This window comes from Stappia sp., from assembly GCF_048261845.1.
In the GTDB taxonomy this organism is placed as follows: domain Bacteria; phylum Pseudomonadota; class Alphaproteobacteria; order Rhizobiales; family Stappiaceae; genus Stappia.
Map to the genome: position 1 here is coordinate 1 of NZ_JBLXFR010000026.1, position 53,114 is coordinate 53,114.

A 53,114-nucleotide genomic window follows, 5' to 3' on the forward strand; every position below is an offset into this window, starting at 1 on the left:
ATTGCCGCCGCAACGGCCCCGCAATTGGTGTGACCCATCACCCCGAGAAGCGGAATGCCGAGAACGGCGACGCCGTACTCGATGCTCGCAAGCCCGCTGACATCGACGAAATTGCCGGCAACGCGCATGACGAAAAGCTCGCCCGGCCCCTGGTCGAAGAGCAGTTCCGGCGCGACGCGCGAGTCGGCGCATGAAAGGATGCCGGCAAAAGGATATTGCGCACCGGCGCGCGCCGCGCGGCCGGCGGAGAAGTCGCCGTTGCAACCGGCGTCGGCGACGTAGCGGGCATTGCCCTCTGTCAGACGCTTCAACGCCTCATCGGGGCTGATGTCATTGGGAGCCGCTTTCGTCTCCGTTGCCCGGGCGTTCCCGGGCATCGCGAAGGCACCGGCGAATGCGGTCGAAGCGGCGGCTGCGCCGAGGCCGAGCAGGCCGCGCCGCGACACGTCAAAACGATGATCTTCACACATTTGATGAAATTCCCTTTTGGGGTCGGCGCGGCCAGCCAGGTTATCCGGTTGGTGGCGTCAGACCGTGCCTGTCAATCGGCCCGGATCCGTCATCGCCCCGGACCGGGCGAAGGCCGAGATCCGCTGCAACTCCGGATCGGCAAGGGAAAAATCGCGTTTCCATCGCCTGACCGTGTTGCAACCTTTAGCACCCGATTGACCGGCACCAACTCCGAAACGTGCGCGCGAGCAGGTTTCGTGAATTGTTGGTTTCCCGGAAATTATCTTTTCAATGCAATATGCTACAGTCTTTCGACGCGACAGGACGCGGCAGCGACGACCTTCCGCCACGTCCCTCACCCCTCGATGAGCAGACCCTCGACGTAAGGGGCAAAGCTGCGCCAGACCTCGACGGCGAAGGCCTCGTCTCCGAGGCGCCAGAGGGTGATTTCCGCCTTGGTGAAGAGCGTGCGCGTCGCCGTACCGACCGGGAAGGCTTCCGGTGAAAGATCGAGGAAGACATGGGCGTTGAGGAGGTCGGCGGCCCCTGTCCCCTCGACCAGAAGCGCGACATTGCGCTCGGACACGTCGACCAGCGAATGGGGCGTGTCACCGAGCGCCAACGCGATCCCGCCGGCAAGTTGCCGGGCGAGCGCATCGGCCGCCTCTTCCCCGTCCGCTTCCGGGCGAGCCAGCAGCAGCCATTCGTCCGGCCCCTGCCAGAGCGCGGCGCGGGCTCCGGCCGCGCTCGCCGCCAGCGGCACTACAAGCAGCGCGGCGCCAAAGGCGTCGCTCGCCTTGCCGGCGGCCGTTGCATCGCCGCGGAAGACAAATCGGGCAAGCGGGCCGGCACGGGTCACCTTGACGCCGGGGCGCGCCAGCACATCCGGCCTTGTCAGGGAGGGGCGATAAAGGGCGGTCTCAGACATTGAGCCGGGTTCCTTCCGGGTCGACGAAGACGGGCGAAACCACCTCGACGGCGATGGCACCGCCGGGCATCGGCACATGCAGGGTCTCGCCCATGCGGGCACGGCCATTGGCGATCATCGCCAGCGCGATGGGCCGGCCGGCGGCGGGCGAGACATAGGACGAAGTGACGTGGCCGAGCGCCGGCGTGCGGCGGGCCGGATCGGCCTCGACCGTGACCTGGGCACCCTCTTCCAGCAGCGTCACGGCATCCTTCGTCAGCAGGCCGACCAGTTGCTTGCGCCCTTCGGCGACGAGATCGGGCCGGGCAAGCGAGCGCTTGCCAACGAAATCCGGCTTCTTCTTGCCGATTGCCCAGGACATGCCGACATCGTCTGGCGTCACCGTGCCGTCGGTTTCCTGCCCGACGATGATGTAGCCCTTCTCGGCGCGCAGCACATGCATCGTCTCGGTGCCGTAGGGACAGCCGCCGAGCCGCTCGACATTGGCGTGAACCGCCTCCCAGACCTGGCGCGCGCGGGAAGGTGGCACGTTGATCTCGTAGCCGGCCTCGCCGGTGAAGCTCATGCGGAAGAGCCGGCAGGGAATGCCGCCCATGACATGGCCCTCGCGCACCGACATGTGTGGCATGGCCTCGGTCGACAGGTCGATGTCGTCGACAAGCGGGGCGATGGCCTCGCGCGCCTTCGGCCCCTGCACGGCGACCACCGCCCATTGCTCGGTGGTGGAGGTGAGCCAGACTTTCAGGTCCGGCCACTCGGTCTGGAGATAGTCCTCCATCAGAGCCAGGACGCGCGGCGCGCCGCCGGTCGTCGTCGTCACATGGAAGCGGTCGTCGGCGAGGCGTCCGACGACGCCGTCATCGATGATGAAGCCGGCCTCGTTGAGCATCAACCCGTAGCGCAGGCGACCGACGCCGAGCTTCTTCCAGGGATTGGTGTAGATGCGCTCGAGGAATTCGGCCGCATCCGGGCCGACGATCTCGATCTTGCCGAGCGTCGTCGCATCGAAGATGCCGACATTCTCGCGCACCACGCGGCATTCGCGCTCCACCGCCTTGTGCATGTCCTCGCCGGCCCTGGGGAAATACCAGGCGCGCTTCCACAACGCGACATCCTCGAAGGCAGCCCCTTTTTCCGCCGCCCAGGGATGGATCGGCGTACGGCGCACCGGATCGAACAGATCGCCACGCGAGGTGGTCGCCAACGTTCCGAAGGTGACCGGCGTATAGGGCTGGCGGAAGGTGGTGAGGCCGACCTGCGGGATCTGGTTGTCGAGCGCGCTGGAGGCAATGGAGAGCGCGTTCATGTTGGACAGGCGTCCCTGATCGGTCGCCATGCCGGTGGTCGTGTATCGCTTGATGTGCTCGATGGAATGCATGCCTTCGCGCACGGCAAGCTTGACGTCCTTGGCGGTCACGTCGTTCTGGAAATCGACGAAGGCGCGCACCCGGGCGGCATTTCGGTCATGCGGGACCGTGCCCAGCCACCAGCCGGAGCCCGCCTCGCCGCCCGTCGCGGGAAAGTCGGGCACCGGCGCGGGCGTGCCCGTCGCGTCCTCCAGCGCCTGCGCACCGGCCGCCGCGCCATCCGCCAGCACCGCCGCAAGACCATCCCCCCCCCCGGCAACTGCCGGCGGGGCGCTGCGCCTGAACCGGGTCGCCGGGCAGGAAGGCACCCATTTCCGGCTGCCAGTCGAGCTTGCCACGTGCTTGCGAGTGAAGGCTGACATTCGGCGTCCAGCCGCCCGACATCAACAGGCAGTCGCAGGCGATCTCGCCGGCGGCAACGACGCCGGATGCCTTGCGCCGACCGATGAGAACCCCTTTCACCCGCTTCTTGCCGAGGACGCCGGTGACGACACAACTTGTCTCGACGCGAATACCTGCCTGACGCGCACGTGAGACCAGCGCCGCAGCCGGATCGGGACGCATGTCGAGGATAGCGGCAACCTTGCCGCCCGCCGCCGCGATGTCGAGGGCGGCGATCCAGGCGCTGTCGCAGGCGGTCGTGACGACAATCGCCTCACCCGGCAGCACGCCGAAGCGGCTCGCGTAGATGCGCGCCGCCTCGGCCATCATCACGCCGGGACGGTCGTTTTCCGGAAAAACAAGCGGCCGCTCGATGGCCCCCGTCGCGATCACCACCTGGCGGGCGCGGACCTGCCACAGGCGTTCGCGCGGCAGCGAGGGATCGGGCGCGGCCAGATGGTCGGTGACACGCTCGGCGAGCGCGACGAAATTCTGGTTGAAATAGCCGAAGACCGTGGTGCGCGGCAGGACCGTGACGCGCGCGTTGCCGGAAAGCTCGGCAATGGCGGAGGCGACCCAGTCCGCCGCCGGCTTGCCGTCGACCGTGGCGCCCGTTTCATGCAACAGCGAGCCGCCGAACTCGCCCTGCTCGTCGGCGATGATGACGCGTCCCCCGGCGCGCGATGCCGCAAGTGCGGCTGCAAGACCGGCCGGACCGCCACCTGCGACCAGCACGTCGCAATGGGCGTAGCGGTTTGCGTAGCGGTCGGGGTCGGGTGCGGTCGGCGCCTTGCCAAGACCCGCGGCGGAGCGGATGAACGGCTCGTAGACGCTGTTCCAGAAGCTCTTCGGCCACATGAAGGTCTTGTAGTAGAAGCCGGCGACGAAGATCGGGGCGAGCCTGTCGTTGACCGCGCCGATGTCGAAGGCGAGCGAGGGCCAGCGGTTCTGGCTGACCACGACCATCCCGTCGTGGATCTCGACCTGGGTGGCGCGCAGGTTCGGCACGCTCTGGCCGGCGGCGGCAGCGGCCGCCGATTTCGCAACGCCGACGAGCGCGTTTGGCTCCTCCGAGCCGGCGGTGAGAATGCCGCGCGGGCGGTGATACTTGAAGGACCGGCCGACGAGATGGATGCCGTTGGCAAGCAGCGCCGAGGCGAGCGTGTCGCCGGCATATCCCTGCAGGGTCTCGCCATCAAACGTGAAGGCGACGGGCACGGAGCGGTCTATGCGTCCGGTGCCGGCGGGGCGGTGCGGCTGGCTCATTTGCCATCCTCCCCGCCGGCAGAGACAGCATCAAGATCCGGGCGCGGCTCGCCGGTCCTGTAGACCGCGACAAACCGGTCGCTGACCGTGTCGCGCAGCGCGTTGAAGAAGCGGCCGCAGCCATGGACATGGCGCCAGCGCTCCGCCGTCACGCCTTTCGGATTGCTGCGCATGTAGAGGAAGTCCGCCCATTGATGGTCATCGAGAGCGGACGGGTCGGCGGGGCGCGCGACATGCGCCTCGCCGCCATGGCGGAACTCGATCTCGGGGCGGTCGACACCGCAGCAGGGGCAGTGGATCAGAAGCATCGGCCCTCCCCTAGATCTCTGTCTTCTGCGCGGCCGTCGCCGGGTCGCCGGTATTGGGCGTGCCGGAAGGCTCGATCAGCAGAAGATGGGTTTCGGTCTCGGCAACGGGGCAATGCTCGACACCCATGGGGACCACATAGACCTCGCCCGGACCGAGGGTGACGTCGCCCTCGCGCATGCGGATGGTCAGCCGCCCGGAGAGAACCTGGAAGAAGTCGTCCGTGTCGGGATGCGAATGCCAGGTGAACTCGCCCTTGACCTTGACCACCATCAGGTCGTGGCCGTTGAAGGAGCCGACGATCTTCGGCGACCAGTGCTCGGAGAAGAGCGAGAGCTTTTCGGCAAGATTGACGGGCTGACGGGTCATGTGTGGCCTCAATGGGCGACGGCGGCGGCGGCCGCCTCGTCGATGAGCCGGCCGGTGCGGAACCGGTCCAGCGTGAAGGGCGCGTTGATCGGGTGCGGCTCGCCATGGGCGAGCGTATGGGCAAAGACGTGCCCCGAGCCGGGCGTCGCCTTGAAGCCGCCCGTGCCCCAGCCGCAATTGACGAAGAGCCCCGGCACCGGGGTCTTGCCGATGATCGGCGAGCGGTCGGGCGTGACATCGACGATGCCGCCCCAGTTGCGCAGCATGCGCATGCGGCGGAACATGGGGAACAGTTCGCAGATGGCGTCGACCGTGTGGGCAGTGATCTGAAGGCCGCCGGTCTGGCTGTAGGAGACATACTGGTCGGTGCCCGCGCCGATCACCAGTTCGCCCTTGTCGGACTGGGACAGGTAGGCATGCACGGTGTTGGACATGACGACGCAAGGGAAGCAGGGCTTGACCGGCTCGGAGACCAGCGCCTGCAGCGGATTCGATTCCAACGGCATGCGCACGCCCGCCATCTCCATGACGACCGAGGTGTGGCCGGCGGCGACAACGCCGACCTTCTTCGCCTTGATGAAGCCGCGCGAGGTTTCAACCCCGGCGACGGACCCGTCGGCATGGCGACGGATGCCGGTGACGGCGCAGTTCTGGATGATGTCGACGCCGCGCCGGTCGGCGCCGCGCGCATAGCCCCAGGCCACCGCATCGTGCCGGGCGACGCCCCCCTTGCGCTGCAGCGCGGCACCCATCACCGGGTAGCGGATGTTCCGGCCGATGTTGAGCGGCGGACAGAATTCCTTCGCCTCCTCCGCGCTCAGCCATTCGTTCTGCACGCCGGCAAGCCGGTTGGCGTGGACGTGGCGCTTGAACACCTGCACGTCATGCACCGTGTGAGCGAGCATCATCACGCCGCGGGCGGAATACATGACGTTGTAGTTGAGCTCCTGGGAGAGGTCCTGCCACAGGTCCATCGCGTGGTCGTAGAGCGCCTCGCTCTCCTCCCACAGGTAGTTGGACCGCACGATGGTGGTGTTGCGGCCCGTGTTGCCGCCGCCGAGCCACCCCTTTTCCAGCACCGCGACATTGGTGATGCCGTGCTGGCTGGCGAGATAGTAGGCCGTTGCCAGCCCGTGGCCTCCGGCGCCGACGATGACGACGTCATACTCGGGCTTCGGATCGGGCTTGCGCCACTGGTGGCCCCAGTCCTGATGGGCGTTGAGTGCCTTCAACGCCAGATCCCAGAAGGAAAAACGGGTCATGCGGGCCTCGATCAAGACAGCGCCCGCGACAAGACAGGCACGAAGCGTGTCCTGTTGTTGTGCAACCGATAAAGCGGCATGGCTTGTACAAAACCGACATCGGGACTAGCCATTGCGTCGCCTGCGAAGGGAGCCGCGCGACGCGTTGGCACAGGCGGGCCGTCAGGAACGCTGCCGAACGAGCGAGAGACCGCCGGCAATGAGGATCGCAATCCAGCCCGCCATCAGCGTCGTGCCGCCTAGCGGCGCGGCAAAGGCAAAGAGCCTGTGGCCGAGCCAGGCCCGGGCGCACAGGTCCCCGCAGAACAGCAGAAGACCGATCATCAGCAGAACCGCGCCAAGCGCCAGAACGCGGCGAAGCGCACCGCCCCTGCCCCGCACCGGCACGAGAAGCGCAAGGGCCAGGAAGGCCGGGGCATGAAAGAGCAGCATGCGCGCCGCCGGATCGAGGAGTGCGGCGGCGGGGCTGTGAGCCGCCGCGGCCGACAAAGCGACGCCGGCAAGACCGGCAAGGCCCGCCGCTGCAAGACAGGCACCGTTCGGCGCGTTGCCGGCGACACTCCAACCCTCGGACACAGCGCTCACTCCTTGACCAGGCTGACGGTTTCGGCTGACCAGTTGCCCGGCCAGACCTCCGCGCCACCGGCGCGCAGCTCGCGGATGGCGGCGACCGGCACGTCGGCGACGAGGAAGGGCTCCTCCCCCGCCGTCCCGTCCACCGGCGCGATTTCGGCGACGACCCCCCGATAGCCGAGCGAAGGTTCGCACGGAATGTAGAGGGCGGCTCCCGAAACATTGGTGTCGTTCTGGGTGGTGCCGGGCGCGGCGCCGACCACGCCGCAGACCGCGACCGAGCACATCAGTTCGACCGCGCGCGCCTTCGCACAGCCGAAGACGCGGTGATAGCCGGCAAGGCTCGATGTCATCGACGGCACGATGAGGAGGTCCGGCGCATCGCGGGCGATGAGGCAGGAGAGCGCCGGCATCTCGATATCGAGGCAGATCAGCATCATCATCGAGAGGCCGGCGAAGTCGAAGCGCACGACCCTGTCGCCCGGGGTCAGGTGCCAGCTGTCGCGGTCGAGCTCGAACGGCGTCAGCGCCAGCTTGTCGTGGACAATGTCACGCCCGTCGGAGAGAAGCGCGAAGGCCCGGTTGAGGTGACCGCCGGCGCCATCCGGCCAGGGAACGGAACCCGCAACCAGCGACACGCCGTGTCTTGCCACCAGGGAACGCAGGCCCGGCAGAAGCGCCTCTGCCTCGCCCGCCATATAGGCAAGCTCCGCCGTCGGCGCGAGGCCGTCCGGTTTCCATGCGAGGAAGGCTTCACTGAGATATTCGGGCAGGACAAGGAGTGCGGCGCCCTCGCCTTTCGCCCGCGCAAGACGCGTGTCGATCGCGGCCAGGAAGCTGTCGCGGGAGGCGCCGCCACTGGCGAGGTTGAAGGCGCAGAGCGCGAGGCGGAACGTGTCGGGCAATGAGGCTGGCTGGGTCATGCGAGCGATGCTGACCGCAAGCCGCGCCCGGATCAAGACGACAAAACGCGCGGGTGGTCCGCGCGTCGGTCAATCCTGTTGATGATGGCCTGTCGATGATGGCCCGTTGACGATCGGGCCCGGGAAGCGCGGTCAGTCCTGCAGGCCGAGCATCTTGGCTGCCATCAACAGGGATGCCAGGACAAGACCGGCGCGCACCGGCGTGACGGCCGGATCACTGTCCTCGACGCGGGCGACCACGCCTTTCGCCTGAAGCTGGCGCAAGGCACGCTCCGCATTGTCGGCAGCACTGTCGACATCGGCCATCAAATGACGCAACTGGGCCCGAGGAGACATGATTCCATCCCGCTTCTTCCATCCGCAATCACGTTAGAGCCGTCGGGGTTTCGCCTTTCTTAACAGAGCGGCAATTCCTGCCGATGGGCAAAAAACGGACATGCGCCCCGCACGAATGCCGCAAGGCGAAGCGGTCAGGGCCGGCGCGGAGCCGGGTCGAGAACGCCGTCCCGGGCAATATCGGCAGGCCCGCTGGCGAAGACCAGTTCGACGGCGAACATCGGCCAGCATCCGGCGTTCACCTCGATCACGCGGCCCTCGGGATCCGTGTTGTAGGAGCGCGAGCGCAACAGTGGCGCGCCAACGGAAACCTGGAGGTCTCCGGCCTCGGCTTCCGTGGCGAAGTCGGCGAAGATGCGCGTCTCGGCGCGCACGTAGCGCGGAATGCCGGCCGCCGCATAGGCATCGAGGATCGAGCCGCCCCGCGCGACGACCGCCTCCATGTCCGCAAAGACATCGATGCGGAACTCCTTGGTGGCGAGATAGGCCGTCGTCGCGCCAATGACGATGGCGTTGCGCATCTCGAACACGTCCTCGCCCTCGGCAAGGGAGAAGGCGCGGATCGCGGCCGGGGAAGCCGGCTTGCGCACCAGCGACAGGATCCGCAGATCGGCCGCATCGTCGCAGACGGCCTCGTTGAAGGCTTCGTGGCGATGCACGATGTACCGGATCGTGGGCGCGCGCACGAAGATGCCGACGCCCTTTCGCGCCTGAAGCCGCCCCTCGCGCTGGTGGCGGTCGAGAGCCCGGCGCAGCGTGATCCTGCTGACGCCGAACAGGGTGGCGAGATCGTCCTCGCCGGGCAGCTTCTCCCCTTCGGCGAGCGTTCCGTTTTCCAGCGCCACCTCGAGGCGGTCATAGATCTGCAGCCAGATCGGACGGTCGCTCCGGCTCAGATAGGCCGTCGACGCCAGCCGCCTCAATTTCTCGATCGAACCCAACCCTCTGGCCCCTTTTTCATCTTCCCGAAAGCCACCTAAGAACTTTCCAGACAGGTGTCCGCCGAACCGGCAACTTTCCGAAAATCTCTTATGTCACATATAGTTAATACTCGCAGACTGTCACAGATCTTTCGTCGAGCCTTGGTAAAACCGGCAAGTCGCTGCTGTGTATACAGGAAACGGCGACACGTCATCCCTGCTCCCGACAGGCTCTCCGAGAGGTTTCCGACATGGCAAAATTCACGTCCACGCGCCGCACCTTCCTGGCCGGAACGGCCGGTCTGGCCGCCGCCTCCCTGCTCCCTTTCCGCGCCCTTGCCAGCTCCGACACGGTCGTCACGGTTTCCAGCCCCTGGGCATCCAACCAGCCCTTCCAGAAGGTCGTCGACGCCTATAACGCCAAGAAGACCGGCGTCAGCGTCGTCAACCGCATGGACGGCGACTACCAGGACATGGCGACCAAGGCGCTCGCCTCCATCGCCTCGGGTCGCCCGCCCGAGATGATGATCACCGGCTGGAAGTTCGGCTATTTCGCCCGCCGCACGCTCGGCGCCCGCGATCTCACCGAGATCGACGCCACCAGGGCGGAAGAGATCATCGGCCAGTTCAAGCCGAACGTGCGCCCGCTCGTCACCATCGACGACGCGCTGATCGGCCTGCCCTGGGCAATGTCGACGCCCGTCACATGGATCAACATGGACCTGTGGCGCGAGGCCGGCCTCGACGACAATATCCCGCTCGACGTGAGCCATGCCTGGCTGATGGAACAGGCCGCCAGGATCGACAAGGCGCTGGGCGGCAAGAATCACCCGACCTACCGCTCGGCCCTCGACCTGTCCAACAACGAGTGGACCTCGCAGGCCTATATCCAGAATGCCGGCGGCTTCATCCTCGATGGCGACAAGCTCGTGTGCGACAGCGCCGAGGCGATCGAGGGCATGACCCGCTTCGCCGAGCCGGTGCGCGCCGAGCTGTGGAGCAACATGGATTACCGCGCCCAGCAGAAGGCCATGTTCGCCGGCAACATCGCCATCGTCACGACTTCGTCGACCCGCGCCGCACCCGCCGCCAAGGCGGACATCGAGTTCAAGGACGTGATGTTCCCGAGCATCGACGGCAAGCGCAACATGAACTCCGGCGGCAACTTCCTCGCGGTCTATGCCCGCGACGAGGAACTCGCCAAGGCGTCGTTGGACTTCCTGGCCTTCTGCGCCTCGAAGGAAGGCCAGGAGATCTGGTCCGAGGTCGGCTACCTCAACACCTCCGTCCACGACATCGCGCGCGGACCGTTGCAGGACGCGTCCTATGCCCAGCTCGAGGCCGGCCTGACGCCGGAAACGATCTGGCCGGGTGCGCGCGGACTGGAAGGTCAGGACGTGTGGCGCCAGTGGGTCGCCCGCATCCTCGACGGCGAGATCCAGCCGGCCGAGGGCCTTGCCCGCGCCAAGGACGATCTCGCGCGTCTCGTCGCCGACTGAGACAGCACGAGACAAGAAGACCCGCCATGACCCGCGCCCTTGTGCGGACGACGGTGACGACGCTGGCCCCGTATCTGCTGACGGGGCCGGCAATCGTTTTCGTCGTCGTGTTCCTCTACGCCCCCGTGCTGTTTTCCGTCGGACTGTCCTTTTCCGACTGGAACTTCATCCATCCGCAGGCCCGCTTCGTCGGGCTGGACAATTATGTACGGGTGCTGGGCGACCCGTATTTCCGCGAGGCGGCCTGGAACACGGCTCTCTACTGCATCGTGCTGATCCCGGCCCAGATCGTCATCCCGCTGGTGCTCGCCGCGCTTCTGCTGCGTGTCGGCGAAACCCGTGCAGCGCGCATCTACAAGCCCTTGCTGTTCCTGCCGACGATCCTTGCCTACTCGACGGCGGGAATCGCCTGGCTTTGGCTGTTCGATCCGCTGAACGGGTTTCTCAACACGGTTCTGACGACACTCGGACAATCCCCGAGCCGCTGGTACACGGACCCGGACCTTGCCCTGTGGACGGTCGCGATCGTCACGTTCTGGAAGACGTTCGGGCTGAACATGCTGCTCTTCCTGGCCGCCCTGGTCAGCATCCCCAAGGACATCCTGGAGGCCGCAACCATCGACAAGGCCGGCCCGATCACGCGCTTCCGGACAATCGAGTTGCCGCTGATCTCGCCGACCTTCTTCTTTGTGGCCGTCACCACCAGCTTCGGCGTTCTCGATGACATTGTCGGCGTGATCGACGTGCTGACGGGGGGCGGGCCCTACGGCTCCTCCACCAACATCCTCTACTACATGTTCGAACGCGGCCTGAAATACTTCCAGTTCGGCCAGGCGAGCGCCGCCTCGGTGATCATCATCGTGCTCGTGCTCGTGGTCACCTGGGCGCAGTTCCGCCTGTTGGAGCAAAAGGTCCACTATGAAAGCTGATGCCTTCGCGCGCCGTCATCCGGTGAGCCATGTCCTGCTCGCAGTGGCGACCCTGCTTGCGATCTTTCCGCTGTTCTGGATGACGACGACGGCCTTCACGCCGAACGAACTGGTGCTGACCAAGGCGTTTCGCTTCTGGCCCGACGAGCCCTCGCTTGCCAATTTCCGCATGGCCTTTTCCGAGCATCCGGTCGGCGCCTGGCTGGTCAATTCGGTCGTCATCGCCAGCCTCGTCACCCTCGGCAAGCTTGCCATCGCCTTCCCGGCGGGGTTCGCCTTCGCGCATCTGCGCTTTGCGGGACGCGACTGGCTGTTCCGTGCCATCATCGCGACCATGGCGTTTCCGGTCGCCATCGGCATCGTGCCGCTCTATGTCGGCGTGTCGCTGACCGGCTGGTACGACACGCGCGCCGGGGTGATCGTCCCGTCCATCGCCTATGTGGGCTTTTATGTCTTCTTCGCCCGCCAGGCATTCAAGACGCTGCCGCCGGAGATGTTCGAGGCGGCAAGGCTCGACAATGCCGGTCCGTTCCGCCAGTTTTTCCAGATCGCGCTGCCCAACGTCGTGCCCGCCATCGCCTCACTGGCCGTGATAAGCTTCATGGGCGCATGGAACATCTATCTCTGGGCCCTGCTCGTGCTGGACTCGCCGGAAAAGAGGACGCTCGCCATCGGCCTGAAGGCTTTCACCTCGCTCGACGATGCGGAACCGCTCTGGGGACCGATGATGGCGGTCGCCCTGCTCTCGGCCCTGCCCGTGCTGGTGCTCTTCGCCTTTGCGCAGCGTTTCATCATGGCCGCCTTCAGCGGCAAGGTGGGGTCATGAGCCGCATCGCGATCTTCGGCAATCTCGGCGTCGACATCCTCTACCGCGTGCCGCACCTGCCACGCCAGCACGAGAAGGTGCAGGCCCCGGACATGACAATCGCGGGCGGCGGCGCGCCGGCCAATGTCGCCCACTGGCTGGCCCGGCTCGGTCACGAGGTAAGTTTCCACGCGGTCACCGGAACGGATCCCCTGTCGCTGATGGCGGCCGGCTTTCTCGCCCGGGCCGGCGTCGATGTCGCCGGCATCGCCCACCTTCCCGACGTCGGGCCGTCGGTCGCCTCGATCTTCACCGGCGGCACGACGAAGGCCATGGTGTGCGGCGGCCCGCGCGGCGTCGATCCGCATTGGCGTGCGCTTGCCGCCAGAACCGGCCTTGCCGGCGTCGATCATGTCCATTTCGCCCCCTCCCTTCACGCGTTGCTGTTCGAGGGGGGGCGGCGGGCGGATATCGCGGACGCCACCGTCTCCACCGACCTCAACGGCAACGTGAGCCTGGAGCTGCTGCGCGATCCCGACATAGCCTTCACCAACGAGGACGAACTGGACGCGGCCCTGAAACGCGGCGGCGTCCCGGATCTGGCGGCGCTGCTCGCCGAGGCCCATGCCGGCGGCACAAGGCGGCTTATCGTGACGCGGGGAGACAAGGGCGTCACCTGTCATCGCGGTGCGGAGGCAGTGACAACCCCGCCCGACCCGGTGACCCCTGTCGACCGCACCGGCGGGGGCGATGCCTTCGCCGCCGGATATCTTCACGCAAGGCTTTGCGGATGCGACGACGCGGCGGCGCTGCGGGCCGGGCTGAGGCTTGCGCGGGCCGCGCTGTCGGGGGTCGGCAGCCGGCCGGAAACGGAGGATGTCGCCAGCGCGCTCACGGAACTTGCACGTCTCGCGTGATCCGCCGACCCGCACCGCGCAGTGTCAATGACGGACCTTGCGCGGATCGGCAACGTCGATGACCCGAAGCTGAACGCGCTCGCGCCCCTGCCAGCTGTCGATGGAAAGCGAGCCGGCGACATGCAGCGGCGCGCCGCGCGCCTCGAGGATCGCCTGGCCGAGCGGCGTGTCGGCGGCCTTGAAGGCGATCGCCTTGAGCGAACCGCCGCCGCCATCGCCAAGCGTCAGGCGGACATGGCCCTTGCCGACCACATCGGCGTAGGAAATGCGGTGGCTCGGGAAAGCGAAGACCGGCTCGGGATGACCGGCGCCGAAGGGGCCGGCCTGTTCCAACGCATGGATGAGCTCGACGCTCGCGGCACTTGCCGTCAGCGCGCCGTCGATCTTGAGTTCCGTCGCCGCGCGGGCCGTCTCGACGTCGGCCTTCAGCCTCTCGTCGAGAAAGGCCGCGAGATCGGCGAGCCGTTCGCGGCGCACGGTGAGACCGGCTGCCATGGCGTGGCCGCCGCCCTTTTCCAGCAGCTTTTCCTCGACGGCCTTGCGCACGGCGGCGCCGAGATCGACGCCGGGTATCGAGCGTCCCGATCCGGTGCCCTTGCCGTCCACGTCCCAGGCAATGGCGAAAGCCGGCCGGCGGTAGCGGTCCTTCAGGCGCGAGGCAACGAGGCCGACAACCCCGGGATGCCAGCCATCCGAACCGGTCAGCAGCACGGCGGGGTCGCTTGCCTCGACGGCGACGAGCGCCTGCGCGTCGCCCTCCAGCAGCATCTCCGCCTCGATTGCCTGGCGCTCGCCGTTGAGCGCGTCGAGCCGTTCCGCGATACCGCGCGCCTCGTCCATGTCATCGGTGGTGAGCAGACGCGCTCCGAGGGCGGCATCGCCGATACGCCCGCCGGCATTGATGCGCGGGCCGATCATGAAGCCCAGGTGATAGGGTGTCGGGCGACCATGAACACGCGCGACATCGCCAAGAGCCGCCAGCCCCGCATTGGTGCGCCCGTGCAATGCAAGCAGACCCTTGCGCACGAAGGCGCGATTGAGCCCTTTCAGCGGCACCACGTCGCACACGGTGCCGACAGCGGCAAGATCCAGCAGGGACAGGAGGTCCGGCGCCCGGCGCGCGTTGAAGAAACCGCGCCGACGCAGTTCGCGGTTGAGCGCCACGACAAAGACGAAGGTGACGCCGACGGCGGCCAGATGGCCGAGGCCGGACAGGTCGTCCTGGCGGTTGGGATTGACGAGCGCCGCGGTGCGGGGAAGCTCCTCGCCGACCTGGTGGTGGTCGAGCACGACCACGTCCAGCCCGACGGCACGGGCATCCTCGAAAGCCTCGAAGGAGGTGCTGCCGCAGTCGACGCAGACGAGGAGGCCGGCGCCCTCCTCCCGCAGCATGCGGATCGCCGGGCCGTTCGGGCCGTAGCCCTCGACGATGCGGTCCGGGATGTGGATGCGGTTCGGCGCCCCGAGCCCGGCGAGATAACGCGACAGCAGCGCCGAGGACGTGGCGCCGTCGACGTCGTAGTCGCCGAAGATGGCGATCCGGTCACCGGCCATGACGGCGTCGGCGACGCGGACGGCGGCCGCGTCCATGTCGCGAAGGGTCGAGGGGTCCGGCATCAGGTCCTTGATCGTGGGATCAAGGAAACCGGCGGCGGCATCCAGCGACACGTCGCGGGCGGCAAGCACCCGGGCGACGATCTCGGGCACGCCAAGGCGCTGGGCGATGGCCAGCGCCGTCGCTCCCTGTTGCGAGGTCAGGCGTTCGCGCCAGCCCTTTTCGCCAACCGAGCGGGCCACGCCGAGAACGCGGCGACGCGCGTCAGCGGACGGGGCACTCGGATCGGATCGGGTCATGCGGTCGCCTTCAGCGCCTCGCGTCTCAGTCGAGGTGGAACTTCTCGAGCTGCGTGTGACGCGCCTTGATGTAGCGCACCGTGCCGGTCGCCGCGCGCATCACCACCGTGTGGGTGGTGATGTCGGTGCGGCCGAAGCGGACGCCCTGCAGGAAGTTGCCATCGGTGACGCCGGTGGCGGCGAAGAGCACGTCGCCCTTGGCCATCTCTTCCATCGTGTACTTGCGCTTGATGTCGTCGATACCCATGCGGTGGGCGCGCTCGACCTGCTCGTCGCGGGTGATCACCAGACGGCCCTGCATCTGACCGCCGATGCAGCGCAGCGCGGCGGCTGCGAGCACACCTTCCGGCGCGCCGCCGATACCCATGTAGATATCGATGCCGGTCTCTTCGGCGTCGGTGGTGTGAATGACACCGGCCACGTCGCCATCGCCGATCAGGCGAACCGAGACGCCGGTGGCGCGCAGGTCCTCGATCAGGCGGGCATGGCGCGGGCGATCGAGGACGCAGGCGGTGATTTCACCGACCGGAACGCCCTTGGCCTTGGCCAGCGCCTCGATGTTCTCGATGACCGGGGCATCGAGATCGACGATGCCGGCGGGATAGCCGGGGCCGACGGCGATCTTGTCCATATAGCTGTCGGGCGCGTTGAGCAGTCCGCCCTTCGGCGCCATGGCGATGACGGCGAGCGAATTCGGCAGGTTCTTGGCGCAGATCGTCGTGCCTTCGAGCGGGTCGAGGGCAATGTCCACCGCGGGGCCGTCGCCGGTGCCGACGGTCTCGCCGATATAGAGCATCGGGGCCTCGTCGCGCTCGCCCTCGCCGATTGTCACCGTGCCGTCGATCGGCAGGCAGTTGAGCTCGCGGCGCATCGCATCGACGGCTGCCTGGTCGGCGGCCATCTCGTCGCCCCGGCCACGCAGGCGAGCGGCGGCGACGGCGGCGCGTTCGGTCACGCGGGCCAGTTCCAGGGTGAGAATACGGTCGAGAGCTTCACTGGGGACGGTTTCAGTCTTGGACATCGGTTCCTCGAATATGGGGCTTGGCCCAGGGGTCTGATCCTGGGGCTCAGCCGAGTTTCTCAATCCGGATCATCTGCGGCGTGCCGGCTACGACGTTCTGCTCCGAGATCGTCGTCAGCGCGCGCTTGACCGCAGCCTCGGTGGTTTCATACGTGATCAGGATGACAGGCTGAGGCGCATCGGTATGTGCGCCCGCCTCACCCGACTTGCGGGTGCGGTCGCGCTGGACGATGGACTCAAGGGAAATCCCCTCGCCCGCCATGATCCGGGCGATCTCGGCAAAGGCGCCGGGACGGTCGTAGACGGCAAGCCGGATATAGTAACCGCCCTCGTGCAAACGCATGCGCGCGGCCTTGTAGGGCGACAGTTCGCCGACCGGACGGCCGAGCGTGGGCACATGAATGCCGCGGGCGATGTCGGCAATGTCGCCGAGAACGGCAGAGGCCGTCGCGTTGCCGCCGGCCCCGGGGCCGACCAGCACGACCTCGCCGACCGCGTCGCCGTCGATGGCGACCGCATTGAGCACGCCGTCGATACGGGCAATGGCGGAGGCACGCGGCACCATGGTCGGATGGACGCGCTGCTCGATGCCGGTTTCGGTGCGCTGCGCGACGCCGAGAAGCTTGATCCGGTAGCCGAGCTCGCTCGCCGCCTCGATATCGGCGCGGGTGATGGAAGAGATGCCTTCCAGGTAGATCGCGTCGACGTCGATCTCGCAGCCGAAGGCGAGCGAGGTGAGAATCGCAAGCTTGTGGGCGGTGTCGAAGCCTTCGATATCGAAGGTCGGATCGGCCTCCGCGTAACCGAGCCGCTGGGCGTCGGCGAGACAATCGGAAAAGTCGAGGCCGTCCTGCTCCATCCGGGTCAGGATATAATTGCAGGTGCCGTTGAGGATGCCGTAGATGCGGGTGATGTCGTTGCCGGCCAGCGCCTCGCGCATGGTCTTGACCACCGGGATGCCACCGGCGGCGGCCGCCTCGAAGGACAGGCTGACGCCGTTTTTCTCGGCGAGGCGGGCAAGCTCGACGCCATGGCGGGCCAGCAGCGCCTTGTTGGCGGTGACCACATGCTTGCCGGCGGCCAGCGCCGCCCGGACACTGTCCTCGGCCGCGCCGCTGTCGCCGCCGATCAGCTCGACGAAAACATCGATATCCGGCGAGATGGCGAGCCCCGTGGCGGTGTCGTGCCAGGCGAGTTGCGACAGGTCGATGCCGCGATCGCGCGAGCGGTCGCGGGCAGCAACGCCCGTTACCACCACGGCACGGCCGCAGCGAGCGGCAAAGCTGTCTGATTTCTGCCGTAGCAGGCGAACGAGGGACGCACCAACCGTACCGAGGCCGGCGACGCCGACGCGCAAGTCAACTTTCATGAAAATCGCGATCCGTTTGCGGAAGGCCGGGCCGCGCGAAGCGGCACGCCCTCAACCCGAGGCTCCGATGGGGATGACGTTGTGCAACTTTTCGTCCGCCGTTTCAAGGAAGCGGCGCAGTCCGCGTGCCGCCTGACGGATGCGCTGCTCGTTTTCCACCAGGGCGATGCGCACATGGGTGTCGCCATACTCGCCGAAACCGAGCCCCGGCGCGACGGCAACGTCGGCATGTTCGATGAGCAGCTTGGAAAACTCGAGCGAACCAAGGTGACGGTATTTCTCGGGGATCGGCGCCCAGGCAAACATCGAGGCCTCGGGCGACGGGATCTGCCAGCCGGCGCGACCGAAGGAATCGACCAGCGCGTCGCGGCGCTTGCGATAGGTCTCGCGCGCCGCGACGATGCAGTCCTCCGGACCGTTCAGGGCCGCCGCCGCCGCCACCTGGATCGGTGTGAAAGCGCCGTAGTCGAGATAGGACTTCACCCGGGCAAGGGCCGAGATCAGCCGCTCGTTGCCGACGGCAAAACCCATTCGCCAACCGGGCATGGAGAAGGTCTTGGAGAGCGAGGTGAACTCCACCGCGACATCCATCGCGCCGGGCACCTGCAGGACGGAGGGCGGCGGCGTGGAGCCGAAATAGATCTCCGAATAGGCAAGGTCGGAGAGGACGAAGATGTCGTGCTTCTTGGCGAAGGCGATGACGTCCCGGTAGAACTCGATATCCGCCACAAAGGCGGTCGGGTTGGCCGGATAGCACAGGATCAGCGCGATCGGCTTGGGCACCGAATGGATCAGCGCGCGCTCCAGCGCATGGAACACTTCCGGGCCCGGCTCGGCGGGAATGGCCCGCAAAACGGCGCCCGCCATCAGGAAACCGAAGGCGTGGATCGGATAGCTCGGATTGGGAACCAGCACGACGTCGCCAGGCGCGGAAATCGCCTGCGCCATGTTGGCGAAGCCTTCCTTCGAGCCGAGCGTGGCGACGACCTGCGTATCGGGATTGAGCTTCACTCCGAAGCGGCGCTCGTAATAGGCCGCCTGGGCGCGGCGCAGGCCCGGAATGCCCTTGGAGGCCGAATAACGATGGGTCTTCGGGTTCTGGACCGTCTCGGTCAGCTTGTCGACAATGTGCTTGGGGGTGGGCAGGTCGGGATTGCCCATGCCCAGATCGATGATGTCGGCGCCGCCCGCGCGTGCCTTTGCCTTGAGCCGGTTGACCTGTTCGAACACGTAGGGCGGCAACCGCCGCGTCTGGTAGAACTCTTCCATGGCTCAATCCTCACCCGCAAAGCGTGGTGTCCGCCCGCGCCGGGGTCGATGCGCGCCTGCGGACTTCAGCCCACGTCGCAGCGGCGATCCTTGCCCAACCGGACGTGAACGGCGGCTTCATACCAGCCGCGAGGCCGGCATGCACCGGCAAAAATGGTCATAGCCGCCAAAATACCGGGTCAGCAAAAATCCCGGGCCGCCAAAATACCGGCCGCTCCCGATCCGGCAGCCGCAACTCAGTCCGCCGCGTCCGCCTCGATCTCCGAGATGGCACGCGATCCGTGATTCTCCCGCAACTCGCGCAGCTGGCTGGCCGTCGTGGAACCGTGCGGACGGGGGCCCGTGCTGCGCGTGCGGGCAATTTCCTTGAGCCAGTCGCGGGTGGCATCGGCCTGGTCGCGGGAGAGAAGCGTGTCCGGTCCGCCGCTTGCCTGACCCGCGCCGAGCGGGCCGGCCTTGCCGGGAACGGCCGCAACCGCGGCGCCCGTCGGGCCGTAGGCCGTGGGCGGCGGCAAGGACTGCAGGCCTGCCCCCGATACGCTGCCCGCCAGATCCACCGGCGCGCCGGGCGCGGTCTGGCCGGAGAGCCGGGGCTGTGCAGCCGGTTCCGCGAACGTTGAGCGCTGGGCGTTTTCCGGCTCCAGGGCCTCGACCAGCGTGCCGGAGGGCGCGTAGGCGCAACCGGCAACCATGACGGACGTCAAAAGCAGGATTGCCAGACACCTGTTGCGCATGGAGTTTCGAACCCGTCCCGAATTTGCCAAGCTTCGTAGCTAGCAAGCCAGAGGCCACTTGCAGACCAGAGGCCAGCTTCAAGCCAGACGCCAGTTGCAAGCCAGACGCCACCTACGACATTGTAAGTGCAATGTCCAACTTGTCAGTCACGCGTCATAAAGGGCTATTATGGCGGCAACTGGCCCAAGGTCAAAAGACCGTCACCGGAGCCGGCCGGCACAGCGCTTCAACGCGGCCCAGCGGAGGACAAATCAAGGATGACTGACGAGAAACACGGCCCCCTGCTTCAGTACATCGTCAAGAATCCCGAGGCCTTTGCACAGAACCTGGCGCGGATCGTCGAAAACGCCGGCAAGGCGATGGCCGCCTATGTGGAACCGCGCGAGAAAGGCGAGATCAAGCCCGAACTCGCCGAGGAAATGACGGTCATCTTCAAGACGCTCGCCCAGGTCGGCGAATACTGGATGTCCGATCCCCAGCGCGCGATGGAAGCGCAGACGCGGCTGTGGACGCGCTATGTCGATCTGTGGAACTCCTCGCTGAAGCGGATGATGGGCGAGCAGAGCACGCCAACCGCCGCTCCCGACCCGCGCGACAAGCGCTTCGGCGATCCGGAGTGGAACGAGAACCAGTTCTTCGACTTCGTCAAGCAGCTCTACCTCATCACCTCTCAATGGGCCGAACAGCTCGTTGTCGAGGCGGGCGACCTCGACGAACACACGCGGCACAAGGCGGATTTCTACGTCAAGCAGATCGCCAATGCGCTGTCGCCTTCGAATTTCGTGCTGACAAACCCGGAATTGCTGAGGGAAACGCTCGAAACCAACGGCGAGAACCTGGTGCGCGGCATGAAGCTGCTGGCCGAGGACATCGAGGCGGGCAAGGGCGAATTGAAGATCCGCCAGTCGGACCCGACCAAGTTCCAGGTCGGCACCAATCTCGCCCTGACACCGGGCAAGGTGATCGCGCAGAACGACGTGCGTCAGGTGATCCAGTACACGCCGACAACGGAAACCGTACTGAAGCGGCCGCTCCTGATCGTGCCGCCGTGGATCAACAAGTTCTACATCCTGGATCTCAATCCGGAGAAATCCTTCATCAAGTGGGCCGTCGACCAGGGTCACACCGTCTTCGTCATCTCCTGGGTCAATCCGAACGAGCGGCAGGCGACCAAGGGTTTCGAGCACTACATGCGCGAAGGCGTGCTGGAGACGCTCGACGTGATCAGGAAGGCGACGCGGACCGAAGAGGTCAACGCGATCGGCTATTGCGTCGGCGGCACGCTTCTCAGCGTGACGCTCGCCTACATGGCGGCGACCGGCGACACGCGGATCGCCAGTGCCACCTTCTTCACGACGCAGGTCGATTTCACCCATGCCGGCGACCTCAAGGTGTTCGTCGACGAGGAGCAGATCCAGTCGGTGGAAAGGCGCATGGGCGAGAAGGGCTATCTCGACGGTTCGAAGATGGCCTCCGCCTTCAACCTGCTGCGCTCCAACGACCTGATCTGGCCCTATGTGGTCAACAACTATCTGAAGGGCCGGGAACCCTTCCCCTTCGACCTGCTCTACTGGAACTCCGACAGCACCCGCATGCCCGCGGCCAACCACTCGTTCTACCTGCGCAACTGCTACCTGGAGAACCGGTTGACCAAGGGCGAGATGGAGGTCGGCGGCGAGCGGCTCGACCTCGGCAAGGTCAAGATCCCCATCTACAACCTTGCCACGCGCGAGGATCACATCGCCCCCCCGCAATCGGTGTTTCTGGGTTCGCAGTTCTTTGGCGGGCCGGTCGACTACGTGCTGTCCGGATCAGGCCACATCGCCGGGGTGGTCAACCCGCCCTCCCGCAACAAGTATCAATACTGGACGGGCCCGCGCCCCAAGGGCGACTACGAGGACTGGCTGGCGAAAGCGAAGGAACACCCCGGCTCCTGGTGGCCGCACTGGGACGCCTGGATCCGCGACGTGGACGGCGAGACCGTGAAGGCGCGCAAGCCAGGCGCCTACCGCATGAAGGTTCTGGAGGACGCACCGGGCAGCTATGTGAAGGCCGCCTCCTGACGGAAGGGAAGGTTTTCCACCTCCGGCGCGAACGGCTCGCGCGGATGTGGCGCTCCCGAAGGAGTTGCGATAAGCTTCCTGCCGGAGGAAGGGCGCAATCGAGGCAAAAGTCGTTCACAGCGACCGAACCTGTATGTCCGCCGAAACGGGCCGGACACGAACAGGGGTTTGACAGGCTGTTTTCGACAGCGTGACCGGACGGCTTTGGTGCCCCCCTCTCATACGGAACACCCGCGAGGGACCCTTTCGGATGCCGGTGCACGGGGCATTTGCGAATTCGAAGGGGCGGGGAAGCGACAGACGATGCAGCAATTGGCGAGGATCAAGGAACCGAGCAAGCCTTACGCCGCCTACCGGCCGATGAATGCCGGCCGGTTGCGCATGCTCGGAATGGACCAGGACGTCTGGCATCGCCATGCGAGCGGCTGGAGCGTGTGGACACGCTTCGCGACGCTGCCTTTCCTGTTCCTGACGATCTGGTCGCATGACTGGTTCGGCTGGCCGCTCGCCGGGCTGCTGATCGCAACCGTCTGCCTGTGGCTGTGGGTCAATCCGAGGATCTTCCCGCCGCCGCGACGGCTCGACACCTGGCACGCGCGGGCGACCTTCGGCGAGCGGGTCTGGCTCAACCGGGGCATCGTTCCGATCCCCGCCGACGAGAACCGCCGGGCGATGATGCTTTCGCTGCTGACCGCCGCCGGGTTCATGCTCGGCATGTGGGGTGCGATCTCGACCCATCTGACGGCCGTGCTTATCGGCACGGTGCTGACCTATGCCGGCAAGATCGCCTTCCTGCACGGCATGGTCGCCCTTTACGACCAGATGCGCGACGCCCACCCGGTCTACCGCTCCTGGACGACCGTTCCCGACAACGACAACACGGCCCAGACCGCAACCCGCCGCAAGACCGCGTCCTAGGCGCCTCGGGATCCTGTACAGAACGCCGCGCCCCGTCACCGGGCGCGGGTCAGCACCTTTTCGAAGCGCTCGAGCGCCCAGTCGACCTCATCGGCGGTGATGACCAGCGGCGGCGCGATCCGGATCGTGTGGTCATGGGTGTCCTTGGCAAGGATGCCCTCATGCCTCAGCGCCTCGCAATAGTCGCGCGCGGCGCCCGCCTCCTCGTGCAACTCGACCGCCAGCATCAGGCCCCGGCCACGCACGTCGCTGACCGCGTTGGAGCGGATCGAACGCAGCCCCTCGACGAAGCGCTGCCCTTGTCTTTCGGCATTCTCGATCATGCCTTCCTCGACGAGCGCCTTGAGAGCCGCACGCGCCACCGCGCAGGCGAGCGGATTGCCGCCGAAGGTGGAGCCGTGCTCGCCGGGGTTCAACACGCCCAGCACCTCGGAATTGGAGAGCACGGCGGAGACCGGATAGAAGCCGCCCGACAGCGCCTTGCCGACCAGCGTCACGTCCGCCTCGATGCCCTCGTGCTCCTCGGCCAGGAGCTTTCCGGTGCGCCCGAGGCCCGTCTGGATCTCGTCGAGAATGAGCGTGACGTTGTGGGCGGTGCACAGTTCGCGGGCGCGGGCGAAGTAACCGGCCGGCGGAATGAGGATGCCGGCCTCGCCCTGGATCGGCTCGACCAGAAAGGCGACGGTGTTTTCCGTGATTGCCTGTTCCAGCGCCTCGGCATCGCCAAAGGGCACGACGCGGAAGCCCGGCGCGAAGGGGCCGAAGCCGGTGCGCGCGGTGGGGTCGGTGGAAAAGCCGACAATGCCGAGCGTGCGCCCGTGAAAATTGTTGGCGCAGACGATGATCTCGGCCTTTCCGGCCGGCACGCCCTTGACCTCGTAGCCCCATTTGCGCACCGCCTTGACGGCGCTCTCGACCGCTTCCGCGCCCGAGTTCATCGGCAGGATCTTGTGGGCGCCGGTCAGTTCGGCGAGGTCCTCGTAGAGCAGCGCCAACTGGTCGTTGCGGAAGGCCCGCGAAGTCAGCGTCAGCTTCGCCGCCTGCTCGGTCATGGCCTTGAGGATCTTCGGGTGGCAATGGCCCTGGTTGACGGCGGAATAGGCCGCCAGGCAATCCATGTAGCGGTTGCCGTCGACATCCCACAACCAGACGCCCTCGCCGCGCGCCAGCACCACGTCGATCGGCTTGTAATTGTGCGCGCCAAGCTCGTGTTCGGCGGCGATATAGTCTTCGGGCAGGCGGGTCACGCGGGCAGCTCCATTCGTTTCACGACCTCAGGCGAAGGCCTGGGTCGGTCGGTCCATGACATCCTGGCCGAAGAGGCTGGCGACCAGCTCGGCCAGCGCGATGGCGCTGCGGCCACGTTCGTCCAGGAAGGGGTTGAGCTCGACAATGTCGAGGGAAACGGTCACGCCGGCATCCTCCAGAAGCTCCATCACCAGATGGGCCTCGCGATAGGTGGCTCCGCCCGGCACGGTGGTTCCGACGCCGGGTGCGATGCCGGGATCGAGAAAATCAACATCAAGCGAAACATGAAGAACGCCGTTCTCCATTTTGATCTTCTTGAGAAAATCACGCATCAGAATGGAGACGCCATTCTCGTCGATCTGGCGCATGTCGCAGACGGTGACGCCGCGCCGGCGCAACAGGTCGCGCTCCTTCGGGTCGATCGAACGGGCCCCGAAGACGCACATGCGCGACGGATCGACGGTGGCCCGCGGCGCATCCGCCATCACGGGGAAAAGCTCCTCCTCGCCGGCGGTCAGCGCCAGCGACATGCCGTGCAGGTTGCCCGAGGGCGAGATCGAGGGCGTGTTGAAATCGGCATGGGCATCGAGCCACAGGACATGGAGGGGGCGCCCCCTCTCCTGCCAGTGGCTGGCAACGCCGGCAAGCGAGCCCATGGAGAGCGAATGGTCGCCGCCCATGAACACCGGCAGGTAGCCCTCGTCGCACAGGCGCCGCGCATCGCGGGCGAGCGGACGCACCCAGGAGGCGACGACTTCCGGCACATGCGCCTTGCCGGGAAATGTCAGCGGCGCGACCGAATCCAGCGGTTGCTGCGTGACATCGCCGAAATCGGTCACGGACCACCCCAGCGCCTCGAGCCTTTCGGCGAGGCCGGCAACGCGCAGCGCGGCCGGTCCCATGGCAGCGCCGCGCCGGCCGGTGCCCGCCTCGAGCGGCACGCCCAGAAGTCCGATCGGCTGTGTCCTGTCGGTCGACATTCGCTTCCCCTTGCCTTGCTGTCACACATGACGGGCGGCGGGCCGGTGCATATCCGGCCGCCACCGCATCGTCAGCCTAGCGCAGATCGGATGATGTCCCCATGAAGAGATGACGAACAGGTGATATTTCGCCAGATTGGCAGTATGATTTCGCAATCTGACAAGCCTCGCAGAACAAAGTGAAAAGATGGACGACCTCGACCGCCGACTCATTGCCCTCTTGCGCCACGACGCACGCCTGCCGGTCGCCTCGCTGGCAGCCGATCTCGGCGTCTCTCGGGCGACAGTGAAGGCGCGGATCGACCGCCTGAGCGAGAGCGGTGTCATCCAGGGCTTTACCGTGCGGCTGCGCAGCCACGAGGCGGGCGGCCGGGTGCGGGCGATCATGATGATCGAGGTCGACGGCCACCGGGCGGAGACCGTGGTGCGCCGGCTGCAGGGCTTTCCGGAAGTGCGCGCCCTGCACTCCACCAACGGGCGTTGGGATGTGGTGGCGGAGCTTGAAACCGACACGCTGGAGGCTTTCGACCGGCTGCTCTCCACCGTGCGCCTTCTCGACGGCATCGCCGGTTCGGAAACCAGCATCCTGCTGTCATCGCGCAAGGGGTGAGGCCCCCAAACGCAAAACGGCCCGCCAGAGGCGGGCCGTCGAACTTCGCAAGTGCGATCCCGAAAGATCAGCGCTTGGAGAACTGGAAGCTCCGGCGAGCCTTCCGGCGGCCGTACTTCTTGCGCTCCACGACGCGGCTGTCGCGGGTCAGGAAGCCTTCCTTCTTGAGCACGCCGCGCAGTTCCGGCTCGTAATAGGTCAGAGCCTTGGAGATGCCGTGGCGCAGGGCGCCCGCCTGGCCGGACAGACCGCCGCCGGAAACGGTGGCGACCACGTCATACTGGCCGTCGCGGTTGGTCAGCATGATCGGCTGGCGCAGGATCATCTGGAGGACCGGCCGCGCGAAATACGCGAGGTAGTCCTTCTTGTTGATGATGATCTTGCCGGTGCCCGGCTTGATCCAGACGCGTGCGATGGCGTCCTTGCGCTTGCCGGTCGCATAGGCGCGGCCAAGCGAATCGAGCTTCTGAACATGAACCGGCGCTTCGGCCTGGGCGGTGCCCATCGCGCCGCCGAGGTCCTCGAGGGACTGGATCTCAGCCATCGTTAAGCCCTCTTTCCGTCGTTCTTCGCGTTGAAGGCCTTGAAGTCGACCGGAACCGGCGACTGGGCCTCATGCGGATGCGTTGCACCGGTGTAAACTCGGAGATTCCTGAGCTGCTGGCGGCTCAACGGGCCACCCGGCATCATGCGCTTCACGGCCTGCTCGAGGACGCGCTCGGGGAACTTGCCCTCGAGGATCGCACGCGCGGTGCGCTCCTTGATGCCGCCCGGGTAGCCGGTGTGCCAGTAGTACTTCTTGTCGTAGTACTTCTTGCCGGTCAGCACCGCCTTGTCGGCGTTGATGACGATGACATTGTCACCGCAGTCGATGTGAGGCGTGAAGGTGGGCTTGGTCTTGCCACGCAGCGTGTTGGCGATGAAGGCGGCCAGACGGCCGACGACAACGCCTTCGGCGTCGATCAAGATCCACTTCTTCTCGACCTCGGCCGTCTTGGCAGAATAGGTCTTCATGGGTTCGATCCGTTGTTGTCGCAAACCGAAATCCACCCGAACAATGGTGGAGCCGGTCCGAATTCCATGCAAAACGACCCCGAAACCGGGGCCGCGTGCTGTCGGAAGGGTGTTTACGCCCAGTCGCGAAGCCTGTCAACGACATAAAAATCGACAACCCAAAGAAATTATAAGCAATTCCAATCAGTTACAAAAACGGTATCATAATACCACATAATTTCAGATGATTTTCCGGCTCATCTCGGCGGGATCGAATAGGTGGCCGTCGCATGGGCGACAAGATCGCCCCCGTCCCTGCCCGCGATCCCGCATTCGGTGATGGCCAGACGCTTGCCGAGTTTCAGCAGGCGGCAGGTGCCGACAAGATCGCCCGGTCCGGGCTTCCTAAGGAAATTCATGTTGAGATTGGTGGTGACGGCGAGTGCCACCGGGCCGATATGGGCGAGGATCACCGCATAGGCGGCAAGATCCGCAAGCGCCATCATGGTGGGACCGGAAATCGTGCCGCCGGGGCGCAGGTGCCTTTCCGAGGGCTTCACCGACAGCACCGCCTCGCCCGGCGCCACCGCCTCGATCTCGTAGATGCGGCCGTCGGCATGGATCTGCGGAAACTCGCGGTCGAGAAAGGCGTTGAGTTCTGAAACGGTCATGACGGGCTGCACGGATCGGTTTCCTCTCTGGCGTTTTCTGCTTTGACGCTTTCGTTAACGTAACCCGGGAAAAGCGACAAGGCGCAATGGGAACAACGGCCGGCTTTGTCGGACCGGACGGCTCGGCTATAAGAGGCGAAACGACAGGGAGAGACCGTCATGACCAGTGTGGGCGCCGCGAACGCGGAGACGACAGGCGAGAGCGGACCGGTCGCGCGGGAGCTGGCCGGCGGCGTGTTGCGGCTGACGCTCAACCGGCCGGAGAAGCGCAATTCGCTTTCCGAGGAGATGATGGCAGGGCTGCAGGACGCGCTCGATGAGGCGGCCGGAGACAAGGCCGTGCGCGTCATCCTGCTGCGGGCGGCGGGCAAGGTGTTCTGCGCCGGCCACGACCTCAAGGAGATGACGGCGGCGCGGGCGCATGCGGATCGCGGACGCGCCTATTTCACCGAGGTGATGAACCGCTGCGCTGCGCTGATGCAGACCATCGTCAGGCATCCGAAACCCGTGATCGCCGAGGTCGACGGCATGGCCACGGCGGCGGGCCTGCAACTGGTTGCCTCCTGCGACCTGGCGATTGCCAGCGATCAGGCCCGCTTCTGCACGCCGGGCGTCAATATCGGGCTCTTCTGCTCGACGCCGATGGTGGCGCTGACCCGCAACGTCTCGCGCAAGCAGGCAATGGAGATGCTGCTCACCGGCGAGATCATCGACGCCTCGACCGCGCGCGAATTCGGCCTCGTCAACCGGGTGGTGCCGGCCGACTATCTGGCGCAGGTGACGGCGAAATACGCCGAGACCATCGCCTCGAAGTCGCCGCTGACCCTGAAGACAGGCAAGGAGGCCTTTTATGCGCAGGCGGAAATGTCGCTTTCCGATGCCTACGCCCATTGCGCGCAGGTGATGGTGGACAACATGCTGGCGCGCGACGCGGAGGAAGGCATCGGCGCCTTCATCGAAAAACGCGCGCCCGAATGGACCGGGGAGTGAGCCAGGCCGTGACCCCGACCACACATGACAGCTACTCCGACACCCATATCCGGGCGATCCTCGACGAGGTGAAGACCATCGCCATGGTCGGTGCCAGTCCGAACAACGTGCGGCCCTCCTATTTCGTGCTGAAATACATGCTGTCGAAGGGTTACGAGGTCTATCCGATCAATCCGGGCCATGCCGGCAAGGAAATCCTCGGGCAACGGGTCTATGGCAGTCTCGCGGATGTGCCGGCCGCCATCGACATGGTCGACATCTTCCGCAATTCGGACGCCGCCCTTGACGTGACGCGGGAGGCGCTGGCGCTCTCGCCGGTGCCGAAGGTGATCTGGATGCAGCTTTCGGTCAGCAACGACGAGGCGGCGGCCCTTGCGGAAGAGGCCGGCGCCAAGGTGGTGATGAACCGCTGCCCCAAGATCGAGTACGGCCGGCTCTCCGGCGAAATCGGCTGGACCGGCGTCAACTCGCGCACCTTGTCGGCGAAACGCCCTGCCCTGAAGGGCGGCTTCCAGCACCGGGGGCTCAGGAAGGAGTAAAGGGGACCCACATGGCCACAGCCGTCCATCCAGGCGAGATCCTCGCGCAAGAGTTCCTCGCGGAATTCGGAATGACCCCCTATGCACTGGCCAAGGCGATCGGCGTGCCGCGCACCCGCGTGGAGCGGATCGTGCGCGAGGAAACGGCGGTCACCACGGATACGGCCATGCGGCTCGCCCGCTTCTTCGGCACAAGCCCCGAATTCTGGCTGAACCTTCAGACACGATTCGAGTTGCAGTCCGCGCGCGAGACGCTGGCGGAAGAGATCGCGCGGATTCGCCCCTTGCGGGTGGCGTGAGCCCGCCGGCGCTCCCGCGCAAAAGGCGTTTCCCTCAGGCGCCTGAAACGAAACCGCTTTCCTTTGACCTCCCAACGGGCATCAGCCAGTATGCCGCCAAATTGATGCCCGAGGAGGATTTACATGAGCGACCGCATTCCCGGATTCTCGACGCTGGCGATCCATGCCGGCGCCCAGCCCGATCCCTCGACCGGCGCGCGGGTGACGCCGATCTACCAGACCACGTCCTTCGTCTTCGACGATGTCGACCATGCGGCCTCGCTGTTCGGGCTGCAGGCCTTCGGCAACATCTACACGCGCATCACCAACCCGACGACGGCGGTGCTCGAGGAGCGTGTCGCAGCGCTCGAGGGCGGCACGGCAGCGCTTGCGGTTGCCTCCGGCCACTCGGCCCAGCTTCTCACCTTCCACACGATGATGACGCCGGGCGACAACATCGTCGCCGGCAACAAGCTCTATGGCGGCTCGATCAACCAGCTCAATCATTCCTTCAAGAGCTTCGGCTGGGAAGTGAAATGGGCGGACGCCACCGACCCGCAGAGCTTCGAAGCGCTGATCGACGGCCGGACACGGGCAATCTTCATCGAGAGCCTCGCCAATCCCGGCGGCGTGGTGACCGACATCGAGGCGATCTCGAAGATCGCCAAGGCGCACAACGTGCCGCTCGTCGTCGACAACACGATGGCGACCCCCTATCTGTGCCGGCCGATCGAGCATGGCGCGGACATCGTTCTGCATTCGCTGACCAAGTTCATGGGCGGCCACGGCAACTCGATGGGCGGCGTTCTGGTCGATGGCGGCAGCTATGACTGGTCGTCGAGCGAGAACTATCCGATGCTGTCGAAGCCGCGCCCGGAATATTCCGGCATGGTGCTGCACGAGACCTTCGGCAATTTCGCCTTCGCCATCGCCTGCCGCGTGCTGGGCCTGCGCGACCTCGGCCCGTCGATCTCGCCGATGAACTCCTTCATGCTGCTGACCGGCATCGAGACCCTGCCGCTGCGCATGCAGCGCCATTGCGACAACGCGCAGAAGGTGGCCGAGCATCTCGCTGCCCATGACAAGGTGGCCTGGGTCTCCTACGCGGGCCTGCCGGGCGATCCGAACCATGCCAAGCAGAAAAAATACATGCCCAAGGGCGCCGGCGCGGTGTTCACCTTCGGCGTCACGGGCGGCTACGAGGCGGGCGTCGCGCTTGTCTCCAACTGCCAGATCCTGTCGCATCTCGCCAATATCGGCGACACGCGCTCGCTGATCATCCATCCGGCCTCGACCACCCACCGCCAGCTCACCGACGAGCAGAAGACGGCAGCGGGCGCGGGCCCCGACGTGGTGCGCCTGTCGATCGGCCTGGAAGATGCGGAAGACATCATCGCCGATCTCGACCAGGCGCTCGCCGCGATCTGAGTCGCGCCTTCATGGAGACGCAAAAAGCCGGGCCAAGCGCCCGGCTTTTTTTATGGTTCTCGACGGCGCCTGAGGGCCCCCGTCAGGCGGAGGCAGGCTCGGCGAAGCGGGCCCGGGCCCAGAACTCGACCACCGCGATCATGACGATGGCGATGAAGCCCTGATGGGCGAGCGCCAGCCAGAACGGCACATGGCCGAGCAGCGTGGCAATGCCGATGAGCATCTGGACGACCAGGGCCACGACGACGCCATGGGCGGCACCGCGCAGATGGCGGGCTGCGCTGGACCGGTAGACAGCCCACATCGCCCACGCGCCGAGGACAACGATCAGGTAGGCGGTCATCCTGTGCTGGAACTGGACGGTCAGCACGTTCTCGAAATGGTTGATCCAGGCCGGCGCCATGGTCCACAGGCCGGAGGGAACGAAGGCCCCGTCCATCAACGGCCACGTGTTGAAGGAAAGTCCGGCCTTCAGCCCTGCAACGAGCCCGCCGAGAAAGATCTGGGCAACCAGCAGGACGAGCAGCAGTGTCGCCGTGCCCAGGAACGGCCGCTTCCGCCCGGCCGGCGCGACACTCCGCGCAACAGGCGCAAGTGCCAGGAACCGGGCAAGGCCGTAGAGATAGATGAAGATCAGGCAGGCGAGCGTCAGATGGGCCGCCAGCCGGTACTGGCTGACATCGACACGTTCGGCAAGACCCGAGACCACCATCCACCAGCCGACAACGCCCTGCATGCCGCCCAGGACGAACCCGCCGACGAGCCAGGGCAGCAGCTGGCGCTCGACGCGGCCGCGCCACCAGAACCAGACGAGCGGCACGAAGAAGGCGAGCCCGATGACGCGGCCAAGCAGGCGGTGTCCCCATTCCCACCAGAAGATGAACTTGAACTCCTCCAGCGACATGCCCTTGTTGACGAGCTGGTATTCCGGGATCTGGCGATACTTCTCCAGCTCCTCTTCCCACTCGGCGACGGAGAGCGGGGGAATGACACCGTGGATCGGCTTCCATTCGGTGATGGAAAGGCCGCTGTCGGTGAGGCGGGTGGCACCGCCAACGACGATCATGGCAAAGATCAGCAGGCAGATCCCGTAGAGCCAGAGGCGGATCGCGCGCCGGTCGCGTGCACCGCGCGAGGACGGCTCCAGGGGATCGGACAGGGAAGCGGCACTGGTTTCGGACATGGGATCACATCGCTCATGGACGGTCTCGCAGACCCTCCGGGCCGGCGACCTGCCACGGGTTATAGACCCCTGCCCGCAATGACAAGGTCTTGACGGATGCCCCTCGTGTGACACAAGCACTCACACGCAATGACAGATTGAAGGCCGGAGCCAGGATCGAATGAAGAACGGCGTCAGGAAATTCATCGGAATGCTGCTGCTCGTCGGCTTCGTCCTCACCTACGCCTTCCTCGCCATGGTGCTCGGCGACATGACGCTGCAGAACAGCTCGCGCGGCGTGCAGATTCTCTATTTCGCGATTGCCGGCATCGCCTGGACGCTACCGGCCGGCGCCATCATCTGGTGGATGGAGCACGGGTTCCGGCTCAGCCGCAAGCCGGGTGCGGAATGACCGTGTCGCGAATGCGCCTGGCCGCATTGTAGACCGGGAACGGAGCGCCGGTCAGGTATTGCGAGACGATCGCGGCGCTCTGGAAATAGCCGTTGAGTGAAACGCGCGGCAGGGCCATCGGCTCCTTGCCCGGGGAAATGACGCCGGGACGCGTGGTCACGGCCGCATCGAAACCGAGCTCGCGCACCACATCCATCGACTGGGAATTGACCGCCGCCTCATAGCCGTAGGGATAGGCGAAGATGCGCGGGCGCAGGCCGAGTTCCGCCTCGATGCGATCAAGCCCCGCGACGACGTCCTGACGCATGCGCTCGCGGGTCAGGCGGGCGAGCGCATAATGGTTGTGGGTATGCGCACCGACCGAGAAGAGCGGATCGCGGCACAGCTCGCGCAGTTCGTCCCAGGACAGGATCAGCTCGTCGGCCAGCCCCTCGATGTCCAGGTTGTGGGTCGCCGCAAGCCGGCGCAGTTCGAGACGCTGCGAATCCTCGCCGAGATCGCGCGTGAACCAGTGCAGAAGATGGCAGAAGACGTGCTCCTTCTGCCGCTCGGTGACGGTGGGAAGCTTGCGCATGCGCGCGCCCACCGGAACCTCAATCTCCTGCGCGCCGGCGACGATGCGCTCCAGCGCTTCCCACCAGATCTCCGCCGTCCGGTCGACAAAGCCGGAGGTGACGAAGATGGTGAAGGGCGCGCCGTGACGCTTGAGAACCGGCCAGGCGTGCTCCAGATTGTCGCGATAGCCGTCGTCAAACGTCAGTGCGGCGAAGCGCGGACGGTCTCCGGCAGGTTCCGACATGCGGGCAACGGCCGTTTCCAGCGGCACGAGCTCCATGCCGGCTGCGCGAATCTGGCGGATGGTGCGATCGAGAAACTCGGGCGTGACCTGCAGATGGCGGTTCGGCCCGAACGCGCGCGCGCCTCCGGCCGGGCGCACGCTGTGAAGGGTGAAAACCACCCCCTGTCCACCGGTCAACGGCGACATCAGACGGCCGATGCCGCTCCAGTGAAGCAGCTTGCAGCTTCCGGCCAGCAAGTGGCGCCGCAGATCCATTCTTCACCCGCCCGCAGTCAAAATCAAATGAACGCCCACTGAAAAGGCGTGCTTTTTTTCAACGATCCGGATGATATCGACGTTTTCTTTAGAACTCGTTGCTAGTGATGCGTGCAACGGGTCAACAGGTCACACGTGTTTCAACAGGCAGCGAGGGCGAGGCGGATGGCGAACGCACTAGCCAGGTCGACAGACCTGTTCCAGTCGCACGATTGGGACGACATGGACCTTGAGGCAATGAGGCTCGACGCGATGCTGGAAAACGGCGAATTCGTCATCCGCACCCTGCGCGACCCGGCCGAGGCCCGGAACGAGTGGCTGATCCTGCAGGACAATTCCTTCGGCACAATGTTCACCAGCCACGAATGGCTTTCCTCGTGGTTTTCCCATGTTGCACGGGCGCGGAATATCGAGGCGTTGATCGTGGTCGGCGATATCGACGGGCAGCCGGCCTTTCTGCTGCCGCTGGCGATCATGCCGGCCGCGCGCGGGATGCTGCGTGTCGGACGGTTTCTCGGCGACTTCCACGGCAACCAGAACAGCGGTCTGTGGCGCAAGGACATCCTCGCCGGCATTCATGGCCAGAGCCTGCACAAGGCGTTGCTGAAGATCGGCCTTGAGCACGGCATCGACCTGTTCGACCTGAAATACGTGCCGGCCGAGATCGACGGACGCATCCACCCGCTTGTCGACCGCCATGCGATCGAAAGTCTCAACGCTGTGCATGCGCTGCCGCTGCAGCCGGATTTCGAGACGCTCTACAAGAACCGTCGCAGTTCGAGCGCCCGCAAGAAGCTGCGAACGAAGGAAAAGAAGCTTGCCGAACTGAGTGCGCTTTCCTGCCGCAAGGCGGGAGATGCGGAAACCGCCCTGCATTTCCTCGACACGCTGATCGCGCAGCGCAGCGCCCGCCAGGCGAGCCAGGGCATTCCGAACGTGTTTGAGCCGGCGGACGTGCGCGCCTTTCTCCGCGACCAGCTTCTCGCCTCGCTGCGCGAGGGCGGCGACCGGGTCACGATCCACGCCCTGGAGGCGGGAGGGCGCATCCGCGCGACCTATCTGTGCGGCATGCAGTTCGGGCGCTACCACGCCTACACGAACAGCATCGACGAGGATGTCGCAGCCTGCAGCCCTGGCGACATCCTGCTCAATCACGTCATTGCCGATGCGTGCCACAATGGCGCGGAGAGCTTTGATTTCGGTCTGGGCGCGGAACGCTACAAAACCGCCTGGGCCGACAAGGAAGTCCTCATGGACGTGAAGATCCCGGTGACGACAAAGGGGCGGCTGGCGCAAGAGGCGATCCGCTACCTGCGCCAGATCAAGCGGCGGATCCGCAACACGCCGGCGCTTTGGTCGATCGTGCGCGCCATGCGCAAGCTGCGCGCCTGACGCGCCGCGCCCTTTCCACAACCCCGACCTTTCCAACGCAAAACCCGGGCTCGACGGCCCGGGTCCTGTCATTCCGGCAGTTGCTTCCGGCCTCGCGGCTTCAGGCGGCCATGTCGGAACGGCCGCGCGCCGCCTGCGGCGACCCCTCGCCCGAACTCTCGATAGCCACCGGTGCGCCGGTCTGGTCCTCAAGCATGCGCAGCGCTTCTTCCAGCTCCGGTCCGGCGGGCGACCCTCCCGTGGCGACCACCACCTGATCGGCCATGGCGAGGATCTGGGCGCTGATCAGGGAATCGTCGATCAGGCCGAGATCGAAGAACACCTGATCGTAGGTATGGTCGATGGCGTCCATGAGCATCTCGAAACGCTCGTTCCGGGCGAGTTCGTCGTCGATGGCGCGGCGCCCCGATTCGATGACATGGGCGCGCGATGCGGCGTCCCGGTAGATCACGCCGGCAAACGACGCCGTGCCCTCGAGAAGCTCGGCGAAACCGGGGACGGCCTCCGCATCGGCCAGATCCGGGCGCACCTCGAGGAAGAGCGGCATCATGCCGTCTTCCGCCGCCTCGCGCACGAGGCGGAACGTGACCCCTTGCGAGACCTCGTCGCTGTCGACGCTGAGCACAGCGACCCGGCGCGGACGGTCGGCATTGTCCGCCGCCGCAGCAGAAGCCGGCGCGGAAGCCGGTGCCGCAGTTGCCCTTCCGGGGGCGCTTGCAGCGCCGGCAGCGGCCGGAGCGGCTGCGACGACCGGCGGTTTCCAGTCATAGGAAAAGGAGGCCGGGTATGCGGTGCCCGACGCCATTGTCGGCGCCGAAGGATCCGGACGGCGGGGCCGTTCAGGCGCGGCCTCCGGTGCCGGCTCGCTCATGTCCGACGGACCGGCTTCCTCGCGCCGGGTGGTGAAGGCCCTGCCGGACAGGAACTGTCCCAGGATCACCGTCATTACGGAAAGCAGAAAGACGACGAAGGTGGCGATACCGGCGATCTGCGGCACTTTCGGCGAGAACGGCTCCAGCGGCACGGTCGCCTTCGAAATCACGCGCGCATCCGCCCCGAGCAGGGGGGCGTTGCGCCGCGTGTCGGCTTCCCGGTAGCGGGTCATCAACTGGTCGAGTTGAGAGGTTTTCACAGCCGCCTCGCGCTCCAGTTCGCGCAGGCGGATCTGGTCCTCGTTCGACTGGGCCGTTGTCGCCTTCAACTCGTTGAGCGTCTGCGTCAGGGAGGCCACGCGCTCCTTCTGGATGCGCGCCTCGCTTTCCAGTCCGGCCGCGATCTTGGCCGCCTCCTGGCGGACCTGCCGGTCGAAATCGTCAAGCTGGGACCGAAGCGCCCTGATCTGCGGATGATTGGGCAGCAGGGTCGTCGACAGTTCGGCGATGCGGGCCTGCAGCTCGACCTGACGTTCGCGCAGGCGCTGGATCAGCTGCGAGTTCAGCACGTCCTGGGCACTGTCGAGCGAACCGCCACCGTCAAGCTGGCTGCGGATCAGCTTGGCGCGGGCCTCGGCCTGGGACTGGGCGGCGCGGGCATCGGACAGTTGCGTGCCGATCTCGCCGAGTTGCTGGCGGTCGAGCGTCTGGTTGTCGGCGCCGAGCAGGAGGTCCTTTTCGGAGCGGAACGCCTCGACCCGCTGTTGCGCCGCCTTCACTTCCGCCTGAAGCCGCTCGATCTGGGGCTCCAGCGCGGTCGCGGCAAGGTCGGTGGTCTCGCGCTTCACCGACGATTGCAGGTCGATATATTCCTCGACCAGCGCATTGGCGACCCGGGCGGCGACCTCCGGATCCTTCGACACGAAACGTACCGAAATCACGCGCGATCCGTCGACACGGTAGACATCGAGATTCTCATAGAAAACCTTGAGCACCCGCTCCTCGCGGGAATTGCTGCCGGGATCGCGCATCAGGCCGAGGGCGACGAACATGTCGCGCAGCAGGCTGGAAGAGCCCGCATCGAACTCGGGCAGGGAGGCAAGGTCGAGACGCTTGGCGACACGCCGCAGGAGATCGCGGGAGAGCAGCAGCTCGACCTGGCTGGCAACGCCCTCGTTGTCGAGCAGCGCCCTCTCCTCCTCGACGCCGCGCGCATCGCCCGGATAGACGCTGTCGGATGTCTCGATCAGCACCTTGGATTCGGCCCTGTATCTGGACGGCACCAGCTGGAGCAGGACAAAGGCACCGATGGCCACCACGAAACACAAGGGAACGAGCCAGCGCAGCGACTTGCGCAACGCGCCGAGGATCGCCGACAGGTCGATCTCGACCCGTTCGTCGTCGCCGTGGTGCCCGGCGCCGTATGCCTGCGACTGGTTCATGCTCGCTACTCCGAAAGGTGCTTGGCGAGAATGATGGCGACTTATGGTAAGCGTAGGGTTAACCGGACGCCAGTCGGCGCCGATTGCCCCTCCCGAAACAATGATCGCCGGATTCACCGCAAGTTAACCACGTTGCGGAAAAGAATGGCGCAGTCGTTTCAGGAGATCGGAATGTTCACGCGCCTCATCATTGCCGTCTGCCTGGCCTTCACGGCCGCTGCCTGCAGTGGCTACCGGCAGCCGCCGACGGCATTCCACGACATCCTGACCAAGCCCTACAGGCTTGATTCCAGCGATGTCCTGCGGGTGATCGTGTTCGGGCAGGCAGACCTCAACAACACGTACACGGTCGATCAGGCCGGCTATATAGCGATGCCGTTGATCGGCAGTGTCGCAGCGCGCGGCCTGACCCTTCGCGAACTCGAGACGACCATCACAAATCGCTTGAAAAACGGGTACTTGCGCGATCCGGACGTCTCCGTCGAAGTGGCCACCTACCGCCCGGTCTTCGTCATGGGCGAGGTGGTCAGCGCCGGCCAGTATCCCTATGTGGCGGGCATGACCGCGCAGAACGCGATCGCAACGGCCGGCGGATTCTCACCGCGCGCGAAACAGACCGAGGTCGACATCACCCGGCAGATCAACGGCGAGATCATCAGCGGCCGCGTCCCGATCACCGACCCGGTCCGCCCCGGCGACACGATCTATGTGCGCGAACGCTTCTTCTGAGGCGCGACTCACCCTGTCTGCCTGTCAGCGGCGAGAGTTAACCTGAGACTCATCCCTGCCTGCTAACGTTTCTCCATGCCTGACCCGGAAAATAATCCGGGCATGCAGACGCGTTGAACCAGGGAGTTCTTCAGATGACCGCCGCGCCCCTGCGCATCATTCATATCGTCCGTGCTCCGATAGGCGGCATTTTCCGCCACATCTCGGATCTGGCGATCGCCCAGACCCGGGCCGGCCACCAGGTTGGCGTCGTGTGCGACTCCACGACCGGCGGCCCGTTCGAGGATGCGGCGATTGCTCGTATCGCCCCGCAACTCGCGCTCGGCATCACGCGTTTCCCGATGCGGCGCCAGGTCACTCCCGGTGACCTGAAGGCCGCGGGCAGCCTCTACCGGCATATCCGTGACCTGAAGCCCGATGTCCTGCATGGCCATGGCGCGAAGGGCGGCGTCTTCGCCCGCGCCATCGGCACGGTGCTGCGGATGCGCGGACGCAAGGTCACGCGCATCTATTGCCCGCATGGCGGCAGCCTCCACTATGATGCCTCCAGGATCGAGGGGAAGGTCTACTTCGCTCTGGAGCGCCTCCAGCAGCGTTTCACCGACGGCCTCGTCTTCGTATCGGACTACGAGTATGCAGCCTACGAATCGAAGGTCGCACATCCTCGCATCGCCGCGCGCGTCGTGTACAACGGCCTGATGCCGGAAGAGTTTTCCGCGGTCCATCCCAAGGACGACGCCGTCGATTTCCTGTTCATCGGCATGTTGCGCGACCTGAAGGGCCCGGATCTCTTCATCGAGGCGCTGTCGCGCATGAAGACCCTCTTCGGACTGACGCCGCGGGCCCATATCGTCGGCGAGGGCAACGACCGCCCGCGCTACGAAGCCATGGTTCGCGACCACGGCCTTGAAGCCCAGGTGACGTTCCTGGGCCCCCTTCCCGCCCGCGAGGCATTCAGCCTGACGCGATGCGTGGTCGTGCCCTCGCGCGCAGAAGCCATGCCCTACATCGTGCTGGAGACGGTGGCCGCCAACATGCCGCTGATCGCCACACGCGTCGGCGGCATTCCCGAAATCTTCGGTCGCTACGCCGACAAGCTGGTCACGCCGGGCAATGTCGAGGAACTCGCCGCCGCCATGGCGACGGCATACCAGGACCCCGAAGCGATGCGCCGACGTGCCGACGGGCAGCGCAAGTGCCTCTCGGAAACCTTCAATGTCGACCTGATGAACGACCGCATCACATCGCTCTATCTCGAGACGCGCGGTCACAAGCGTCCCGACAAGGCGGGTCGCTCGAACGAGGCGCCGTCACTCGTCAGTGGCAGGGTTCTGGCCAAGACCGAGGCGAGCTCGCCTCGCGGTCGGGAATAGGAGCGCGCCTTCATGACACGCAATCACGCCGATCGACTGCGCGATGCCCTTCCTGCCGAAAACCCGGCGGGCACGGCGGGCGCGACGGAAATCCCGGCCGGCAGCAAACTCTCGCCGCAAGCGCTGCAGATCGCCAGCCGGCTGCAGAAATCCGTGATCTCGCCGACCGTCCTGGCCGGCACGGTTCGCCTCGCGGACCTCGCGATCGTCGCCGCTTTCGGCTTCGCATCGCTGAATTCAGGCGGAGTTCCCCTGACATCCTCGACAACGCTGCTGCCGGTGGCAACGGCGCTGATCCTGGCCGCGGCCTTCTTCCAGGCTTCGGACTGCTACCAGATCCCCGTGATGCGAAACATCGTCGCCCAGGGCGCCCGGATCACGATCGCCTGGACGCTGGTTTTCGTCACCTTGTTCATGGCCAAGACCTTCGGCAACGTGATGCGGGGCTTCGAGGGCGACCTGCTGATCATCTGGTACGGGTTCGGCCTGGCGACCCTGCTGACCGTGCGCCTCATCGTTTCCACCTTCGTCCGCCTGTGGACACGCGACGGACGCCTCGAGCGCCGTGCGGTGATCGTCGGCGGCGGTCAGGCGGCAGCCGACTTCATTCATGAAATCGAGCGCCAGCCGAACAACGACATCCGGATCTGCGGGCTGTTCGACGACCGCAAGGGCGACCGTTCGCCGGATATCGTCGCCGGATATCCCAAGCTGGGAACAGTGTCCGACCTGGTCGAATTCGCCCGGATCGCGCGCATCGACATGCTGATCGTGACGATCCCGCTGCGCGCCGAGAAACGCCTTCTGGAGTTCCTCAAGACACTCTGGGTGCTGCCCGTGGACATTCGCCTGTCGGCGCATACCGACAAGCTGAGCTTCCGCGACCGCGCGTCCTCGTTCATCGGCACCGTTCCGATCGTCGATGTGGTCCTGAAGCCCATGGCCGACTGGGACGCGATCGCCAAGCGCGGCTTCGACCTCGTCGTCGCCAGCGTGCTGATCGTTCTCCTCACCCCCGTGATGCTGGCAACGGCGCTGGCCATCCGGCTCGACAGCAAGGGTCCGGCGCTGTTCCGCCAGAAGCGCTACGGCTTCAACAACGAGGTCATCGACGTCCTCAAGTTCCGGTCCATGTATCACGAGATGGCGGACCCGGCGGCAAAGAAGGTGGTCACCCGAAACGACCCGCGCGTGACCCGCGTCGGGCGCTTCATCCGGCGCTCGTCCATCGACGAATTGCCGCAGCTCTTCAACGTGCTGCGGGGCGAACTCTCGCTGGTCGGCCCGCGTCCGCACGCGGTCAATGCCCATACCAACGAGAAGCTGTGGGACGAGGTCGTCGACGGCTATTTCGCCCGCCACAAGGTGAAACCGGGTGTGACCGGCTGGGCGCAGATCAACGGCTGGCGGGGAGAAGTGGACACCCAGGAGAAGATCCAGAAGCGGGTCGAGTACGACGTCTACTACATCGAGAACTGGTCGATCCTGTTCGATATCCGGATCCTCATCCAGACCCCCTTCGCGCTGCTGAAGACGGAGAATGCCTATTGAGCGCGAGTGTCCCGTACGGACCGAATGCCGGCGCGCCCGCGCCGGCGAAGGTGCGCTCGGGGCTTCGCATTGACGGACGCGTCATTGGCACGATCGCGTTGTGGACCGTCGTTTTCCTCGGCGGTTTCGTGTTGCGCGAGCCTGCTCCCTACGAACTGGCGATGGTCGTCGTCCTGTCCGGATGGCTGCTCAGCGCGCCGCGCCTTTCACCGGCACTTGCACCGCTCCTGCTGGTCGTCGTCCTGTTCATCTGCGGCGGCCTTCTCGCGACGCTGATGTCGGACGATTTCGGCGAGGCGGTCATGTATATCGCCGTCACCGGATTCCTGGCGCTGACCAGCGTGTTCTTCGCCGCCGTGACCTCCGCGGATCCCTCCCGCCTGAAGACCATCGCCAACGCTTATCTGGCGAGCGCGCTGATCGTCGCCCTGCTCGGCATCGGCGGCTATTTCGGCGCATTGCCCGGCAGTCTTTTCACGCTCTACGGCCGCGCCAAGGGAACCTTCCAGGACCCGAACGTCTTCGGTCCGTTCCTTGTGCTGCCCTGGACGGTGATGCTGCATGCGGTGCTGACACGGCCACTGTCCCGCGCCGTCCTGCCGATCGCCGCGCTCGCCGTGCTCAGCTTCGCCATCCTGCTCAGCTTTTCGCGGGCCGCCTGGGGTCTTTCCGCTTTTTCCGGCCTTGGCGTCTATCTGCTGGTCTTCATCGTCACGCGGGATGCGCGCGCCCGCGCCCGTCTGCTCGGTTTCGGACTGGCCGCCATCATCGCCCTTGTCGCGATGATCGTCATCGCGCTCTCGGTCGATTCCATCTCCGGCATGCTGCTGCAACGGGCCAAGCTCGTGCAGGACTACGACACGGCGCGGCTCGGCCGCTTCGCCCGCTATACGCTCGGCTTCCAGATGGTGCTCGACAACCCGCTCGGCCTTGGTCCGTTGCAGTTTCGCAACTTTTTCCCCGAGGACGAGCACAACACCTATCTGAAGGCCTTCACCACCTACGGCTGGCTCGGCGGCGTCGCCTATCTGGCGCTGGTCGGCTTCACGGCGACGCGCCTTTTTCCGCTCGTCTTTCAGCCGCGTCCCTGGCAGTGGGCGGCGCAATGCGTGTTCGCCGTGCTGCTTGGTCACATGCTGATGTCCGTCGTCATCGACACCGACCGCTGGCGCCACCTCTATCTGCTTTACGGCCTCGCCTGGGGATTGATCGCCTGCGAATACGGCTGGCGGGCGCGGTCCGCTGCATCGATTCGGGCAGGCTATGCACAGGCCGGCGCGGACGCGCGGGGAGCCCGCCCTTAAGCGCTTGCACGCCGGTTGCGAAGCGGATAGGAAGAACGGGCTCGCGGAAACGCTGGCAGTCGGGCAGTAGCGCAGCCTGGTAGCGCACTTCACTGGGGGTGAAGGGGTCGTCGGTTCAAATCCGGCCTGCCCGACCATTAAAATCAATAACTTATCTGACTTATTTCGAAATCGGACCGTGATGTACGCGGCTCGGCCGTGGCGTTTCGGCCACTCACTTCAACCTTCCGAAACAAAGCGGTTTGATCTCTTCAAGCTGATGGCTGCGTTACCCCGGCTGCTCATCCCATAACCAATCGCGCTGCTCGAACCTGTCGTTAGACTGACAGACGAACCAGTCAGGCGCGAAACGGTACGATACACCTTGCGAGCCAAGTCGTTTTGTGGATGCTGGCAGGCATCGTAAAGAGGACTGCAACTTCCCTTTGGAGCCGACTTGATGTTCAACGCAAAACGCGTATTCGCCCTCATGCACGAGCAGACCATCGACGGTATGCCCCTCAACGATATCGTTGGTGGCGGTAATGCACGTGATGTCGGTGAAGAGTGGGCGGCGTTCCTCGCCAACCAAGGCTTTCTGCGCGGCGGCGCGAGGATCCTGGACATCGGCTGCGGCTGCGGCCGCCTCGCAGCAGCGCTGGCAGACAGCCGGCCAGACGTCGACTATGTCGGCATCGACATCGTTCCCGGCCTGATTGACTTTTGTCGCAAGAACATCACCGAGAGTGTCCCCTCCTTCAACTTCTACGTCGTCCAGCAGGAATCCTCGCTCTACAAGAGCTTCATCGAAGACCACGACATCCCGGTCTTCACTGACGACACATTCAAGGACGGGTATTTCGACCTCGTGATCGCGACCTCCCTCTTTACCCACACGCGAAGGGATACCACGCAGGCATATTTCAGTATGGCGAACCGTCTGTTGCGCGCCGGAGGAACCATGCTCTTTTCATGTTTTGCCATGGATGAGCATGCCCAGAAGGCCATTCACAACAGGAGCACTCACCCATTTCAGAGCGGCAAGGTCGAGACTGCATCGGATGGTCTGGTCGAAGATCGCTACAATGGCGAGTTGAGCGCGATCGGCTATCCTGCCGCGATGCTGGAGGAAATGCTGGATGCGGCCGGTTTCGATGGCATAGCCGGCTTCTACCGGGGCTTCTGGCGCGGTTCCGCCGGCCATTCGTTCCAGGATGTTGTACAGGCGCCGAAGGCGCTTGACGTTCCACACGACTTCGACGGAAGTGCCTATCTCAAACGGCATCCGGATGTTGCGAACGGGGGCATGGCTCCGCTCTTCCACTACAAGATCTACGGTATCAAGGAACGACGCCCGCTGCGTTAAACTGCGGGCGCCGCACCAGTTCGCCGGATTTCCGGCTCATTTGCGCGGCACAGAAAGCAGGCGGCGACGCGCCGCGCCCTGCCCCTGTGACGATCGCTCCTCCCGATGCGGCAAAGCCTTGCGATATCGACAGCGCTGCATGTCACGGCCCTCTGCCTGCTCGCCCTGCTGCCAGGCGAGTTTCGCATGCGCGATACTGCCGGGCCCGATTCCATCGAGGTGGTGCTAGTCACCCAAGCCGCGCGCCGGCCGACAGGCAGGGAGCGGCGATCCGCAGGCGCAACCGTCGCCGGACCGCCGCAGCAGGATACGGGACAGCACGTTCCGACAGCGCCCACCCCCGCGACATCACCTGGTGCGCAGAACCGGCAAGAGACAGCAAGCCTCCCCGCACCAACCGCCAAAGACACCGCCCGCCTCGCAAAAGCGCCCGCGCCAAAGCGCAGGACGCAGCCGGAACTTGTCGAGGCGAAGACGCTTTATACGTCGGCGGCGCTTGCCTCGCGTCTTGGAAAGGCAACCCTTGCCGATCTCGATCTCACCGACCCGCAGGAGCGCATCATCCAGCTTTGCAACTTTGAAGCCGTCGAACAGGTGCGTCAGCAACGCCCGAAGCTGCGGGCCGGATTCGCGCTCGCCGAGGCCCGCAAAGCGCCCACGCTCTCAGGCCTTTCCGTCACGGCGGACGGCGCCGCCATACATGGTGCAGGGCATTGGTACGACCTGTCGTTCCGCTGCGAGGTCTCTCCCGAACTGACCGGCGTGACGTCTTTCGCCTTCGCGCTTGGCGGAGAGATATCCCCGCCCGAGCGAGAGCGCCTCGGACTTCCCTCGGAGACGATGGGCGAGTGAACGACCTGCGCACTTGTGCCGAGGGCGGACCGCGCTACCATAGGTGCCGCGGAGGCAACACTGACAAGAACGCGTCCGCGACGCGGGAGGAACGCGCATGTGCCATATCTTTGCCGGACAGGACCCCGACGACTACGAGCCGGAGACACGCCGCCTGCGGTTGAACGGACAAAGCACCAGCATCCGCCTGGAACGCTCCTTCTGGGAGATCGTCGACGATATCGCCGCCGCCGAAGGCATCAGCACGCCGGCCTTCATTTCAAAGCTGCATTCGGAGGTGCTCGAGCTGCGCGGCGAGACACGCAACTTCACCTCGCTGCTGCGCTGCGCCTGCCTGATTCGCCTGCGTCAAACGCTCCCGCAGATGCACCTTGAGGCTGCCGAGTAAAAATTCCCCTGTAGTACAAACATACTACCCGAAGAGACGTACTCCCGGTCATTCTCGTGCCATCGGAAGATCAACATGATCCGGACGACCTTCATCGACTGATGAAGGAACGAGTTCCGAACAGTTGAGACTTGACCCCACCTTCACATGGCAGGGCGAGGCAATCCGGGAGGAGAAAAGTGGCTAAATGCATACACGCGATGCTTCGCGTGATCGATGAGACTCGGTCTGTGGCGTTCTATCGAACCGCCTTCGCACTCGACATTGCCGAGCGGCTCGAGTTCGACGATTTCATCCTTCTCTATCTCAGAAACAATGATGCGGACTTCGAGGTCGAACTGACGGTCAACAAGGGTCGTGTCGAGCCCTACGACCTCGGGGACGGCTACGGGCACCTGGCCTTCTGCGTCGACGATCTGGACGGCGAGCATGCCCGGTTCGTGGCCGCCGGTCTCGCCCCGCGCAAGATCGTCGAGTTCAACCGCGACGGTGTGCTGCTGGCGCGCTTCTTCTTCGTGCAGGACCCGGACGGCTACCAGATCGAGGTGCTGCAGCGCCACGGTCGCTACCGCTGAGCAGGCCGGACGGACATTCGGCCGGGTTCGAGCGAATGCCCGCAAGAGGCTCGCATACAAGGTCCCGGAGCAACATCTCCGCGTCGGGCACGGCGCGAGTTGCTTCCGGCGGACATCGTTTCGGGAGGGAGGACACAATGACCGAAACAACGCACCAGAACCGGGCTCTGACGCGGCGACAGCTGCTGGCCCGCAGCGCCGCGTTAAGCGCCGCTTTTGTCATCGGACCAGGCTTTCTCGCCAGTTCCGGCGCGTCCTGGGCAATGGAGGTTGCCCATCTCAAGCCGCAGACCATGGCGACACTGGTCCAGATGGCACGCGACATCTATCCGCATGACCATGTCGGCGACGCATTCTACGCAAGCGCGGTGAAATCCTACGACAGCGCCGACAAGGCGGAGATGGTCGAGGCCGGCATCGCGGCGCTCGATGGCGCGGCCATCGGCAAGGGACACGCCGGCTATCTCGCCATCGGCTGGGAGCGCGACCGGGTCGACCTGTTGCGCGCCATTGAGGACAGCCCCTTCTTCCAGACCGTGCGCGGCGGGCTCGTGACAGGGCTCTACAACCAGAAATCCGTCTGGCCGCTCTTCGGATACGAAGGCGAGAGCTACTCCAAGGGTGGCTATATCGACCGCGGTTTCGACGACATCAACTGGATCTGAGGGAGGCGCTGTCATGGCTGCACCATTCGACCTGAACGACGACAGCGTCGTCGTCATCATCGGCACCGGCGCGGGCGGCGGGGTCCTTGCCAACGAGCTCGCGCAGAAGGGCGTCAGCGTGGTCGCGCTGGAGGCCGGCGGGCGCTATCTGCCCGACGACTACATCAATGACGAGTGGGAGAGTTTCGGCCAGCTTGCCTGGCTCGATCCGCGTTCGACATCGGGCGACTGGCGCGTGGCCAAGGATTTTTCCGGGTTGCCGGCCTGGATCGTCAAGGCAGTGGGCGGAACCACCACCCATTGGGCCGGTGCCTCGCTTCGCTTCCAGGCGCATGAGTTCAAGACGAAGACCACCTATGGCGACGTGCAGGGCGCCAACCTGCTCGACTGGCCGATAGACCTTGCCGAGATGGAGCCCTGGTACGAGAAGGCGGAGGAAAAGCTCGGGGTAACGCGCACCGGCGACCGGGCCGGCCTTCCCGGCAACAACAACTTCAAGGTCCTGGAAGCCGGAGCCCGCAAGCTCGGCTACAAGGAAGTCCACACCGGGCGGATGGCGATCAATTCGGCCGAGAATGACGGACGCTACGCCTGCCAGCAGACCGGCTTCTGCTTCCAGGGCTGCAAATGGGGCGCCAAGTGGTCCGCCGCCTACACGGACATTCCCCGTGGCGAGGCGACAGGCAATCTCGAAGTGCGCGAACGCGCCCACGTGCTGAGGATCGAGCACGACGCCTCGGGCAAGGCGAGCGGCGTCCTATATGCCGACAAGGACGGCAACCAGCATCTGCAGAAGGCGCGTGTCGTGTGTGTCGCCGGCAACTCCATCGAAAGCCCGCGGCTCCTTCTCAACTCGGCCTCCAGCATGTTTCCGGACGGGCTGGCCAACTCCTCCGGCCAGGTGGGGCGCAACTACATGCGCCACATGACCGGGTCGGTTTACGCCGTGTTCGACAAGCCGGTGCGGATGTGGCGTGGCACCACGATGGCCGGCATCGTCCAGGACGAGGCCCGGCACGATCCCTCGCGCGGCTTCGTCGGCGGCTACGAACTGGAGACGCTGGCGCTCGGCCTGCCGTTCATGGCCGCATTCCTCGATCCTGGCGGCTGGGGGCGCGAATTCACCACGGCACTCGATTCCTACGAGAACATGGCCGGCCTGTGGATCGTCGGCGAGGACATGCCGCAGGAAACCAACCGCATCACGCTCAACCACGAACTCAAGGACCAGCACGGACTGCCGGCGCCGAACGTGCACTTCTCCGACCATCCCAACGACACCGCGATGCGGGCCCATGCCTACAAGCAGGGCATGGCGATCTACGAGGCCGTCGGAGCAACGCGGACCTTCCCGACACCGCCCTACCCCTCCACCCACAATCTGGGAACCAACCGGATGTCGGAAAACCCCAGGGACGGCGTCGTAAACCGCTGGGGCCGTACACATGACGTGCCGAACCTGTACGTTTCCGACGGCAGTCAGTTCACGACCGGAGCGGCCGAGAACCCGACGCTGACCATCGTCGCGCTCGCCATCAGGCAGGCGGACCATATCGCCTCGGAACTGGCCAGCGGCACCCTTTAGGAAAATGCCGGGCGGGCGCGTGCAGCATCCGTCCGGCGCGACCACGGCTTGTGCCATTTGTCATATGTATGATTTCATGCCTTCGCCAACCGTACCCGCCCGCTCATCCTGCCGTCCCCTGCAGGATGAGCGGGCGGGCCTTTCGGTCCGGTTGGCCAATCGGGACGCAGATCCCGAAGACACAGCCGCATCCGCGGCACATATCACCCCGGAGGAAACGATGAAGACAGTTCTGCTTGCAAGTGCCAGCCTGTTGCTGGCCACGGCCCTGGCCTCGGCTCAGGCGCCCGTTCCGGACAACCTGGAAAAGCTCTCCAACTTCCAGAGCACCGGAACCACGGAATTCACCTATATCGAACAGGACGGAGACTATGCCGCCGGCATCCGCGAGAACCTGACCCGGATCAAGATGCCGGACGGGTTCAGGATCGAGCTCTATGCGGTCGTTCCCGACGCCCGCCACATGGCCGTCGGACCGCAGGGCATCGTCACGTTCGTGGGCACCCGCAAGGACAAGGTCTGGGCGGTCACCGACCGCAACAAGGACCGCGTCGCAGACGAGGTCAAGGACTTCGCGCCCTCGCTCAAGTTCGCCATTCCGAACGGCCCGTGCTTCTCGAAGGACGGCTTCCTCTACATCGCCGAGCAGAACCGCGTGCTGGTCTATCCGGCAGCCGAGTTCTTCTACGAGAGCCCCGATGTCGCCGCCTTCAACGTGGTGAAGCAGGGCGAGCTCGTTCCGCCGGCGGACGAGAGCTACAACCACACCGCCCGAGTGTGCAAGATCGGCCCGGACGGCAAGATCTACATCTCTCTTGGACAGCCGTTCAACGTCGCGCCGGCCGACAAGCTCGAGCATTACAAGGAGCATGGCATCGGCGGCATGATCCGCCTGAACACCGACGGTACGGGCCGTGAAGTCTACACCTACGGCATCCGCAACTCTGTCGGCCATGATTTCCATCCCGAAACCGGCGAACTCTGGTTCACCGACAACCAGGTGGACGGCATGGGCGACGACATTCCGCCGGGCGAAATCAACCGGCAGACGGCGGCCGGGCAGCATTTCGGCCACCCCTGGTATGGCGGCGGCGACGTGCGGACCAACGAGTATGCCGGAGAGGAAGTGCCTGTCGACGTGGTCATGCCGGCGGTGGAGACCATCGCCCATGCGGCCGATCTCGGCATGAGCTTCTACACGGGCAAGCAGTTCCCGGCGAAGTACAAGAACGCCATATTCTCCGCCCAGCACGGTTCGTGGAACCGCACCACGCCAGTCGGGGCGCGGGTCATGGTGACCTTCATCGACGATGAGGGAAATGCCACGACGGAGCCGTTCGCGGAGGGCTGGATCGACGAGAATGACGAGTATCTGGGCCGTCCGGTGGACGTTGCCCAGTTGCGCGACGGCTCGATCCTCGTGTCGGACGATCTTGCCGGTGCGATCTACCGCATCTCCTACGAGGGCAATTGATGCGCAAGGCAATGATCAAGGGTCTGGGCGGGGTTTTCCTCGCCCAGATCGCCTTCGCCACCCTTCCCGCCGGGGCGCAGGAACAGAACGGCGACCCGCAGGCCGGGCGCAAGCTTGCCGGCATGTGCCGCACCTGTCACGGGCTGGAGGGCTTCGCCCGCATTCCCATCGCCCCGCATATCGGCGGCGAACCGGCACCCTATCTGGACCGGCAGTTGCGGGCGTTTCGCGACGGGACCCGCACGCACGAGATGATGAGCGTGGTGGCAAAGTCGCTCGACGACACGGCGATTGCCAACCTCGCCGCCTGGTATTCCTCCCGGGAAGCCAGGGCGACACTCGCGGACGGCGTCTCGCCGGACGACGCTCCCGCCGAATGCAGCGCCTGTCACGGCGAGACGGGAATGGGGCAGATGGAGGACGTGCCGAACCTGGCCGGAGAAAGCCCCATCTACATCGACACGCAGCTCAAGGCGTTTCGCCTCGGCAAACGCGAGCACGAGATGATGTCGGCGATCGCGGCGGATCTCAGCGACGAGGAGATGCGCCGTTTCGCCGACTGGTACGCGGCTGTGAAACTGACGATCGAAAAACCGTAGGCGAAAGCGGGATCACCTTGCCTGGTCGAGGATGCGCTTGCACTCGAGAAGCTCGAAAAGCGTCGCCTGAAGGCGGCGGATATCGTCCTTCGAGAGGTTCCCCGCAGGGGCACCCTCGCCCCGGTCGCCCAGGAGCCGCTCCATCAGGCGCAAGCCGGCGCGGGCCTGCGGCGTATCGGGTGGATGTGCGCCTTCCGCGATGATGCCGCGTGGCACCGGTTCACCGTCATCCTCTTCGGCGGCGGCCGCACCCTGATCCGGCCCTGCCTCGACCGAACGCCCCTTCGGCTGCGACGGGGCCGCCGGCTGAGAGCCACGACCGGCAGCCCGGCCCCGGGCTTCCGCACCCGTGTCGGCGGCAGCCGCCTGCGCCGCGAGCGCGGCAAGGGCCACCCCGTCCTCGCGCCAGACCTGCATGACGAAGCGCGGCCCCTGTTCCTTGAGGATCCGCTGAACGCCCTTGATCGTGTAGCCTTCACCGTAGAGGAGATGACGGATGCCGCGCAGCAGGTCGATATCGTCGGGACGATAATAACGGCGCCCGCCGCCGCGCTTCAGCGGGCGGATCTGGGAGAAGCGGGTTTCCCAGAAACGCAGGACGTGCTGCGGCAGATCGAGGTCGTCGGCGACCTCGCTGATGGTACGGAAGGCGTCAGGGCTTTTGTCGACCGTCGCTGAAATGGCGTTTCATCGTCCGGCGGCGGATCAGTCTCCGCTCTCGGACGCTCCCATCATGGTCTCGTTGATACGCTTCTTCAGCACGTTGGACGGTTTGAACACCATCACGCGGCGTGGAAGAATGGGGACTTCCTCGCCGGTTTTGGGATTGCGTCCGATGCGTTCCCCCTTGGAGCGAACGACGAAGGACCCGAACGACGAAAGCTTGACGGACTCGCCGGCGACAAGACAGTCGGCTATCTCGGACAAGACCTTTTCAACGAGCTCCGACGATTCCGACCGGGAAAGGCCAACTTTCTGATACACGGCCTCGCAGAGATCGGCCCGAGTAATTGTCCTGCCGCCCATAGTCCCTCCTTGGCCAGACACGCGATCCGGCGGTGTCGGGGATGTTATTTTTAGGCTCACGAAAGCCCGCAAACCCGACCGATAGCCTATTGTCTTGCGTACTGGTGGTCAACCACGCCGAGCAACGTTGGATTGAAAAACCCACACTCGTCAAGACTTTGCGCATTTACCAGCGCAACAGAGTCGCGCCCCACGTGAATCCGCCGCCCATCGCCTCCAGCATCACAAGGTCTCCCCGCGCAATACGGCCGTCGCGCACCGCACGGTCAAGCGCAAGCGGAATGGACGCCGCGGACGTGTTGCCGTGATCCTCGAGCGTGATGACGACCTTGGCGGGATCGATGCCGAGCTTCTTCGCGCTCGCATCGATGATCCGCCGGTTGGCCTGATGCGGGATGAACCAGTCAAGCGCGTCGGCATCGGTCCCGGTTGCCTCGAAGGCGGCTTCCACGACATCGGTCACCATCGACACCGCGTGGCGGAAGACCTCCTTGCCCTGCATGCGCAGATGACCGACCGTTCCGGTAGAGGACGGACCGCCATCGACATAGAGCTTGTCCTTGTGGGAGCCGTCGGAGCGCAGATGCGAGGTCAGCACGCCGCGATCGGCCGTCGTCCCCTCGCCTTCCGCCGCCTCCAGCACGACGGCGCCGGCGCCGTCGCCGAACAGCACGCAGGTGGTGCGGTCTTCCCAGTCGAGGATGCGCGAGAAGGTCTCGGCGCCGATCACCAGGGCGCGCTTCGCCATGCCGCCACGCAGATAGGCGTCGGCCGTCGCGATCGCGTAGACGAAGCCGGAACAGACTGCGTGCACGTCGAAGGCGAAACCGCTGGTCAGGCCAAGCTTGTTCTGCACGGTCACGGCGGTGGCGGGAAAAGTGTTGTCCGGGGTCGCTGTCGCCAGGATGATCAGGTCGATGTCGCCGGCCTCCACTCCCGAGGCTTCCAGCGCCTTTCGGGCAGCCGCCACGGCCAAGTCGGAGGTCAACTCTCCCTCGGCCGCGATGTGGCGGGCCCGGATGCCCGTACGCTGGACGATCCACTCGTCCGAGGTGTCAACCATCTGCGCCAGATCTTCGTTGCTCAGCCGGCGCTTCGGAAGATAGCTGCCGGTCCCCAGAACGATGGATCGCTTAACTGTCACTGATCACCTTCCGATCCGTCACGCGGCGCGAAACGGCCACGGTGGAAATTCTTCAAGTCCTGAGAGATCTTGTTCATCAGGTCGTTGCGGGCCATGTCATATGCAAGCTCCACGGCGGAGGCAAAGCCTTCCGCGTCGGTGCCGCCATGGCTTTTGATCACTATGCCGTTGAGGCCCAGGAAGACGCCCCCGTTGACGTTTCGCGGGTCCATCTTTTCGCGCAGCCGGTCGAAGGCGTCCTTGGCCAGAAGATAGCCCAGACGCGCCCGCCAGGTGCGGTTCATCGCGGAGCGCAGATATCCGCCGATCTGCCGGGCCGTACCTTCCGCCGTCTTCAGCGCGATGTTGCCGGCGAAGCCTTCCGTCACGACCACGTCGACGGCTCCCTTGCCCAGATCGTCGCCCTCGACGAAACCGGCATAGGTCAGGGAGCGCAGGTTCGCCTCGCGCAGCAGGCGGCCGGCGGTACGCACTTCCTCCAGGCCCTTGACCTCCTCGACACCGATGTTGAGAAGGCCGACGGTGGGGCGCTCAATGGAAAACAGGACGCGGGCCATGGCCCCGCCCAGAAGCGCGAAGTCGATGAGCTGCTGCGCATCGGCGCCGATCGTCGCACCGACATCGAGCACGATCGACTCGCCCCGCATGGTCGGCCAGATCGCGGCAATCGCCGGCCGTTCGATGTTGGCCATGGTGCGCAGGCAGAATTTCGACATGGCCATCAGGGCGCCGGTGTTTCCGGCGGACACGGCAACATCCGCGTGGCCGGTCTTCACCGCCTCGATGGAGCGCCACATGCTGGATTTCCAGCGGCCCTGGCGCAGCGCCTGGCTGGGCTTTGCATCCATCGCGACCGAGACCTCGCAATGGTGCAGGGTCGAGGCCTCGCGCAGACGCGGATGCGCCTCCAGCAACGGCGCCACCACATCGGTGTTGCCATAGAGCGAGAAGGAAATGTCGGGGCGGCGCTCAAGCGCCAGCGCTGCGCCTGGAATGACGACTTCCGCGCCCTTGTCGCCACCCATCGCATCAAGCGAAATTCGTATCGTTTGAGCCATCGTCCGCGTCTTCTGGATCGGTGCCCGCCTGCCGCTCCGCCTCGCGTGCGGTGGCTGCGCCGATCGGCATTGCCATCCCGAAATGTCCGCCCCGCCAAGGGAACCGGACCGGCTTCACGCCGTCTTGTCGTTCTTCCCGGCCTTCTCTGTCGTGCCGGCAGCGCGGCACGACGGGCTTCTGTTCTCACTGCCTGACGATGCACGACAGCGCGTTGCGCTATCGTCCGAGGCGTTGGGGAACATACCCGTTTACAACAGGGAAACAACAGCTTTCTGGCCATGCTCCGGGCAGGCCAACAGCATCTTCCCGGGCGTCACCTGGCGATCGCGCCTCACTCTTCGCGCTTGCGCAGCTTGTCAAGAATGGCGAAGGGCGAAGGTTTCTTTCCGGCCTCCGGCGCGTCCTGCCCGTCATCGAGATAGTCCTCGGGCAACTCCGCCCCGGGTGCGCGCGGGAACGGATCGAGCGCCAGGGCGAACTGCTCGCACAGGATGGCGCCAAGGTCGATCCGCCCGCCTTCCAGCAGATCGGGCGGATCCTCGGCAAAGGCATCCACATCGATTTCGCCGTCATCGCTGCCGGAGAGTTCGGCCGCATCGGGATCGAAGCGCATGGAAAAGCGCTCGTCGATCTCCTGGTCGACCGGCGCCAGCGTGACGACGCAGGCCTGGACGGCATGCGCGGTCAACCGGCCCTCGACAGCAACCCCCGCCTTGCGCCAACGGCGCAGCTCGAAGCGGGCGGAGAGATCGCGAAGGTCGACCAGCGAATAGGTCTTGATCATGCGCTGGACATCGTCGGGGCCGGGAGTGACATCGACGACGACCGGACGTTCGCCGACATGCAGGATGTCCTGCAGGTAACTGAACGGAAATGTGGCAATGGCCATGATGCAGGCTCCGGTAAAGAGTGTT

At 65.4% G+C, this 53,114-nt stretch carries 52 protein-coding genes, 1 tRNA gene and 1 pseudogene; 26 read left to right on the forward strand and 28 right to left on the reverse strand.

Features of this window, described 5'->3' with window-relative positions; all coding sequences use genetic code 11:
- The 10 genes and pseudogenes from ACN0T5_RS12165 to ACN0T5_RS12210 all read right to left on the reverse strand — a co-directional run.
- On the reverse strand, window positions 1-470 hold a 470-nt coding region (locus ACN0T5_RS12165; protein ID WP_417768869.1), incomplete at its 3' end, for a carbonic anhydrase.
- 335 nt (window positions 471-805) lie between these two features.
- Complete coding sequence (locus ACN0T5_RS12170) at window positions 806-1,378, reverse strand: sarcosine oxidase subunit gamma (RefSeq protein WP_417768870.1); 573 nt, start codon at window positions 1,376-1,378, stop codon at window positions 806-808.
- Window positions 1,371-4,392, reverse strand: a pseudogene (locus tag ACN0T5_RS12175) (sarcosine oxidase subunit alpha family protein). Before ACN0T5_RS12175 ends, ACN0T5_RS12170 begins: the two are co-directional and overlap by 8 nt.
- Window positions 4,389-4,700 carry a sarcosine oxidase subunit delta gene (locus tag ACN0T5_RS12180; protein WP_417768871.1) on the reverse strand — a complete coding sequence of 104 codons (312 nt, stop codon included), beginning with the start codon at window positions 4,698-4,700 and terminating at the stop codon, window positions 4,389-4,391. The pseudogene ACN0T5_RS12175 and the gene ACN0T5_RS12180 overlap by 4 nt, the downstream one beginning before the upstream one ends.
- 10 nt (window positions 4,701-4,710) lie before the next feature.
- Entirely contained in the window at window positions 4,711-5,067 is a 357-nt protein-coding gene (locus ACN0T5_RS12185; RefSeq protein WP_417768872.1) for a cupin domain-containing protein, read from the reverse strand.
- Window positions 5,068-5,075: 8 nt separating this feature from the next.
- On the reverse strand, window positions 5,076-6,329 hold the full coding sequence (locus tag ACN0T5_RS12190) for a sarcosine oxidase subunit beta family protein (protein WP_417768873.1): 1,254 nt from the start codon (window positions 6,327-6,329) through the stop codon (window positions 5,076-5,078).
- 162 nt (window positions 6,330-6,491) lie between these two features.
- Window positions 6,492-6,905 (reverse strand): DUF423 domain-containing protein, encoded by a 414-nt coding sequence (locus ACN0T5_RS12195; protein ID WP_417768874.1) that lies wholly within the window; start codon window positions 6,903-6,905, stop codon window positions 6,492-6,494.
- Between the two features lie 5 nt (window positions 6,906-6,910).
- Window positions 6,911-7,825: a nitrilase-related carbon-nitrogen hydrolase gene (locus tag ACN0T5_RS12200; RefSeq protein WP_417768875.1), complete on the reverse strand. Its 915-nt coding sequence runs from the start codon at window positions 7,823-7,825 to the stop codon at window positions 6,911-6,913.
- 132 nt (window positions 7,826-7,957) lie between these two features.
- Window positions 7,958-8,161: a hypothetical protein gene (locus tag ACN0T5_RS12205; RefSeq protein ID WP_417768876.1), complete on the reverse strand. Its 204-nt coding sequence runs from the start codon at window positions 8,159-8,161 to the stop codon at window positions 7,958-7,960.
- Window positions 8,162-8,295: 134 nt separating this feature from the next.
- Complete coding sequence (locus ACN0T5_RS12210; RefSeq protein WP_417768877.1) at window positions 8,296-9,102, reverse strand: GntR family transcriptional regulator; 807 nt, start codon at window positions 9,100-9,102, stop codon at window positions 8,296-8,298.
- Between the two features lie 230 nt (window positions 9,103-9,332).
- Here ACN0T5_RS12210 and ACN0T5_RS12215 point away from each other — a divergent pair, with 230 nt between their 5' ends.
- From ACN0T5_RS12215 to ACN0T5_RS12230, 4 genes are read left to right on the forward strand one after another with little or no spacing between them, the layout of a single operon-like run.
- Window positions 9,333-10,580: an extracellular solute-binding protein gene (locus tag ACN0T5_RS12215; protein WP_417768878.1), complete on the forward strand. Its 1,248-nt coding sequence runs from the start codon at window positions 9,333-9,335 to the stop codon at window positions 10,578-10,580.
- 26 nt (window positions 10,581-10,606) lie between these two features.
- Window positions 10,607-11,509 carry a carbohydrate ABC transporter permease gene (locus ACN0T5_RS12220; protein WP_417768879.1) on the forward strand — a complete coding sequence of 301 codons (903 nt, stop codon included), beginning with the start codon at window positions 10,607-10,609 and terminating at the stop codon, window positions 11,507-11,509.
- The gene (locus ACN0T5_RS12225) at window positions 11,499-12,335 is read left to right on the forward strand and encodes a carbohydrate ABC transporter permease (protein ID WP_417768880.1); all 837 of its coding nucleotides are present in this window, start codon (window positions 11,499-11,501) and stop codon (window positions 12,333-12,335) included. Before ACN0T5_RS12220 ends, ACN0T5_RS12225 begins: the two co-directional genes overlap by 11 nt.
- Window positions 12,332-13,231 carry a carbohydrate kinase family protein gene (locus ACN0T5_RS12230; RefSeq protein WP_417768881.1) on the forward strand — a complete coding sequence of 300 codons (900 nt, stop codon included), beginning with the start codon at window positions 12,332-12,334 and terminating at the stop codon, window positions 13,229-13,231. Before ACN0T5_RS12225 ends, ACN0T5_RS12230 begins: the two co-directional genes overlap by 4 nt.
- A gap of 24 nt (window positions 13,232-13,255) precedes the next feature.
- Here the strand turns inward: ACN0T5_RS12230 and recJ are convergent, their stop codons facing one another.
- The 5 genes from recJ to ACN0T5_RS12255 form a co-directional block, all read right to left on the reverse strand.
- Window positions 13,256-15,085 (reverse strand): single-stranded-DNA-specific exonuclease RecJ, encoded by a 1,830-nt coding sequence (recJ, locus tag ACN0T5_RS12235; protein ID WP_417768882.1) that lies wholly within the window; start codon window positions 15,083-15,085, stop codon window positions 13,256-13,258.
- 25 nt (window positions 15,086-15,110) lie between these two features.
- The gene (gene glpX, locus ACN0T5_RS12240; protein ID WP_417768883.1) at window positions 15,111-16,106 is read right to left on the reverse strand and encodes a class II fructose-bisphosphatase; all 996 of its coding nucleotides are present in this window, start codon (window positions 16,104-16,106) and stop codon (window positions 15,111-15,113) included.
- A 46-nt stretch (window positions 16,107-16,152) separates the two neighbouring features.
- Window positions 16,153-17,475, reverse strand: a complete 1,323-nt coding sequence (locus ACN0T5_RS12245) for a homoserine dehydrogenase (protein WP_417768884.1) — start codon at window positions 17,473-17,475, stop codon at window positions 16,153-16,155.
- 51 nt (window positions 17,476-17,526) lie between these two features.
- The gene (locus ACN0T5_RS12250; protein ID WP_417768885.1) at window positions 17,527-18,744 is read right to left on the reverse strand and encodes an LL-diaminopimelate aminotransferase; all 1,218 of its coding nucleotides are present in this window, start codon (window positions 18,742-18,744) and stop codon (window positions 17,527-17,529) included.
- A 236-nt stretch (window positions 18,745-18,980) separates the two neighbouring features.
- On the reverse strand, window positions 18,981-19,478 hold the full coding sequence (locus ACN0T5_RS12255) for a hypothetical protein (RefSeq protein ID WP_417768886.1): 498 nt from the start codon (window positions 19,476-19,478) through the stop codon (window positions 18,981-18,983).
- 258 nt (window positions 19,479-19,736) lie between these two features.
- Here ACN0T5_RS12255 and ACN0T5_RS12260 point away from each other — a divergent pair, with 258 nt between their 5' ends.
- On the forward strand, window positions 19,737-21,542 hold the full coding sequence (locus ACN0T5_RS12260) for a PHA/PHB synthase family protein (protein ID WP_417768887.1): 1,806 nt from the start codon (window positions 19,737-19,739) through the stop codon (window positions 21,540-21,542).
- A gap of 303 nt (window positions 21,543-21,845) precedes the next feature.
- A complete protein-coding gene (locus tag ACN0T5_RS12265) occupies window positions 21,846-22,460 on the forward strand; it encodes a DUF6653 family protein (protein ID WP_417768888.1) in 615 nt (204 codons plus the stop codon).
- Between the two features lie 35 nt (window positions 22,461-22,495).
- On the opposite strand, the gene rocD is transcribed toward ACN0T5_RS12265, so the two are convergent.
- Both rocD and rocF read right to left on the reverse strand, forming a co-directional pair.
- Window positions 22,496-23,707: an ornithine--oxo-acid transaminase gene (gene rocD, locus ACN0T5_RS12270; RefSeq protein ID WP_417768889.1), complete on the reverse strand. Its 1,212-nt coding sequence runs from the start codon at window positions 23,705-23,707 to the stop codon at window positions 22,496-22,498.
- 27 nt (window positions 23,708-23,734) lie between these two features.
- A complete protein-coding gene (gene rocF / locus ACN0T5_RS12275; RefSeq protein ID WP_417768890.1) occupies window positions 23,735-24,688 on the reverse strand; it encodes an arginase in 954 nt (317 codons plus the stop codon).
- 187 nt (window positions 24,689-24,875) lie between these two features.
- Here rocF and ACN0T5_RS12280 point away from each other — a divergent pair, with 187 nt between their 5' ends.
- On the forward strand, window positions 24,876-25,298 hold the full coding sequence (locus ACN0T5_RS12280; protein WP_417768891.1) for an Lrp/AsnC family transcriptional regulator: 423 nt from the start codon (window positions 24,876-24,878) through the stop codon (window positions 25,296-25,298).
- Between the two features lie 67 nt (window positions 25,299-25,365).
- On the opposite strand, the gene rpsI is transcribed toward ACN0T5_RS12280, so the two are convergent.
- The 3 genes from rpsI to ACN0T5_RS12295 form a co-directional block, all read right to left on the reverse strand.
- Entirely contained in the window at window positions 25,366-25,842 is a 477-nt protein-coding gene (gene rpsI / locus ACN0T5_RS12285; RefSeq protein WP_306027564.1) for a 30S ribosomal protein S9, read from the reverse strand.
- A gap of 2 nt (window positions 25,843-25,844) precedes the next feature.
- Entirely contained in the window at window positions 25,845-26,312 is a 468-nt protein-coding gene (gene rplM, locus ACN0T5_RS12290) for a 50S ribosomal protein L13 (RefSeq protein ID WP_306027565.1), read from the reverse strand.
- 236 nt (window positions 26,313-26,548) lie between these two features.
- Window positions 26,549-26,962, reverse strand: coding sequence for a PaaI family thioesterase (locus ACN0T5_RS12295; protein WP_417768892.1), 414 nt, complete (start codon window positions 26,960-26,962; stop codon window positions 26,549-26,551).
- A gap of 159 nt (window positions 26,963-27,121) precedes the next feature.
- On the opposite strand from ACN0T5_RS12295, the gene ACN0T5_RS12300 reads away from it, so the two are divergent.
- The 4 genes from ACN0T5_RS12300 to ACN0T5_RS12315 all read left to right on the forward strand — a co-directional run bounded on the left by ACN0T5_RS12300 (window position 27,122) and on the right by ACN0T5_RS12315 (window position 30,197).
- Window positions 27,122-27,952, forward strand: a complete 831-nt coding sequence (locus tag ACN0T5_RS12300) for an enoyl-CoA hydratase (RefSeq protein ID WP_417768893.1) — start codon at window positions 27,122-27,124, stop codon at window positions 27,950-27,952.
- The gene (locus ACN0T5_RS12305) at window positions 27,937-28,491 is read left to right on the forward strand and encodes a CoA-binding protein (RefSeq protein ID WP_417768894.1); all 555 of its coding nucleotides are present in this window, start codon (window positions 27,937-27,939) and stop codon (window positions 28,489-28,491) included. Before ACN0T5_RS12300 ends, ACN0T5_RS12305 begins: the two co-directional genes overlap by 16 nt.
- A gap of 11 nt (window positions 28,492-28,502) precedes the next feature.
- A complete protein-coding gene (locus ACN0T5_RS12310; RefSeq protein ID WP_417768895.1) occupies window positions 28,503-28,790 on the forward strand; it encodes a HigA family addiction module antitoxin in 288 nt (95 codons plus the stop codon).
- 123 nt (window positions 28,791-28,913) lie between these two features.
- Entirely contained in the window at window positions 28,914-30,197 is a 1,284-nt protein-coding gene (locus tag ACN0T5_RS12315; protein WP_417768896.1) for an O-acetylhomoserine aminocarboxypropyltransferase, read from the forward strand.
- An 82-nt stretch (window positions 30,198-30,279) separates the two neighbouring features.
- Here ACN0T5_RS12315 and ACN0T5_RS12320 read toward each other — a convergent pair whose 3' ends face one another.
- On the reverse strand, window positions 30,280-31,380 hold the full coding sequence (locus tag ACN0T5_RS12320) for a COX15/CtaA family protein (RefSeq protein ID WP_417768897.1): 1,101 nt from the start codon (window positions 31,378-31,380) through the stop codon (window positions 30,280-30,282).
- 160 nt (window positions 31,381-31,540) lie between these two features.
- Here ACN0T5_RS12320 and ACN0T5_RS12325 point away from each other — a divergent pair, with 160 nt between their 5' ends.
- Complete coding sequence (locus ACN0T5_RS12325) at window positions 31,541-31,771, forward strand: DUF2842 domain-containing protein (RefSeq protein ID WP_417768898.1); 231 nt, start codon at window positions 31,541-31,543, stop codon at window positions 31,769-31,771.
- Here the strand turns inward: ACN0T5_RS12325 and ACN0T5_RS12330 are convergent.
- Window positions 31,746-32,825, reverse strand: coding sequence for a polysaccharide deacetylase family protein (locus tag ACN0T5_RS12330; RefSeq protein ID WP_417768899.1), 1,080 nt, complete (start codon window positions 32,823-32,825; stop codon window positions 31,746-31,748). The two genes, ACN0T5_RS12325 and ACN0T5_RS12330, sit on opposite strands and share 26 nt — an antisense overlap.
- Window positions 32,826-32,990: 165 nt before the next feature.
- Here ACN0T5_RS12330 and ACN0T5_RS12335 point away from each other — a divergent pair, with 165 nt between their 5' ends.
- Window positions 32,991-34,217 carry a GNAT family N-acetyltransferase gene (locus tag ACN0T5_RS12335; protein WP_417768900.1) on the forward strand — a complete coding sequence of 409 codons (1,227 nt, stop codon included), beginning with the start codon at window positions 32,991-32,993 and terminating at the stop codon, window positions 34,215-34,217.
- Window positions 34,218-34,317: 100 nt separating this feature from the next.
- Here the strand turns inward: ACN0T5_RS12335 and ACN0T5_RS12340 are convergent, their stop codons facing one another.
- Window positions 34,318-36,531: a GumC family protein gene (locus ACN0T5_RS12340; RefSeq protein ID WP_417768901.1), complete on the reverse strand. Its 2,214-nt coding sequence runs from the start codon at window positions 36,529-36,531 to the stop codon at window positions 34,318-34,320.
- A gap of 171 nt (window positions 36,532-36,702) precedes the next feature.
- Between ACN0T5_RS12340 and ACN0T5_RS12345 the strand changes: the two genes are divergently transcribed.
- The 13 genes from ACN0T5_RS12345 (at window position 36,703) to ACN0T5_RS12405 (ending at window position 48,971) form a co-directional block, all read left to right on the forward strand.
- Window positions 36,703-37,260 carry a polysaccharide biosynthesis/export family protein gene (locus ACN0T5_RS12345; protein WP_417768902.1) on the forward strand — a complete coding sequence of 186 codons (558 nt, stop codon included), beginning with the start codon at window positions 36,703-36,705 and terminating at the stop codon, window positions 37,258-37,260.
- A 134-nt stretch (window positions 37,261-37,394) separates the two neighbouring features.
- On the forward strand, window positions 37,395-38,633 hold the full coding sequence (locus ACN0T5_RS12350; RefSeq protein WP_417768903.1) for a glycosyltransferase: 1,239 nt from the start codon (window positions 37,395-37,397) through the stop codon (window positions 38,631-38,633).
- Window positions 38,634-38,645: 12 nt separating this feature from the next.
- Window positions 38,646-40,184 (forward strand): undecaprenyl-phosphate glucose phosphotransferase, encoded by a 1,539-nt coding sequence (locus ACN0T5_RS12355; RefSeq protein WP_417768904.1) that lies wholly within the window; start codon window positions 38,646-38,648, stop codon window positions 40,182-40,184.
- The gene (locus ACN0T5_RS12360) at window positions 40,181-41,488 is read left to right on the forward strand and encodes an O-antigen ligase family protein (RefSeq protein ID WP_417768905.1); all 1,308 of its coding nucleotides are present in this window, start codon (window positions 40,181-40,183) and stop codon (window positions 41,486-41,488) included. The genes ACN0T5_RS12355 and ACN0T5_RS12360 overlap by 4 nt, the downstream gene beginning before the upstream one ends.
- Window positions 41,489-41,548: 60 nt before the next feature.
- Window positions 41,549-41,625, forward strand: a tRNA-Pro gene (locus ACN0T5_RS12365).
- A gap of 302 nt (window positions 41,626-41,927) precedes the next feature.
- Window positions 41,928-42,833: a class I SAM-dependent methyltransferase gene (locus ACN0T5_RS12370; RefSeq protein WP_417768906.1), complete on the forward strand. Its 906-nt coding sequence runs from the start codon at window positions 41,928-41,930 to the stop codon at window positions 42,831-42,833.
- A 186-nt stretch (window positions 42,834-43,019) separates the two neighbouring features.
- The gene (locus ACN0T5_RS12375) at window positions 43,020-43,685 is read left to right on the forward strand and encodes a DUF930 domain-containing protein (RefSeq protein ID WP_417768907.1); all 666 of its coding nucleotides are present in this window, start codon (window positions 43,020-43,022) and stop codon (window positions 43,683-43,685) included.
- A 97-nt stretch (window positions 43,686-43,782) separates the two neighbouring features.
- Window positions 43,783-44,073: a ribbon-helix-helix domain-containing protein gene (locus ACN0T5_RS12380; protein ID WP_417768908.1), complete on the forward strand. Its 291-nt coding sequence runs from the start codon at window positions 43,783-43,785 to the stop codon at window positions 44,071-44,073.
- A gap of 179 nt (window positions 44,074-44,252) precedes the next feature.
- Window positions 44,253-44,648: a VOC family protein gene (locus ACN0T5_RS12385; RefSeq protein WP_417768909.1), complete on the forward strand. Its 396-nt coding sequence runs from the start codon at window positions 44,253-44,255 to the stop codon at window positions 44,646-44,648.
- 137 nt (window positions 44,649-44,785) lie between these two features.
- Window positions 44,786-45,313, forward strand: coding sequence for a Twin-arginine translocation pathway signal (locus tag ACN0T5_RS12390; RefSeq protein WP_417768910.1), 528 nt, complete (start codon window positions 44,786-44,788; stop codon window positions 45,311-45,313).
- Between the two features lie 13 nt (window positions 45,314-45,326).
- On the forward strand, window positions 45,327-46,898 hold the full coding sequence (locus tag ACN0T5_RS12395; RefSeq protein ID WP_417768911.1) for a GMC family oxidoreductase: 1,572 nt from the start codon (window positions 45,327-45,329) through the stop codon (window positions 46,896-46,898).
- Window positions 46,899-47,118: 220 nt separating this feature from the next.
- Complete coding sequence (locus ACN0T5_RS12400) at window positions 47,119-48,372, forward strand: PQQ-dependent sugar dehydrogenase (RefSeq protein ID WP_417768912.1); 1,254 nt, start codon at window positions 47,119-47,121, stop codon at window positions 48,370-48,372.
- A complete protein-coding gene (locus ACN0T5_RS12405; RefSeq protein ID WP_417768913.1) occupies window positions 48,372-48,971 on the forward strand; it encodes a c-type cytochrome in 600 nt (199 codons plus the stop codon). Before ACN0T5_RS12400 ends, ACN0T5_RS12405 begins: the two co-directional genes overlap by 1 nt.
- A 12-nt stretch (window positions 48,972-48,983) precedes the next feature.
- Here ACN0T5_RS12405 and ACN0T5_RS12410 read toward each other — a convergent pair whose 3' ends face one another.
- The 5 genes from ACN0T5_RS12410 to ACN0T5_RS12430 form a co-directional block, all read right to left on the reverse strand.
- Complete coding sequence (locus ACN0T5_RS12410) at window positions 48,984-49,652, reverse strand: MerR family transcriptional regulator (protein WP_417768918.1); 669 nt, start codon at window positions 49,650-49,652, stop codon at window positions 48,984-48,986.
- Window positions 49,653-49,676: 24 nt separating this feature from the next.
- A complete protein-coding gene (locus ACN0T5_RS12415) occupies window positions 49,677-49,997 on the reverse strand; it encodes an integration host factor subunit alpha (RefSeq protein WP_417768914.1) in 321 nt (106 codons plus the stop codon).
- A 166-nt stretch (window positions 49,998-50,163) separates the two neighbouring features.
- Window positions 50,164-51,141 (reverse strand): beta-ketoacyl-ACP synthase III, encoded by a 978-nt coding sequence (locus ACN0T5_RS12420; protein WP_417768915.1) that lies wholly within the window; start codon window positions 51,139-51,141, stop codon window positions 50,164-50,166.
- Window positions 51,138-52,199 (reverse strand): phosphate acyltransferase PlsX, encoded by a 1,062-nt coding sequence (gene plsX / locus ACN0T5_RS12425; RefSeq protein ID WP_417768916.1) that lies wholly within the window; start codon window positions 52,197-52,199, stop codon window positions 51,138-51,140. Before plsX ends, ACN0T5_RS12420 begins: the two co-directional genes overlap by 4 nt.
- A gap of 332 nt (window positions 52,200-52,531) precedes the next feature.
- The coding region (locus ACN0T5_RS12430) for a YceD family protein (protein ID WP_417768917.1) at window positions 52,532-53,114 on the reverse strand (583 nt) is incomplete at its 5' end.

Coding starts and splice junctions, on each gene's coding strand:
- ACN0T5_RS12310 (WP_417768895.1), top strand. CDS start 28,503: ATGGCCACAGCCGTCCATCCAGGCGAGATCCTCGCGCAAGAGTTCCTC.
- ACN0T5_RS12390 (WP_417768910.1), top strand. CDS start 44,786: ATGACCGAAACAACGCACCAGAACCGGGCTCTGACGCGGCGACAGCTG.
- ACN0T5_RS12205 (WP_417768876.1), bottom strand. CDS start 8,161: ATGTCTCCTCGGGCCCAGTTGCGTCATTTGATGGCCGATGTCGACAGT.
- ACN0T5_RS12325 (WP_417768898.1), top strand. CDS start 31,541: ATGAAGAACGGCGTCAGGAAATTCATCGGAATGCTGCTGCTCGTCGGC.
- ACN0T5_RS12300 (WP_417768893.1), top strand. CDS start 27,122: ATGACCAGTGTGGGCGCCGCGAACGCGGAGACGACAGGCGAGAGCGGA.
- ACN0T5_RS12380 (WP_417768908.1), top strand. CDS start 43,783: ATGTGCCATATCTTTGCCGGACAGGACCCCGACGACTACGAGCCGGAG.
- ACN0T5_RS12415 (WP_417768914.1), bottom strand. CDS start 49,997: ATGGGCGGCAGGACAATTACTCGGGCCGATCTCTGCGAGGCCGTGTAT.
- ACN0T5_RS12265 (WP_417768888.1), top strand. CDS start 21,846: ATGCAGCAATTGGCGAGGATCAAGGAACCGAGCAAGCCTTACGCCGCC.
- ACN0T5_RS12280 (WP_417768891.1), top strand. CDS start 24,876: ATGGACGACCTCGACCGCCGACTCATTGCCCTCTTGCGCCACGACGCA.
- ACN0T5_RS12335 (WP_417768900.1), top strand. CDS start 32,991: ATGGCGAACGCACTAGCCAGGTCGACAGACCTGTTCCAGTCGCACGAT.
- ACN0T5_RS12215 (WP_417768878.1), top strand. CDS start 9,333: ATGGCAAAATTCACGTCCACGCGCCGCACCTTCCTGGCCGGAACGGCC.
- ACN0T5_RS12255 (WP_417768886.1), bottom strand. CDS start 19,478: ATGCGCAACAGGTGTCTGGCAATCCTGCTTTTGACGTCCGTCATGGTT.
- ACN0T5_RS12185 (WP_417768872.1), bottom strand. CDS start 5,067: ATGACCCGTCAGCCCGTCAATCTTGCCGAAAAGCTCTCGCTCTTCTCC.
- ACN0T5_RS12260 (WP_417768887.1), top strand. CDS start 19,737: ATGACTGACGAGAAACACGGCCCCCTGCTTCAGTACATCGTCAAGAAT.
- ACN0T5_RS12225 (WP_417768880.1), top strand. CDS start 11,499: ATGAAAGCTGATGCCTTCGCGCGCCGTCATCCGGTGAGCCATGTCCTG.
- ACN0T5_RS12405 (WP_417768913.1), top strand. CDS start 48,372: ATGCGCAAGGCAATGATCAAGGGTCTGGGCGGGGTTTTCCTCGCCCAG.
- ACN0T5_RS12170 (WP_417768870.1), bottom strand. CDS start 1,378: ATGTCTGAGACCGCCCTTTATCGCCCCTCCCTGACAAGGCCGGATGTG.
- ACN0T5_RS12340 (WP_417768901.1), bottom strand. CDS start 36,531: ATGAACCAGTCGCAGGCATACGGCGCCGGGCACCACGGCGACGACGAA.
- rocF (WP_417768890.1), bottom strand. CDS start 24,688: ATGTCGACCGACAGGACACAGCCGATCGGACTTCTGGGCGTGCCGCTC.
- ACN0T5_RS12180 (WP_417768871.1), bottom strand. CDS start 4,700: ATGCTTCTGATCCACTGCCCCTGCTGCGGTGTCGACCGCCCCGAGATC.
- ACN0T5_RS12250 (WP_417768885.1), bottom strand. CDS start 18,744: ATGGAAGAGTTCTACCAGACGCGGCGGTTGCCGCCCTACGTGTTCGAA.
- ACN0T5_RS12330 (WP_417768899.1), bottom strand. CDS start 32,825: ATGGATCTGCGGCGCCACTTGCTGGCCGGAAGCTGCAAGCTGCTTCAC.
- ACN0T5_RS12220 (WP_417768879.1), top strand. CDS start 10,607: ATGACCCGCGCCCTTGTGCGGACGACGGTGACGACGCTGGCCCCGTAT.
- ACN0T5_RS12305 (WP_417768894.1), top strand. CDS start 27,937: ATGGACCGGGGAGTGAGCCAGGCCGTGACCCCGACCACACATGACAGC.
- plsX (WP_417768916.1), bottom strand. CDS start 52,199: ATGGCTCAAACGATACGAATTTCGCTTGATGCGATGGGTGGCGACAAG.
- ACN0T5_RS12395 (WP_417768911.1), top strand. CDS start 45,327: ATGGCTGCACCATTCGACCTGAACGACGACAGCGTCGTCGTCATCATC.
- glpX (WP_417768883.1), bottom strand. CDS start 16,106: ATGTCCAAGACTGAAACCGTCCCCAGTGAAGCTCTCGACCGTATTCTC.
- ACN0T5_RS12200 (WP_417768875.1), bottom strand. CDS start 7,825: ATGACCCAGCCAGCCTCATTGCCCGACACGTTCCGCCTCGCGCTCTGC.
- ACN0T5_RS12245 (WP_417768884.1), bottom strand. CDS start 17,475: ATGAAAGTTGACTTGCGCGTCGGCGTCGCCGGCCTCGGTACGGTTGGT.
- ACN0T5_RS12315 (WP_417768896.1), top strand. CDS start 28,914: ATGAGCGACCGCATTCCCGGATTCTCGACGCTGGCGATCCATGCCGGC.
- ACN0T5_RS12400 (WP_417768912.1), top strand. CDS start 47,119: ATGAAGACAGTTCTGCTTGCAAGTGCCAGCCTGTTGCTGGCCACGGCC.
- ACN0T5_RS12190 (WP_417768873.1), bottom strand. CDS start 6,329: ATGACCCGTTTTTCCTTCTGGGATCTGGCGTTGAAGGCACTCAACGCC.
- ACN0T5_RS12320 (WP_417768897.1), bottom strand. CDS start 31,380: ATGTCCGAAACCAGTGCCGCTTCCCTGTCCGATCCCCTGGAGCCGTCC.
- ACN0T5_RS12350 (WP_417768903.1), top strand. CDS start 37,395: ATGACCGCCGCGCCCCTGCGCATCATTCATATCGTCCGTGCTCCGATA.
- ACN0T5_RS12375 (WP_417768907.1), top strand. CDS start 43,020: ATGCGCGATACTGCCGGGCCCGATTCCATCGAGGTGGTGCTAGTCACC.
- rpsI (WP_306027564.1), bottom strand. CDS start 25,842: ATGGCTGAGATCCAGTCCCTCGAGGACCTCGGCGGCGCGATGGGCACC.
- ACN0T5_RS12230 (WP_417768881.1), top strand. CDS start 12,332: ATGAGCCGCATCGCGATCTTCGGCAATCTCGGCGTCGACATCCTCTAC.
- rplM (WP_306027565.1), bottom strand. CDS start 26,312: ATGAAGACCTATTCTGCCAAGACGGCCGAGGTCGAGAAGAAGTGGATC.
- ACN0T5_RS12345 (WP_417768902.1), top strand. CDS start 36,703: ATGTTCACGCGCCTCATCATTGCCGTCTGCCTGGCCTTCACGGCCGCT.
- ACN0T5_RS12295 (WP_417768892.1), bottom strand. CDS start 26,962: ATGACCGTTTCAGAACTCAACGCCTTTCTCGACCGCGAGTTTCCGCAG.
- recJ (WP_417768882.1), bottom strand. CDS start 15,085: ATGACCCGATCCGATCCGAGTGCCCCGTCCGCTGACGCGCGTCGCCGC.
- ACN0T5_RS12370 (WP_417768906.1), top strand. CDS start 41,928: ATGTTCAACGCAAAACGCGTATTCGCCCTCATGCACGAGCAGACCATC.
- ACN0T5_RS12355 (WP_417768904.1), top strand. CDS start 38,646: ATGACACGCAATCACGCCGATCGACTGCGCGATGCCCTTCCTGCCGAA.